The sequence below is a fragment of the Nostoc sp. UHCC 0870 genome (assembly GCF_022063185.1).
Taxonomy (GTDB): Bacteria; Cyanobacteriota; Cyanobacteriia; order Cyanobacteriales; family Nostocaceae; genus Trichormus.
Genome location: NZ_CP091913.1, coordinates 606,201 through 663,871 on the forward strand (window position 1 = coordinate 606,201; position 57,671 = coordinate 663,871).

Genomic DNA, 57,671 nt, shown 5'->3' on the forward strand with positions numbered 1-57,671 from the left:
GCCAAATTCATATTCATTGGCATAGCTTACCCATCAGTGTAGATGGCGATCAGGTATTACGTAGTGTCCAAATTCAAGATACACAAACAGGTGCAGTTGCCGATTTAACAGTGCGTGGATTATTCTACGCCATTGGTCACACACCCAACACGCAACTGTTTCAGGATCAATTAGAACTGGATGAAGCCGGCTACATCAAAACTCAGGGTAAGAGTACAGCTACTAATATTCCTGGTATTTGGGCGGCTGGAGATGTTCAAGATCACGTTTATCGTCAAGCAATTACCGCAGCTGGTACGGGTTGCATGGCAGCACTGGAGGCTGAGAGGTGGTTGTCAGAGATGCGATTGTCTCCGGCAGGCGGAACACCAACCTTTGTTTCTTACGCTGCCTAAAAAGTATTTTCTGTTACAATTACAAGGAGAGAAATATGCAAGAAACTTTTTCTATTGATCAAACTTTCTTCACAGGAAAAGAAGCTTTTGACTGGTTGATGCAGAAATCCGATCAACTAATCATTGTTAAATTTGTAGCTCCCTACTGTCCTTCCTGCGAAACGCTTAAACCTGTACTACATCAAATAGCTGAGGAAAATATAGGTAAATTGCATTTGGTTGAACTTGACATGAGCGAAGAACCTGAATTAGCGATTAACTTTGGTGTCAGAAGCGCACCAACAGTATTATTACTTAAACGGCAGCAAAAATTAGCACAAATTGCAGGTTTGAAACCTAAGAAACAGTACACCGAAATGATTCAATCCGCGCTCTAAGACAGGTGGATAAATGTCTATTTCTTATACCAATTTGAAAAAAGAATGTTACAGATACACAGACTCAAAGCCTTATCCTGTCTAGATTTTGAATTTTGTTAGCGCAGCGTTAGCGAGTCTTGCCTACGGCACGCCAAGGGCGAACGAGCGTCATTTTGAGTTTTGAATTGACAATGAGTGGAGGTGTGCTGTTCGGCGTAGTTTGGGGTTCAGTCTATGTAGCGATCGCAGCAACTTTGGGAGCAACTTGGGCTTTTCTCATTGGACGTTACTTGTGTCGGGATGTAATTTGCAGGATGATTCAGGGTAATGTTAAGTTCAAAGCGATTGATAAAGCAGTAGCTCAAGAAGGATTCAAAATTGTCCTCCTGACTCGCCTTTCCCCTGTCTTGCCTTTCAACCTGTTAAATTACGCCTTTGGTGTGACTCAGGTTTCTTTGAGAGACTATATCTTAGGTTCTCTAGGTATGATTCCCGGCACTGTGATGTACGTTTACCTTGGTTCTCTGGTTGGCGATTTGGCTATGCTGGGAAAACCCGATCGCTCAAGCAGTCCAGAAACCCAAATTGTACAGTGGGTGATTCGGGGGGTAGGATTGATGGCTACAGTTGCACTGACTATTTATTTAGCACGCCTAGCCAAGAAAGCTTTAAACACAACTGTTTAATCGGGAGAAATCACCCATGTTACAACCAGGATTGATTAATTTGATAGTTCCTCAAGGTCAAAATAGAACTATCGCAGACATATCAACTAAAAACTGGCAAAAGCTGATTAAATTTGCTGTCCTCATACTGTTAGCGTTTGGCGTTACCTTAATATTGGCTACAGAACCAGCTTTTGGACAAGAATCGGCTCAAAACGCTCCAGGGTTTAATCCCCAAGCATGGTTAAAAAATGCTTTGCAGTGGATTGATGGTCTTGGTGCTGTGGGAGCATTAGCATTTATCCTCCTTTATATTATTGCCACTGTCGCCTTTTTACCAGGGTCAATCTTGACTCTCGGTGCAGGTGTGGTCTTTGGCGTGGTTTGGGGTTCGCTTTATGTCTTCATTGGTGCAACTATAGGTGCTACCGCCGCTTTCTTAGTCGGACGTTATTTGGCTAGGGGATGGGTTGCTAAAAAAATTGCCGGGAATCAGAAATTTCGGGCGATTGATGAAGCTGTGGGGAGGGAAGGACTAAAAATTGTACTATTAACGCGACTTTCTCCTATATTCCCTTTCAATTTGTTGAACTACGCTTATGGCGTAACAGGAGTTTCCCTCAAAGATTATGTTCTTGCTTCCATTGGCATGATTCCCGGCACAATTATGTATGTTTATATCGGTTCTTTAGCTGGTAGTATTGCCACAATTGGTACTGAATCCCAACCGGGGAATCCTGGTGTACAGTGGGCGATTAGGATTATCGGCTTTATCGCTACGGTTGCTGTGACAATTTATGTTACTAAAGTTGCTCGTAAGGCTTTAGAAGATGAAGTTTTATAGTCTACAAACGATGATGAAAATAAACAAGTCAACCTGAATTAGTTAATTAAATCAGTATGAGTTAATTGGGATTTTGTACTGTTTCATACCTATTAAATAAGTAAAAAATTAATGATAACAACCAAGACAAGCAAATTACTCACTGGTACTCAAGTTCCAGAACTGGAAGTAAAAACCCTGGATGGTAAACTTTGGAAACTGTCTGAGCAGCAGCCCCAAAACTTCACATTAATTATCTTTTATCGGGGCTGGTTCTGCCCAATTTGCCACAATTATTTAGCAGAACTGGAACAACTTATAGACGATTTTACTAAACTTGGAGTGGAAGCGATCGCTATTAGTGGCGATAGTCAAGCAGATGCTCAAAAATCAATTACGGAATGGGGAATTAAAAATATCACCGTTGGCTATGAAGCTAGCATAGACTTATTTCGTAGTTGGGGAATTTATATTTCCAAAGGTGCATTTGAAAAAGAACCTCCTTTATTTTGTGAACCTGGTTTTTTCTTAGTTAAGCCAGACAGCACACTTTTCTATGCTGCCGTAAATAGCGCACCTTTTGGTCGTCCACCCATATCAGATATGCTCTCTGCTATTGACTTTGTTTTGCCAAGGAATTATCCCGTGCGAGGAACTGATTAATTCGTAATTCGTAATTCGTAATTCGTAATTCGTAATTCGTAATTCGTAATTCGTAATAATATCAGGCTCGTTCGCCCCTAGCGTGCCGTAAGAATCACTAACCTAGTTTGTAATATTCCATCTTATGCTGGGATGGAATAATTACATCAATTATTAATAGTTGAAGGAGTTAATTTATGTCAAGTTCTGCATTTCAAAAAGTTACTCTACCACCAATGGATGAGTATAATCAAAAACTGATTTCCTATGTTCATCCACCTGATTGGGTTAATCCTCAGCCTGCTGATTGTTACGACTTAGTTGTGATTGGTGCTGGTACGGCGGGATTAGTTGTCGCCGCAGGTGCAGCAGGTTTAGATGTAGGATTAAAAGTGGCTTTGATTGAAAAACATTTGATGGGTGGGGATTGTTTAAATGTCGGTTGTGTGCCTTCCAAATGTATTATCCGTTCCTCTCGCGTTGTTGGCGAAATGTGGGAGGCAAAGGCTTTGGGAATTAATCCTCCAGAAAAAATAGACGTTGATTTTCCCGCAGTTATGGAACGGATGCGTCGTTTAAGGTCGGGTATTAGCCATCATGATTCGGCTCATCGTTTTCAAAAGCTGGGAATTGATGTTTTTTTGGGTGGCGGTCATTTTTCTAGTGACAATACCATTGAAGTTGGCAATCAAAAACTTCGGTTTAAAAAAGCTGTAATTGCTACAGGTGCTAGAGCCGTGCGTCCCTCGATTAAGGGAATTGAAGAAGCTGGATTTCTGACTAATGAAACTGTATTTTCACTCACGGAACTTCCCAAACGTCTGGCTGTAATTGGTGGTGGGCCTATCGGTTGTGAATTGGCTCAAGCTTTTCAACGTTTAGGTTCTCAAATCATCTTATTTCACAAAGGCGATCACATCTTAAATAAAGAAGATAAGGAAGCCGCAGAAATTATACAAAACCGTTTTATTCAAGAAAAAATGCACTTGGTTTTGAATAGCCAAATCCAAAGTGTAGAAAAAACTCCTGAAGGAAAGATCATCAACTTTCTCAGCAATGGTTCTAAAATGTCCATCACTGTTGACGAAATTTTAGTTGGTGCAGGACGCGCCCCGAATGTTGAAGGTTTAAATTTAGAAGCGGTTGGGGTGGAGTATGACCAACGTCAGGGGGTAAAAGTCAATGATTACCTCCAGACAACAAACCCCAGGATTTATGCGGCTGGTGATATCTGCATGGATTGGAAGTTTACTCATGCGGCTGATGCAGCAGCGCGGATTGTGATTAAGAATACTCTGTTTTCTCCCTTTGGCTTCGGAAAATCCAAGTTGAGTAGTTTGGTAATGCCTTGGGTAACATATACTGACCCAGAAATTGCCCATGTGGGGATGTACGAACAAGAGGCTCAAGAAAAGGGTTTTGATATCAATACAATCAAGATTCCTTTTAGTAGTGTAGACCGTGCGATCGCAGATGGTGAAGAAGACGGGTTTGTGAAAATTATCCACAAAAAAGGTTCAGATCAAATTTTAGGTGCAACTATTGTCTCGCGTCATGCTGGGGAAACAATTAGTGAAGTAACTACGGCTATTGTGAATAAGGTTGGTTTAAATGGGTTATCTGGTGTGATTCATCCTTATCCAACTCAAGCCGAAGCTATTAAAAAAGCAGCAGATGCTTATCGTCGTACTCTATTAACACCAACATCCAAACGAATTTTAGGATTGCTGACTAAGGTTTCTTAATTGCTAGTTTAAAAAAGTATTTTTCCAAATGGCTCATCAAGTTATGGGCTAGATTATCTGTGGATTTTCAACCGCTCCAGGAGTGCAAAGGTACACGGAGGAATATAGAAAGAGATAGAGGTCTAATGAAATTTATATATTTTTTATTATTAATACTCAGCACTCTTCATCAATTTTAAAAGTTTGTGGTTGATTAACTTTTTTGGTTGATTACTTTGTCGTGGTGTAACATACTCGATCGCAAGATTGATGATATTTTATTGTTGCACAAACTCCTTGATCTCAATGGCGATACAAGATATGACACTCAATTTATATTTACTGCGACATGGAGAAACTACTTTTAGTCAAAGTGGTAATTTTTGTGGTGAAACTGATGCAGAGTTAACATCTGAAGGGATGCAGATGGCATCTAGTTTTGCCGATGTGTATAAAAAATTGAAGTGGTCAGCCGTTTATGTTAGCCCAATGAAGCGTGCAATTGCAACTGCCAAGCCATTTTGTGATGCTATCGGTATGGATATGCAGTTGCGTGACGGACTGAGGGAAGGTAGTTATGGCGAATGGGAAACTAAGAGTAAATCCTTTGCTCAAGAGAATTACGCTCAAAACTATGTAAAATGGTTGACAGAACCAGCTTGGAATGCACCAATAGGTGGAGAAACTGCGGTAGATATTGCTAACCGTTCTATGCCTGTAATTGCTGAAATTCAAGAAAAACATCCCCAAGGTAATGTTTTAGTGGTTTCCCATAAAGCCACGATTCGGATTATGCTTTGCAGTTTACTAGGAATTGATTTGGGACGCTATCGCTATCGGGTGAATATTTTGGTCGCGTCTGTAAGTATGGTTAAATTTGACGTTAATGGCCCGTTGTTAGAAATATTAGGCGATCGCCATCATATACCCGATCATATTCGCTCTCGTCCGGGAACATAATAATTCCTACTTGTCGCATCGCTTGAGAACGAAAAAGAAGGGTTGAGGTATGATTTTATAATCCATGATTCCGAACACAGTATTCTCATCTACTTTTCTAAAAGAATCATTGATTGGTAAATAATCATAAATCATGGTAGCAGACACTTTGCCTCTATACTCCATCATTCGCAGTCTTGCTTGACTATTCTCAGTCTTCATTAAATAATTCATTGACACCAGTAATGGCTTTAGAGAATTATTTTTGGGTATCGGTAATTTTAAGACCCAGTTCATTAAAGTGGGATTGGGTGCAACCTGAAAAATTTCCCCTTGATTATCTAAAAATAACAAAGGGCGAACATTTTCAGAGTCTATAAATTCCTTGCCGTACCAATTAGAAATTTCTAATAGACCGTCCATTGGATGATCTGTATGCAGTCCAGATCCTTGCCAACGACCAAACATAAAGTCTAAATTGACGGGTTCAAGAGCATCAAACAATTCTAAAGCTTTTTCTGTTGTAGTTTTACCCGTTTTCAAAATCAACTGATAATTTTCTAAGGTTTCCATGTTTTCTCCTTGTCCTTGTAATATAAGTCACAGATTTAACCCCCTAGTACCGCAAGGGGTAAATAAATAACCCATTCCAAATCAACAAAACCCTTACGTTGTTTTCATTTTGACTTTTGACTTTTGAATTTTGACTTCCGCGTAGCGGTACTAGCCTTAATTTTATTTTCTGACAAAGTTAGACGGGTCTTGATCTCGTCTATGCTTAGTGGGAATAGGGTCTGGTTGCCCATCACCTGCAAGGGCTGCGGTTTTCTCCAGGGATTCCCTCAATCGCTTGGCTGCATAGATAGACATATCTCTAGGTACATTAATGCGATCGCGCAAATATCTTAAAGCTACATCAGATCCCGACGGAGGTACACAGTCTTCACCTGTCATCATATGTGTTAAAGCACAACGTAGGGCTTGATCAAACAAATTATCATCTAAGGGGTTGACTCGGATAATATTGATGCGGTGTTCGATAGTTCGTTGAAGAGCTTCCATACGGGAGTTTTCGGGTTCTGGATAAGTAACATCTGGTAGCCCAAACCAGGGGCCGTTATCTACTCGCGCTTTATTGAGAAGCATCTGAGGTTCGCCGTTTTCCCAACAGCCCCCCATCTGGGGCGGCAAATCATGTACGTGGGTGTGAAAGTCACTCTGAGTACCGCAGTAGGTCGGTCGGCTTTCCATTGCCGCAAACCATGCACTCAAGCGAGGGTTTTCCTCCCGCAGTGAGTAGCCTTTGTAGTAGTAAAGGCTGGCATTCATTCGTTCTACATAAGGCGTAAAAATGACATCGACGATGCCGAAGCTATCTAGAAAATAAGGGCTTGGAGTTCGACCCAGAGCCTCCTCGACCTTAGCCACCACTCTAATAAATTCTTCTCGGTTGCGTTTTTCTTGTTGAGAGGAAAGTGCTGGATAGCACAGCCAAGCGCACCAGGCTCTAAATAAAAGTCGTTCTAATTGACGTAGAGGAAGCACCGTGCGGTCTTCCATCCCTTGGTTTAATGGTCCAAAAACCTTTTCCAAAGCGATCAAAATGTCATCGCTTTCCTTAATAATCCGTCCATCTAGCTCGATCGCGGGGAGCATTCCTGATGGTACTTTACGTTTGTACCAACTTTCTTTCTCCCCATAGCAGAACATTGTCACTTTTTCGATGCGGTAGGGAATTTGTTTTTCCTCTAGCCATAACCAAATTTTTTGACAGTAAGGACACCAGGCGTGGTTATCACGGTACAGCGTTACCCGCACCTCAGATTCGGGCTGACCAAACAAGCGCAACCGGGCTTTAGCGTTGGTGAGACCATTAACAGTATCTATTTGATAATCCGTGAGGGTTTCTAGTTCTTGCCAGCTTAAGGGTGCAGTTGTCATAGGGTAAGTTGGGTAGGGCAATACTTAGGACTTTTCTTCAATTGGCTCTGCATTTATATTATTCAGCAATTCTCACCACTCAGCACTCATCTGCCTCCCATCATCTACAATATGGAGGCACATAAGATTTACAGTCCAGTAGGAGAGTTTTCGGTGGATTCCCGATACAACCCAGCAGCAATTGAGGAAAAATGGCAAAAAACATGGTTAGAACTTGGCTTAGACCAGACCCCAACAGATAGTAATAAGCCCAAATTCTACGCTCTATCCATGTTCCCCTACCCATCGGGCAGCCTACACATGGGTCATGTCCGTAACTATACAATTACCGATGTAATTGCCCGCCTCAAACGAATGCAAGGGTATCGGGTACTGCATCCAATGGGATGGGATGCCTTTGGCTTACCCGCAGAAAACGCAGCCATTGACCGTGGTGTACCCCCCTCCCAGTGGACGTATCAAAATATTGACCAAATGCGGCAACAATTGCAGCGTCTTGGCTTATCCATTGATTGGGATTGTGAACTTGCCACCTGTTCACCAGACTATTACAAATGGACACAATGGATTTTCTTGCAGTTTTTAGAAGCAGGTTTGGCGTACCAAAGAGAAGCTGCTGTTAACTGGGACCCTATAGACCAAACTGTTTTAGCAAACGAACAGGTTGACAACGAAGGACGTTCTTGGCGCAGTGGTGCTAAAGTTGAGCGCAAATTACTCAGACAGTGGTTTTTCAAAATTACCGACTACGCCGAAGAATTATTAAACGACCTGGATAAATTGACAGGCTGGCCGGAACGGGTCAAGTTGATGCAGGCGAACTGGATAGGGAAATCGACAGGGGCGTATTTAGAATTTCCGATTGTGGGTAGCGATGAAAAAATCGCCGTCTACACTACCCGTCCTGATACTGTTTTTGGTGTCAGCTATGTAGTTTTAGCACCAGAACATCCCTTGACGCAGCAAGTCACCGCCAAAGACCAAAAAGTGGCAGTAGAAGCCTTTATTCAAGAGGTGACAAATCAAAGTGAGTTAGAACGTACCGCCGAAGACAAACCCAAGCGCGGTGTTCCTACTGGGGGGAAAGTCATTAACCCATTTACTGGTGAAGAAGTACCCATTTGGATTGCTGACTATGTATTGTATGAGTATGGTACTGGGGCGGTGATGGGTGTACCTGCCCATGATGTGCGGGATTTTAAATTTGCCCAAAGATATGATTTGCCCATTGATTTTGTCATTGCTGCGCCTGAAGATGTGGCAGGGTTTGATTTAACTCCGACATCTGAGACAGAAGAAGTTAAACAATTAGTTCAGATTGAATCTAATGAGGCATACACTGAGCCAGGAATTTTAATTAATTCTGGTCTATTTACTGGCATGACTTCCACAGATGCCAAACAAGCAATTACTAAATATGCCCAAGAAAAAGGTTTTGGTAAAGAACGTATTCAATATCGCTTACGAGATTGGTTGATTTCTCGCCAACGCTATTGGGGCGCACCCATTCCAGTCATTCACTGCCCCAACTGTGGGATAGTACCAGTGCCAAATGAAGATTTGCCTGTGCAGTTACCGGAAGATGTAGAATTTACCGGCCGTGGTGGTTCACCTTTGGCGCAGTTGGAAAGTTGGGTAAATGTCCCTTGTCCTACCTGTGGTACTCCTGCTAAACGGGAAACCGACACAATGGATACCTTTATTGATTCCTCCTGGTATTTTCTACGGTTTCCTGATGCTAAAAATGAAAATCAGGTGTTTGACCCTAGTAAAACTAACGACTGGATGCCTGTAGAGCAATACGTGGGTGGGATTGAACACGCGATATTACATTTGTTATATTCCCGGTTCTTTACTAAGGTATTGCGAGATAGAGGTTTGTTGAATTTTGATGAACCCTTTGAACGTCTATTAACTCAAGGGATGGTGCAGGGTTTAACTTACCTGAATCCCAACAAGGGGGGTAAAGATAAATGGATTCCTTCCAATTTAGTTAACCCCAATGACCCGCGTGACCCCCAAACAGGTGAACCGTTGCAGCGTCTTTACGCTACTATGTCCAAGTCTAAGGGTAACGGTGTCGCGCCAGAAGATGTAATTTCTAAGTATGGTGTAGACACAGCGCGGATGTTTATCTTATTTAAAGCACCACCCGAAAAAGACCTGGAATGGGATGAGGCGGATGTTGAAGGACAATTCCGCTTCTTAAATCGGGTTTGGCGATTGGTGACAGATTATGCTGCGGCTGGGGTTTGCCGAAAGCAGGCTCAACTTGCTGATTTGAGTAAGCCAGAAAAGGAATTACGGCGGGCAATTCATACGGCTATCCAAGCTGTAACGGAAGATTTAGAAGATGAGTATCAGTTTAATACAGCCGTTTCCGAGATGATGAAGTTGAGTAATGCTCTCTCTGATGCTGACTGTCGCAATTCACCAATTTATGCTGAAGGTGTGCAAACTTTGGTGGTGTTATTAGCTCCTTTTGCGCCACATATTGCTGATGAATTGTGGCATTCATTGGGTAATAGTACATCAATTCATACTCAGACTTGGCCTGCTTTTGACCCAGATGCTTTGGTGGCTGATGAAATTACCTTGGTAATTCAGGTTAATGGGAAGAAACGCGCTGATTTGCAAGTTCCAGCCCAGGCTGATAAGGCTGAGTTGGAGAAATATGCCCGTGAATCAGAAGTGGTTCAGCGTTATTTGGAAGGTAAGGCAATTAAAAAGGTGATTGTTGTGCCTGGAAAGCTGGTTAATTTCGTGGTTAGTTAGCACTGTAGAGACGTTGCATACAACGTCTCTACATCATTTATTTGGTGCAACTTCATAGAGAATTTGGATAATACGAATTATTCGTGTAGTGAATTGGTTTTTGGAGACGCGATTCATCGCGTCTCTGTATTCTTTTTGCCAATAGCTAATAAAAATATAGTTATTTATTCAAGTTAAAGTTTTGATATTTTAGCCAGGTTTAATAGTATTTAAGAGTCGCTATTAATATCTTTATGAATACCATTTCTTTCTCGTTTGAGACTTTCTTCTAGTGCTTGAATTTGTTCACGACGAGCTTCTAATTCTAGTGTGCGACGTGCTAAATCTTGGTTTTGTAAAGTTAGAGATTGTCTCCATTCTTCGGCTCTTTCTGCTTCTTGTTGTAAAAATTCTGGGGAGATACCTGTTGTCAAATAACCTTGCACTAAATGTAGTACCCAGTCACAAGCATCTTCCATATGTTCAATACTACCTGTGGAGGAAAGTTTTACTAACACCAGCAATTTTTCGCTGATGGTGTTACTTTTACCCAGTAAAATGAAAGCTTCTTCTGGAATAATTGTCCAAAGATAATCAGCTTCTTGACGTGCTAATAAGCGTAATTGGTACTGGTTTAAAAATTCATTTTTATGGACTTGGGCTAGATATAGCATGGCTTGGGAAGGGGTGTAAGGGTGTAAGGGTGTGAGGGTGTAAGGGTGTGAGGGTATGAGGGTGTAAGGGTGTAAGGGTGTAAGGGTGTAAGGGTGTGAGGGTGTGAGGGTGTAAGGGTGTAAGGGTGTGAGGGTGTAAGGGTGTGAGGGTGTAAGGGTGTGAGGGTGTAAGGGTGGAATAATTTAAAATTTTTCTAACCCCTATACCCCTACACCCCTATACCCCTACACCCCTATACCCCTACACCCCTATACCCCTATACCCCTATACCCCTATACCCCTACACCCCTACACCCCTAGAGCTATGCTAAACCACTCAGGCGATCGCGTAAAATCTCTGCTTGTTTTTCCGCTTCGGCTAAAGCGTCTCTTGCACTCTGCACTACATCTGGCCTAGCTTTATCCACAAAGTTAGCATTGCTTAACCTACCTTTGAGAGATTGCGCTTCGGCTTCAATTTTGTTCAGGCTTTTCTCTAGCTTGGCACGCATGGCTGCTAAATCCACTACACCATCTAGAGGTATAACCACTTGGACTGTACCAACTACACCTGCAATGGCTTTTTCTGGTTCTTGTGTTGGTGATTGTAATTCTGTTTTAACCTGACTCTTGTCTGTGGCGGGGGGGAATAATTTCGCCCAGAATTTTTGTCTGGCTTTGGCTGAAAATAGGGTGGTGACGACAAACCAAGCGGCGTAACCCAAGCCAAGAATTTCAAAGAAAGTACCAAGGACGGGAATATCATCTAGGGTATCGCCAACGGCTAAGGCGATTCTGAAAAAGATAAAACCGAGGATAATCCAAACAATTGTCCGCCAATTGCTTTGGGGTTTTGGCTGTACGATTGTTTGGGTTTGTGGTTCACCGGTAATGGTCAAGGTTTCTACCTTGGCTAAATCTTTAATGTAAGATTGTCCAGCCGTGAGGATTTGCCGTTCTTGTGGATTTTCAGACTGTAAATTTGCTGTGACTTTTACCCCTGGCTTAACTTCCGCTTCGGCGCGTAAATTGCGGATGGTGCGGATAGTACCAATTAGCAGTTCAAACTGTGTTTCTAAGGTTGGGTTAATGAGGTTGTTATCAGCTTTCGGATATGGCTGTAAAGCTAACGTTTGCTGAGAATCGGCTGGTTGTTGGGTGAGAGTCTGCCAAATTTCTTCGGTGATGTGGGGCATAAAGGGATGCAGTAGCTTTAAAATCCCTTCTAGTACGTAGGCGAGGATTTGTTGTACTACCAGCCGTGATGCTGGGTCTGCATCCTTTTGTAGTCGGGATTTAACTAGTTCAATATACCAGTCGCAAAAATCACCCCAAATAAACTCGTATAATCCCTTGGCTGCTTCTCCTAAACCGTAGTTGTCGATGGAGTGGGTAGTTTGCTGGATAACTTGATGATAGCGGGAAAGAATCCAGCGTTCGCCTAGCGTCTCCGAAGGAGAATCGCTAAGTTCTGAGTTGTTAGTGCTGAGTGGTTGACCTAGTTGTGCAGGGGTTTGTCCATCGAGATTCATCATGACGAATCTAGCCGCGTTCCACAACTTGTTGGCGAAGTTGCGGGAGGCTTCTACTGAAGATGATTCATCTTTTTTGCGATCGTATTCTAAGCGAATATCTTGACCAGCACCAGCTACTTCTTTAACTAAGGTGTAACGTAGGGCATCAGTGCCGTATTTATCAATCAGCAACAGTGGGTCAATCCCATTGTTAGACGACTTCGACATCTTTTTATTGTTTTCATCCCTGACCAAACCGTGAATGTAAACGGTCTGGAAGGGCATTTTTCCAGTAAAATGACCAGCCATCATCGTCATTCTAGCTACCCAGAAAAAGATGATATCAAAGCCTGTAACTAGGGTAGTGGTGGGGTAGTAGGTAGCTAAATCTGGAGTTTGTTCTGGCCAGCCTAATGTAGAAAACGGCCATAACCCAGAAGAAAACCAAGTATCTAAGACATCTGGGTCTTGTTCTATCTGGACATTTTCCCCAAATTGTGCTTTGGCTTTCTCCCATGCTTCATCTTGGGATTTAGCAACTACAAACGGTGTGCTATCAGTGATTTGTCCACCAGTTTCACTGACAGCATACCAAGCTGGGATTTGATGACCCCACCATAATTGGCGAGAGATACACCAATCTCTGAGACTTACCAACCAATCACGGTAAACCTTAGTCCAGCGTTGGGGGACAAATTCGGGGGTGTTTTGCTGGTCGAGGAAATCTAATGATTTATCCGCCATTGGGCGAATTTTGACAAACCATTGAGTAGATAATAAAGGTTCAACGGGAACTTTACCGCGATCGCTATAAGGAACGGTATGCTTATAATCTTCTATCTTTACTAACACACCATCAGCTTCGAGGCGTGCAACTACATTCTTTCTCGCCACAAAGCGGTCTTGTCCTTGAAACTCCCCGGCGTTGGCGTTTAGTGTACCGTTTTTATTGAGGATATTAATAAAGGGTAGATTGTGACGCTTACCCATTTCAAAGTCATTGGGGTCATGGGCGGGAGTTACCTTGACGCAACCTGTCCCGAAAGTGGGGTCAACTAACTCATCACCAATGATGGGAATTTCCCGTTGCATAATTGGCAGAGTCAGGGTTTTACCAATCAGGTGTTTATAGCGGTCATCATTGGGATTAACAGCCACACCCGTATCACCCAGCATAGTTTCTGGGCGAGTCGTCGCCACTTCTACATAACCAGAACCATCGGTGAGAGGATAGCGGAAATGCCAAAGATTACCCTCAACCTCTTTAGATTCCACCTCAACATCAGAGACAGCCGACTGAGAAGCCGGACACCAGTTAACTAAATATTCACCACGATAAATTAAACCTTCATCATAGAGACTGACAAAAGCTTCCACCACAGCTTTAGATAAGCCCTCATCCAGAGTAAACCTCTCCCGTGACCAGTCTACCGACACCCCCAATCGTCGCAGCTGATTAACAATTGTTCCCCCTGATTCGGCTTTCCACTTCCAAGCACGTTCTAAAAATTGGTCGCGTCCCAACTCGTAACGAGTTTTACCCTCGGCTTTAAGTTGTTTTTCTAAAATTGTGTGGACAGCAATACTAGCGTGGTCAGTTCCGGGTAGCCACAGGGTATTCCGTCCCTGCATCCGGTGATAGCGCACGAGAGTATCAATCAACGCACTCTCAAAGGCGTGACCCATGTGCAGACTACCAGTAACGTTTGGTGGCGGAATTACGACACAATAAGGTTCACCACCATGATTGGGGTCAGCTTTGTAAATTTGGTTGTCTTCCCAGAATTTTTGCCACTTTGCTTCAGTGGAAAAAGGATCGTAGAGACTGGGAAGATTTGGTATGGTTGCGGTCATTCTGGGAAATTCACGTTTGGAAGGACTCTAATAAATTTTGCCACAGGGTTGGGGATTGAGGCATTGGGGATTGGAGACTAACCAATTCAAAATTACGATATTTTAGCGAGAGCAATGCTTCAAGTGCGTTACACTTACGCCTGTCCTGTAATATTTTACTTATTCCCTACACGATGCCTACGGCGGGCTGCGTCTACGCCTCTATTTAGCGTACAAGATGTCCGCACTAAACTACATTGATAAATAATGCCAAAACCCGCAGATACTAGCACTAAGAAGCTCATTAGTCTTGCACCTGATAATTGGGTGCGATGGGTGACAAATATACCCAATATTCAAGCAGGGGAAATTTTGTCTGGCGAATTTCAATGGATTAGTCGGGAAAGTGATGTCTTAATTCGGGCTAACAGTCCAGAATTTGGAGAATTTCTAGTATTAAATGAATTACAGTTACGTTACACAAACAAAATGCCTCGGCGAGTACGTTCCTACGCAGCATTGGCAGAAGAGAAGTATGAATTACCAACCTATCCGGTGTTAATTAATATCTTACCGACGAGTGATGTCGAAATCCCTACAAGTTTTACATCAAATCTTTATGGTTTAAGAGCAATTCAGGATTATCGGGTAATTAACTTATGGGAGGTAGATGTTAACATCCCATTTCAAAAATCCTTACCATCATTATTACCATTTGTGCCGATTCTACAAGGGGGAAATGATGAATCTATAATTAGGGAAGCATTGCAAATTTTGCGACGGGATGAAGACTTAAACCAGTTGGAGACGGTTTTAGCGTTTTTTGCTACCTTTGTATTAGAGAGTGCCGTTGTTCAAGAGATTATGAGGTGGGATATGGGAGTTCTACGGGAGTCACCTTGGTATCAAGAAATATTACGAGAGGGTGAAGCACGAGGCGAAGCACGAGGCGAAGCACGAGGTGAAGCACGAGGTGAAGTCAGGGGAATCATCCTTAGTATCGAAATGAGTTTAGAAGCAAAATTTGGGAGTCAGGGATTACAGTTAATGTCCCGAATTTCCCAAATTAAAGATTTGGAAAAATTGCAGGCAATTTTGAGGAGTGTGATCTTAGCAAATTCTGTTGATGAAATACAACAAATTTTATAAGCCGGAGCATTTTCTCATTCCATGATGTCATGGAAGAGCGATCGCACTATATAATATCTCTCCAAATTCTCTATAGTCTAATTCTTTTAGCTATATGAAGCGATCTCTGTAAGAGAAGGCTGCGCCAACGCTCTCCTCACCATAATTGCACTTTTACTGTCTAAGCGATGTCTATGGAGGGCTACGCCTAACCCTATCATGATGAGAGTAGGCGATACAATAATTTAAAATATATGCCACTGGCAATCCTTCATGCGTCGAGATTTGATTTTTTACAAAATATTTCAACAATCACCTAGTTTATTATTTGAATTATTGACAAATCGCCCAAAAAATGCAGATAAATATAAATTTGACTCGGTAGCTGTTAAATAACCTAAATTTGAAATTGATGGGGTCTTTTTACCGCCAGAAAATGAAACTCCGGGGACTGTGTATTTCTGTGAAGTCCAATTCCAAAAAGACGAAAAGCTTTATGAAAGGGTATTTGCAGAATCTTCACTCTATTTCTACCGCAACCGTGAGCGATTTAGTGATTGGCAAGCCGTAATCATTTATCCTTCGCGTGGTATTGAACAGAGTGATACTCGTCCCCATCGCACATTACTCAACGGCGACCAAGTGCATCGGATATATTTAAATGAGTTGGGAGATATTCATTCTTTACCTTTGTGGGTAGCGGTGATGGTGTTAACTACTATAAAGGAAGAGCAAGCCCCCTCAGAAGCCAGGTATTTGTTGAGTAGAACTCGTCAAGAAGCTTCTGCGCCAGTCAGCAATGCGATAATTGAAGTAATTACCACGATCATCGCTTATCGGTTTGAGCAACTAAGTCGAACGGAGGTGGAATCAATGTTAGACATCACATTGAAAGAAACAAGAGTTTATCGAGAAATCAAGGAAGAAGGACTAGAGGAAGGACGAGAAGCAATGGCTAACATGATTAGCCGACAGTTAACAAAGCGATTGGGGAAAATTCCCCAAGATGTGCTTTCTGTGGTAGCGGGTTTCCAATTACCAATGCTGGAAGAGTTGGGGGAAGCGTTACTGGATTTTACCAGTGTGGCTGATTTGCAAGCTTGGTTGCAGGCGAGAATTAATTAAATTGAATCCAGACATCGCCTGTAATAATGAGAGTAGGCGTAGGCGCAGCCAGTCGTAGGCATCGCTCATCGTGTTATTATTTTGTGATCAATACTGAGGTTAGCAAATTATTCCTACACTTGAGCAAAAAACCCAGTGCTTTATCTTGTGCTGTTGGTTAACAAAGTTGTACTTGCCTATTAGTCTTGTAAGAGTGGATGAGCGTACAGGCAATATCTTTTTATTAGCGGGTGAAGAAAATATTATAGAGATATATCCCAATGGCAAATGGAGGTATGTAGTTTGAGTCAGCCTAATTTCCAAGCAATGAGTATAAAAGAGCTACATACTTATGTTTTGGCACACCGAGAAAATATAGAAGCCTTCCATGCTTACGTGGACAAGCTACACGCACAAGCAACATGGGTTGAAATGCCACCTTTGCAATCTTTAGATGACTTGGAAAATTATCCTGATTTTCTCAACAAGTTGAATAAAGGTTGAGAGTCTCATAATAGCGATCGCTTGTAATGATGAGAAGAGGCGATCGCATATCAGATTCTACCAGGTAGGGGCGATCGCCTGTAATGATGAGAAGAGGCGATCGCTTGCCATATTTTATCGAAAAAGTCGCCTCCGTCTTACAAATTTAATGTTTCACAGCAGACTGTCTCATCAGCCAAACTAGCACACCGCCTGTAATCGCACTAAAAAATGTACAAGCCACTGTAGTAAGAACTATTCCAGCCAACGACCAAGTAAAATAAACGCTATACGATATACCAATAAACCCCACTGCATTTGCTATAATCCACCATTCAGCACGAGAGACTTGCAGCTTCAGAATTAACCATTGCATTATGCCGAGTGCAACACCACATACCACAAACCCTATAATTAATGCACCTGTCAATCCCCAAGAAGAGAAAATCGCATATCCCGTCTGATATCCCAAAAACCACCCTAGAGCTGTGCCTAAAGCTGTTACCAATGGCCACCACTTGCAGGAAAATAACCGCCTCAGTACTAACCATTGCATAGCTCCTAACAAAGTACCCAATAAGGCAAACTGTACAACGTTATGTACATCAATCCCTATCAGATTTACACAAACTGACCATACAAAACACGCCACAGTATTTGCTAACATCCATTGCCGCCACAATCCCCATCCAACGGTTGTAGTTTGAGTTGTGACTGGTGGCTGGGGTGGATTTACTGGTAGAGTTGGTGCTGGGGTTTTGACTTGTCGCTGGGGTGGATTTACTGGCTGAGTTGGTGCAACTCTAGGTGGATTTGTTCTCCTAGTAACCTTTGGTGGATTTAAAGCTTTTTCAATCTGGGCTAACCTTTGTAAAATCACTTGCGTATTGGCTGGACGTTGCTCGGTAAAAGTTTTATCTGCTAGTCTACCAGTATTAATATGTTTTACAATAGTTAACCATTACTACTGACTATTAACTTTTCACTTCTGATTTCTCGCATCAATAAATTTTAACTGGTGGTAGAGAAAGCTAATTTGTGGTAAGTTGACCCCTGCGGCTTGGGCTTTTACTAATGGGTTGCCTAAAATTGCTTCTACTTCCAATGGGCGGCGTTCATCATAGTCGATTTTCATGCTGGGACGGTAAGGGGTCATCTTGATGGTGTAATCTAGCATGGTTTGGATGAAGCTATCGGGAATCATTCGCCCCATACTCATCGCCCCAGCTTTCACCTCATACATGATTTGTTCAACTAATGTACGAGTGTGGTTATCTGTCATTAATTCGTCAGTGCTGGCGTTGAGAATTACAGACAAACCATTGTAAGGAATATTCCACACCAGTTTTTTCCAACGCGCCAGTAATAAATCTTCTGCTAATTCCATCCCAATTCCTGCGCTTTGGAAATCTTCGGCTATTTGCTGTATCCTTTCTGTAATTCCAGCCGAAGAATATTTGGGGATATATTCCCCTAACGTGATGTGTCCGTAGTCCAAATGCCGGATATGCCCTGACCCTACTTTATTGGAACATAGGAAGCACAAACCACCAATTACATGAACTTTGTGAAGAATTTGGGCTATTTCTTCTTCTACACCTAGTCCATTTTGTAACAACAACACCACTCCACCATCTTTAACAACAGGTGGTAATAACTGCGGTAGCAAATGATTTTGAGTCGTTTTTAGTGCCACTACTACCACATCGCATTTTGGCATCTTGGCGACATCGTTGTAGGCGTTCACTTGGGGAAGGGTAAAGTCACCGTCTTTTGACTCGACGATTAAACCGTGCTGACTAACGTGTTCGTAGTCACTCTTGAGTAAAAAGTGAACATCAAAACCAGCTTTTTGCAACTTAGCACCGTAAAATCCGCCTAATGCACCAGTCCCCAAGATGCCATATTTGCGATGCTGTTCACTCATAATTTTTTGCCCAAAATTTTCTGATGACTATCATAGACCAGTGTCTAAAAATCAACTACATCGCGGATTTTATTTATTGTCATAGTTTGAAATAATTTATTCATAAAAATTAAACTTGTTTCACAATAATTTAAAATTTTTGGCAGGAGACAAGATGAAAATCTATTTTCCCAGTCCCCAGTCCCCAGTCCCCAGTCCCCAGTCCCCAATCCCCAATAATTAGGTAAAAAAATGGCTGATATTGTTGATATTGCAGTTAGTGCTGATGCTTTTAAAACTTTGGTGACTGCTGTTCAAGCTGCTGGTTTAGTAGAAACATTAAAAAGTCCTGGCCCTTTTACTGTCTTTGCACCTAATGATGATGCTTTTGCTAAATTACCGCCAGGAACTATCCAAACTTTGGTGCAGAATATTCCCCAGTTAACCAGAATACTCACCTATCATGTCGTGCCTGGCAAGCTCAAACAGGCTGACTTAGCCAAACTTGGTACAGTCACATCTGTTGAGGGTTCACCTATCAAGATTGATTGTTCTGAAGGCTTTGAGGTCAAAAACGCCACAGTTTTAGCGGCAGATATTGAAGCAGATAACGGTATCATCCACGTTATCGATACTGTGATTTTGATGGGTTAATCGTCATCTGGGTGGGTAATACCCACCTGATTCATTGCTAAATCATGGGAATTATGTATTAAAAGCATAATTATAGACTGATGTCTTTTAATTTATGTTAAGTATATGTACAAGCATATACTTTAGATATATGCTGAGTTAAGTTGATATATCTAAAAATATATTGAGTTTTAGATGCCAACATTATCCCAACAGATTAATGCTCGATTTTCATAACTTAGCTGAATTCTCCCGTGCTAACTGCGTGGGGATTTGTGCGTTTATTGTCCCAGCCAATTTACTAGCTACATTGTCAACCATTATTTTGGCTGTAATCGGTCGCCCAACTCTTCAACTTTGGCAATCTGCTAGCATTGCAAGTATTTTTGCAGTCTTAATGGTACTACACGTATACACTTGGTTCATGGCTAATGTGGTAATGTCTCCCACCTATATTTTGTTAGGTTTAGCAATTACCTGCTTGCTCACCAACGTTGCAACCATTATTTTACAGAAACGCTACCTTCACCGCTTCAAATTTTCCCAAAACGCCTGAAGTTAAACTAGCCCAGCCATAACGCTAACATATAACCATAAATCCACACCGCATCACATAAATTTCGGTATGGATTTTCTATTTTTTATTGATTGATATCCCCCTAAGTCCCCCTGTAGAAATCTACGGTGTATACACAACCCGCATTTCTCACAAACAGTAGGGGCGGGTTCACAGATATGCTCGAATCATTCACGAAGATTTCGCTCAACCCGCCCCTACGGACTCTGGACTGAGGTTGCAATAATTGGTGAGAAATCCGGGATGTGATTAGGAAACGCTATAAAATAGGAGAAAGTTTAATCTTCGATTGATTATAATTACGAATTACGTAAAGCCTGCGGCATAGCTGCGCTTAGAGCGGAGCGGGGCGTTAGCCCATTACGAATTATAAATTACTTTGCATGGGTTTACCTGTAATTGTAAAAGCTGCCCAATAGTAAGGATGAGAGTACAGTTTTTTCTCTCGCTCCATTTTACTGATTCTATAAAGATGGGTGGCTACATAAGACCTGATTTTTAACTCTTGGGGATGTAATTGATTGAGTAAGTCTTCATACCATTGAGTTAATTCTAAGGCTGTTAACTCTCTTAACCATTTTGTGGCTGCACTTAAGGCTAGATTTGGCGATCGCAATAATTGTAGTCTGCGGTAAAATTCTATAATTACTAAAGCACTGGCAGATGATTCTACAGTCCAGAGGGTACTTAAGACATAGGGTACACCTTTAGCCAGAAAACTGTTGACTAAACTTACATACTCACTAGTAATGATTTGGGGACTAGTAATTGTGGTGTCACAGGCGGAAAGGGTGACTAAATTATATGTTTCTAGATTACCTTGAATGATTTCTGCTAGGGTGAGTTTATCTTCGCCTGCGAGTGCTAATTCTGACGTGGTAGGTTCAGTCAGATTATTAATTACCTGTCCAGCAAAATGGAAGATATTGTAATTACTAAAGTACCTATCAAATAAATTATTTTCTACATTCTCTTTAGTCGCTGTTTGTGCTTGGATACGGTGAGGTTCGTTAAACATCTGGCAGACAATTTCTGATTCCAGGTTAGCAAATTTGAAGGTAGAATGATTGCTATTTGTAGGATATTCAATACTTAGTAATGCTTGCTCTGCTAAATCCCAAATATTTGCAGTGCGTATAGATAAACCTATTTGGATATTAGGTAGATAGGTGATGCTAAAGTTTGACTCTATATTCGGCTGTTCTTCTGGAGTAATCTGGAAAAGAGTATGAATAGGCAACCTTTGTAAATCACGGTGAGGAACTAAGATTAATTGGGTGATATCTTCTAGTTCCGGAATAATTGTGTCAATCTCCAGAATGTCTTTTAATTCCCACAGTCGCGCCTCCATTTCTAACCGCCAAGTATGATTACTTTTGCTGGTTTGATCTTGCGCTTGCAGGCGATATTCTTGATAGTCTCGCTGCCAATTTTCTAGCCAATTTTCAAAGGCTATTAGCCGTCTGGTTGCTTCTGGTAAAGGTAAATCTTGAAGTTGTGTACTGTTTGTTTCGACATCTTTTATGGGGGTAAAAACCAGAATTGGTGAGGGAGCTTGGTCTTTAATAATAAAGGTATGTAGAGCAGCTGGGCTAATATGCCAGTAAATAATCGCTGTTTGGGGATTAAGTAATGCTTGAACGGAGGGATAATTGAGGGGAGAAATATTTGGATTTCCACCAGATATTAAAGCATTTAAACAATAGTTTTTACCATGTTCTGCTATTTCCCACGCTTCTACTAAATCACCGTGTTCTACAGTGATATCAACTGTCATTTGTGCCAATCCAGCCACTTTGAGAGCTAGCTGTTTTTTACTGTCATCAGAGCGAGTTGATTCACTGAGTAAGTATTGTAATAAATTTGTACCGCGTTGCAGTAAATCTTGTGCTTGTGCTGTTTGTCCGAGTCCTAAAAGTGTTTTGATGAGAGATTGTAAAACATCTAAATGTAACTGGGGGAAATCTTGGCTGGTGAGGGTTAATAGTGCCTGATTATACTCAGTTATAGCTTTGTGCCAATCGTTACGAGATGTCTGCTGTTTCTTACCTTGTTCGTAGTAGCTATTACCAATTGCTAGATGTAATCTACCCCAACCTTCTGGGTGGGTATCGGAACGAATGTGTTTTAAACCTTCTTCATAACTGGCTATTTTGCCTGCATAACTACCCTGGTTTAAGGCAGGATTAGTTAAAGCGATCGCAGTTAATAAATTTAAATCATCGGTGTCAATTTGACCAACAGATGTACCTCGACCAATCCAAGCTTCCCAATAGTCGAGTTTAATTTTTAAGGCGTTGTCGTAGGAAGATATGGCCTCTAAATATCGTTCTAAATGAAATAATGCTACGGCTTGGTTATACCAAGCTAAGTGGAAATCTGGCTTAATGGCTATAGCTTGCTGATAGGAGGCGATCGCTTCTTCTCGTCGCATTAAGTTGTCTAAAGCGATACCGCGATTATACCAAGCTAAGTAAAAATCCGGTTGACTCGCCAGGGCTTTGTCCCAGGAGGCGATCGCTTCTGACCACTGTTTTAAATTAAACAATACTACACCCCGATCAATCCAAGCTTCGTGGAAGTCTGGTTGAATTTCTAAGGCGTTGTTGTAAGAGGCGATCGCAGCTTGATTTTGTTCGTTGATACTGAGGGCGATACCTCGGTAATACCAATTTTCTGCGTCTTGGGGTTCTAGTTGCAGGGATTGGTCATAACTAGCTATGGCTTCGGTAATTTGCCCCGTCTTTAATTCTGCCCAACCCTTACTAGCCCAAACTTCGGGGTTATCAGCATGAATGGCGATCGCTTGCTGAAAAGAGGCGATCGCTTCTTCAAATAATCCTAATTGTCCTAGTGTCCCCCCCCGGTTATACCAAGCCTTGTAGTAATCGGGTTTGAGTTGAATCGCTTGATCATAAGAGGCGATCGCTTCCGTCAGCCGTTCCAAGTGAAATAAAGTTAAACCGCGATTGAACCAATATTCATGGGAGTGGGGATTGAGTTGAATCGCTTGTTCATAGGAGGCGATCGCTTCTGCCAAATCACCACTTTTAGCCTGCTGCAAACCTTGGTAAAACCATGCTTGCGCCTGCACTAAAGGACTAGGAAACTCGCCGGTAATGGTTGGGAGTTGGTGAGGCTGGACTGCTAAATTAGCCGCCAAATGTTGGACTAAACTGGTACTTTGATCCAATCGTACTAATAACTCATCTAAGGTATAAGCGACATCTGGCTCTAAATTAGCCAAGGATTGATCCCAACTATCTTGAGTGGATAATACAACTGCGCCTGGTGCTGTAGCTGAATCATCAAATACCACCTCACTCAAGTTACTGATGACATCTTCTTCGGCTGGTATAGCGATCGCCGGAGTAGAGAGAACGATTGCTTGGGGGAGATATTCCCAACTCAGTTCTGCTAAGTTTTCTATACTCGCAGCTACAACAGGCTCACTCGGTGCTACAAACTCAAATTCTTGCGGCTGATATTGCCAATTCTCCGTATAACTTTCTTCAACCACTTCACTCGCTTGAGGCGGATCTTGCCAAAACGATTCCTCCGTAGTTTCTGTATAACCTGCTTCAGTAACTTCCGTCCAGAGTTGAGAACTGCTTTCTGCGAGAACTTGGGTATTTTCATCACTCCCACTTTCTAAGACAATTTCTGGTTCTTCAGTCTCCCATAAAAGATCACCCAAATTACGGATTAATTCTTGTCCGGGAGACTCTATTGCGATTTCAGTAGTTTCACTGCCTTTAAAATCAGATGTTTCTAGCTGTTGATACTCTTGGGACAAGTCATCAGAATCTTTATTCAACAACTGGATACCAATTTCATAAGATAGTTCACCGACTTTACCGATATCCAATTCACCTAGCTGCACCATCTGTGTAGCTACTAGATGACTGGGTGCAGGGGACAGGAGTAATTTTTCACCAAAGATCAACAGCCAATCTATCCACCGCTCAATACTGATGCGGTCTTCCATCCTCTCTAAAAACTTGATTGCCCATTGTTGTCCTCGTCCTTGATACACACCTTCTAAAAGTTGCGTAAACAATAGTTCCAGATCCGCATTAGTTAATTCAGGCGGCAATTCTACCACCTGCTCTTCCCTTGCAGCTTTAAAAGAACCAGTCTGGTTACTAGCAACGGGATGTGTATCTATTGTTTTAAACCACTGCAATAGCCGAGTGAGCATCTGCTATACTCTTGGATTTTGTTTACCCTAGATTGTAGCCATCGTTGTGCTGAAAAAATCGTAATCTATCATGATTTGTGTGAAATATACTGAAATTGTCAGAGTTCTCCGTCATATAGTTATCAAAAATATACAAAACTTTGCCAGTTTTTGTTCTTGGGGATTGGGGACTGGGGATTGGGGATTGGGGACTGGGGACTGGGGACTGGGCAGTATAGCTGATGCCCAATTCCCATGATTTCTTGAATTTTGAATTGATCAATCAGTATTTGATTCACTAGCCGCATAGTATTGATTGACTAATGTCTCAACAATCACTTGGGGATCATCTGTTTCAATGGACAGTTGTTCAGCCATTTGCTGCCGTAAGTTTTCATCTTGTTGCAACATCACAAACAACTCATCAAGGGTGACGGTTTGTAATTCTTCCTCTGGAGAAGCTTCTGGAGTTGATTCGTTATCCATTTGTGGTATATTTGTACTAACAGCGTCAGGACCTTCATATTCCCAGATGGGTTCACCCTGATTGCGGGTTAGCATCTGCATACCAGTGTCATAGGCTACATCTCCTATTTCTCCTACGCCCAACTCACCTAGTTGCACTAATCGCGCGGCTAATTCATTGTTGGGGGAGGGTGATGCTAGCAATTTTTCCCCAAACTGCTTTAACCACTGTATCCACCGTTCAGTTGTGACGCGATGCTGAATATTTTGCAGCCACCGTAATGCCCACGTTTGTCCCCGCGCCTGATGTACTCCTTCTAAAAATTCCGTAAACAGAAATTCTAAATCTGTATCGGTGAGGGGTGGTGCAGGTTGTGTTGAGATGTTTTCGCTAACTTTTGCAGGAGTTGATTTTTTACCAAACAAACCTTGAAAAAGTCTTTTAAACCACTGGATTAGCCGCCTGAGCATTTGCTGTACCATCTACTATTGTTTTCTTTGAGATTTTAGCGATCGCCTAGGGTGGGGCGAAGCCCAACACCTACAGTAGACGCTTGTGCCGCCATAGCACTGTACCGTCGCTTTACGCCGATCAATAAAATGTATATAAGTGAGTCAGTTTTATTGTCTCTTCTAGGTTATGCCACAGTCGTCAAGATGAGGGGTAAAGTTTAAAATGCTTTAACCATAGATTTAGTGCTGAGTGCTGAGTGCTGAGTTATGAGTTATGAGTTATGAGTTCAGGACTTACGCACAGAGGTTATTTGTGAAGAAGGGGTGTAAGGGTATGAGGGTGTAGGGGTGTAAGGGTTTTGAACACCTACACCCCCACACCCCTATACCCCTATACCCCCGCCCAAACCCTTGATTATTCGTATCACTGCGTAAGTCCTAGAGTTATGAGTTATGAGTTATGAGTTATGAGTGGGGATAGAAACGGATTCTTACTCAACCGCTAAGTTTAGTCAAAAGAGTAAAACTGGTATACTTGTCAGGCTTTTGGCTTTGTCAACTACCAAAGGCATAGAATTTTTGATCCATGTCTTACGAACCCCTGCACCACAAGTATCGCCCAAAGAGTTTTGCTGAACTGGTGGGGCAAGAAGCGATCGCTACCACTCTGATTAATGCTATCCGTACAGCTAAAATTGCCCCCGCTTATTTGTTCACTGGCCCTAGAGGAACGGGTAAAACTTCTAGTGCGCGTATTTTGGCTAAGTCTCTCAATTGTCTCAAAGGTGATCAACCCACGGCTGAACCCTGTGGCGTTTGTGATGTTTGTCAAGGCATTACCAAGGGTTACTCTTTAGATGTAATTGAAATTGACGCTGCCAGTAACACTGGTGTCGATAATATCCGCGAATTGATTGAAAAAGCCCAATTCGCCCCTGTGCAGTGTCGTTATAAAGTTTATGTGATTGATGAATGCCATATGCTCAGTAGTGCGGCATTCAATGCGCTACTTAAGACATTAGAAGAACCACCTAGGCACGTAGTCTTTGTACTAGCGACAACCGACCCACAACGGGTATTACCAACAATTATTTCGCGCTGTCAAAGGTTTGATTTTAGACGAATTGAGTTAGGGGCGATGGTGAAGCATTTAAGTGCGATCGCCTCCAAGGAAAATATTAGTATTTCACAAGAAGCTGTAACCCTAGTAGGTCAACTGTCCCAGGGAGGATTACGGGACGCGGAAAGTCTCCTTGACCAGTTGGCTTTATTACCGGGGGAAGTGAACCCGGAAAGAGTCTGGGATTTAGTTGGTGCAGTCAGTGAACAGGATTTGCTGGGATTATTAAATGCGATCGCCCAAGATAACCCAGAAGCAGTATTAGAACGAACTCGCCAAATTTTAGATCGTGGTCGAGAACCCCTCACTATTCTGCAAAATCTCGCCGCCTTCTACCGCGATTTACTCATAGCTAAAACCGCACCTAATCGTCCTGATTTAGTCGCTTGTACCCAACAAACCTGGAAAGCACTAGTTGAGTCCGCCCAGTCTTTACCGATAACTAATATTCTGCTGGGTCAAAAACACCTACAAACATCAGAACTGCAAATTAAAAACACTACCCAGCCACGATTATGGCTAGAGGTGACATTACTAGGATTATTACCCAGTGCGAATATTCAGCCAGTCGCTACAGGGATATTACCCGTAATATCACTTAGCGATCAGCGTTCATCAGTACCCCCACAAATCCCACCTCAAAAAGTAGCCCCAGCAACGCCACCGCCTCCACTTTCTTCTGTTCCTCCATCACGTCCCCCCATCCCAGAGGAAAAAGTAGCCCCTCCTACGTCATCTTCCCCGCCTCCCTCCATCCCAGAAGAGAAACCCTTACCACCTACGGAAGAAACTGTTGAGACAGCAGAATTTGATTTAGCTCAAATTTGGCAGCAGGTATTGAGTAATATTCAGCAAATACCCAGACGCGCCTTGTTAGGTCAAATGTGTCATTTGATTGAATTTGATGGTGCTGTAGTGCGTGTTGGTGTCAGACCTGTGTGGTTTGACAAAGTGAAATCTGATTTACCGATGATTACGGCTGCTTTTCAACAGACATTCAATCGAGAAATTCAAGTCAGTCTAGAAAAAGCTAATACATCGACTCCCCCTAGTGCGAAGAAAACACCGCCAACTAACGGTAACGGTTCTCACACCGTCAAGCAGTCACCCCCACCTACTTACAACAACCACAAACCACCAGCAGCCACACCACCGCCACCAGCAGCCACACCCACCCCAGCTAAACCCGAACCAGCAGCCAAATTTACAGGCGGCGCGAAAACACCCACACCCCCACCTAGCCCACCACCTCTAGCCAGTTGGGAAACAGATGAAGTTGCGATCGCAGCCCAGCGTCTAGCACAATTTTTTGATGGGCAAATAATCCGATTTACAGATGAAGGTGAAGACATATCAGAAACCAGTACATCTGAATGGGCAGATGACGCAGTAGATGATGATGATTTTTAAGGGTATAGAGAAAAGTTCAAGTTATTACTCATTACTCATTACTCATTACTCATTACTCACTACTCATCACTCAAAGTTTCAATTAATAAATTAACCTGCTTTTGTCTCTGCTGTAAAAAAGTTTCACATTGCTGCAAGTATTCAACTGCATTAGCAAACTGATCAAATACAGCTTCTAACTCTAAATTACCCGATTCAATCTGAGCGATAATTTTTTCTATTTCTGCTACTTTTTCCTCATAATTCCAGTCGGGTAAAGCTTCAGAATTAGATGATGTTTTACGTCTAACCATTTATTTTGTCTTGATTTTTAACCAGTGAATTGATAACTTTTTACTAACATTAAACCACAGATAAATCCCCATGATTTAGCAAAAATTGATCTACCAAATATTCAGTAGGGTGTGTTACGGCACAAGATAAATAAAAATAGCGAAAATCAATATTTTTGCCCTAACGCACCATTAATATTGGTGCATTGCGCGACCATTTATTTATCATCTACTTCCACCACCTTCACCTTCACTTTACCTTGTGCCAATTGCAGCAATAATTCTTCCCCTACAGTCAGTTCACGAGCAGCACGGGCGATCGCACCATTTTCTTGTCTGACTACAGCATAACCACGCTGTAACACGGCTTTGGGGTCGAGAGTGGCTAACTTTTGCCGTAATAATTCTAAATGTTGTTGTGCTTGCTGCGATCGCCCTTTAGTGAGTTGCAGCAATCGTTGACGTTCCCAAGTCAGTTTTTGAACTTCTTGGTGTACTTGTCTATCTAAACGCAGATTTCGCAACCGATGGCGCAAGGTTTGCAGTTTATAAGCAGCTTGACTCTGAGAAGCTAGCAACGCATCATATAAAGCATCAAATCGCTGCCGATGCTGAGTATACAACTCTGACAGAGAAGGGACAACAGTTTCCGCCGCCGCCGTGGGTGTATGTACACACACATCCGCCGCTAAATCTGTTAACGACTCATCCCGTTGATGACCAATCCCCGTAATTACTGGTATAGAACAATCAGCCACCGCCCTAACTACTCGTTCATCATTAAAACAAGCCAATTCCTCCACTGCACCCCCACCCCGCGATAAAATTAATACCTCCGCGCGTCCATCTCGTTCTACGCGTTCAATAGCTTTAACAATCGAGTCTGCTGCTTGCTCACCTTGGACTGTAGCGGGTGAAAATAAAATCTGTAACCCTGGATATCTTTGCTTGAGGGTTCTTTGAATATCTCCCCAAGCCGCCGCCGTTGGAGATGTGACAACAGCGATCGTTTGAGGATGCAGAGGAAGCGATCGCTTTCTAGCAACATCAAATAAACCCTCAGCTAGCAAGCGATTACGCAACTGTTGATAGCGCAGTGCTTGCAAACCCTCACCAGCCGGTAAAGCTTGCCATACTGTTAATTGATACTCTCCTCTTTGGGGATATAAGCGAATACTACCTAAAATAATGATTTGTTCCCCAACAGTAGGTAGCTGCATTAGTTTATTAACTTGACTATTCCACGTCACACACTTAATTGAGGCTGTGCGATCGGGGTCTTGTAGGGTGAAAAATAACCCACTCCGATGCTGATTTGCACTCGATACTTCACCAATTACCCAAACTTGTCGCAGGATAGGATTTTCTTCTAACAGGACTTGGATATATTCGGTGATTCCTGCTACAGATAAAGTGGTATCAGGAAAGTCAAGATTCATATTATTTCAACCCACTATGCACTTAGAATCAACATAACGCCTTTCTTCTACATCCAGCATTTACAGTGAAGACTGACAGTATTTTTTATCAATTATTTGCTGAGTTTCCTAGTATTTTCTTTGAGTTAATCGGATACTCTGCCAATCATGCTCAAGGTTATCAATTTCGTTCAGTAGAAATCAAACAAACAGCTTTTCGCATTGATGGAGTATTTCTACCAACAGCCAACAATCCCGATCAAACCGTCTATTTTTGCGAGGTGCAATTCCAAAAAGATGAATTGCTATATCATAGGGTATTTGCAGAGCTATTCTTCTATATAGACCAAAATCCAGATATTTATGACTGGTATGTCGTGATTATCTACCCCAAACGTTCTCTAGAACCAAATAAAACTAGATTACATCAAATATTGTTAGACAGTCCCCAAGTTCAAAGAGTATATCTGAATGAAATCGAACCAACCGCCCAGACCTTGGGTATCGATATCAGTGAACTACTCCTAGTTGCCTTGTCTGCGACACGCTGCGCGAACGGCTGAACTAGGAGCTTCTGTAATCGCGGGGGAGTGCCTGAACTTAGACTTTCGCCCAAGAACAGGACTTACCTCCCCTCCTACAGCAGAGACGGCTGAACCTTCCGCCTTGATCATTCTGATGCCCTCTGCTCTAATATTTATCGCTGCGTTTCCATCCCTGTCATGATGAGTATTGCAGTGAGGACAAGTCCACTCACGGACATCCAATGACAACTCACTAAGTTGATAGAAACAATTAGAGCAGAGCTTGGAACTGGGAAACCACCTATCAATTTCAATCAACTTCACGCCTCTGCGCTCTAGCTTATAGGCTAGAAAGTTGGTGAATGTTCCCCAGCCCACATCAGATATTGATTTTGCCAACTTGTGATTACGATAGCGAAGCGTTAGCGAGTCTTCGAGCGTCACCATGCCTTTGACATGAAGATTCTCTACTATGACAGCTTGGCTATCGCTGACTAACTTATAACTAAGTTTGTGCAGAAAATCTTGCCGCGAATTACTAATTCGCTCGTACACCTTGGCAACAACTCTTCTATATCTATTTCTTGATTTACTTCCTTTTTGTTTACGCGCTAATTTTTTCTGTTTGCGCTTAAGATTTTTTTCATGCTTTGCAAGGTGTTTAGGATTATCATATTTGGAAACATGAACACCGTCGGTTACAACAGCGAAGTGCTTCAACCCTAAGTCAATGCCGTAAATTTTACCCTCTGAAACAGCAGGGTTTTCTCCTTCTACCTCAGTGAGTATAGATGCAAGATATTTCCCTGACGGCGTTTTACTCACAGTAACAGTTTTTATTATCCCCTCAATCGCTCTGTGTATTTTGGCTTTGACTATCCCGATATTTCCGGGGAGCTTGACATCACCATTTACAACCAATACGTTTTGAGGATATTGAATAGACTGTTTTCCAAACTTAGACTTGAACTTAGGAAATCCAGCACGTTTTGCAAAAAAGTTTTTGTAGGCGGTGGTTAGATTGAGTGTTGTAGCCTGTAAAACTTGACTGTAACAATCAGATAACCACACCGTATCTTCGGCTTTTTTGAGTGCAGGTAAAAATGCGTTGAGTGCTGCACGGCTAAGTCCTTTCCCCGTTTCCTTATAAGTCTCAATTGACTTATTTAGAGCGTAGTTCCACCACCAACGAGCGCAGCCAAAAGCCTGTGCTAATTGAATTTGCTGCTCAACTGACGGATATAAACGGACTTGCACAACCTTGTGTAACACTCAACATCACCTCCTTGATATCTGTACTCTACCATAAATGTGTATTGTGGTAAAATACTCAAATAAAATAAAATAATTGGGGATTCGTCATACATCTGGAATTTGTTTTTGCATAAGCAAAAAATCAATTCCAGATGCAATCCTCACTTCGTGACGCTCCGCGAACATCCCCCGCTCCCTATCCCCACCTTATGAGTACATTGAAGGTGGGGACTTCCGCGACACCTTAAATTAGTAGTAGAACCAGAAGCAACTGCACCTAACCGTGCTAGAGAACTGATCACTAAAACTAGACAAGAAATAGCAGACCGTTTCTCTAGCCAAGCCATCATAGATTTAATCGAAACGATCATAGTTTACAAATTTCCTCTATTAAGCCGCCAAGAGATAGAAAATATGTTGAAACTGAACGCCCTCAAACAAACTAGAGTTTATCAAGAAGCCTTAAACGAAGGTAGAGAAGAAGGTAAGCTAGAGGCTGTGCCGTTGCTGTTAAAAGCAGGAATCAGTGTAGAAGACATCGCTAAACAGTTAGACATTAACATTGAAGCCGTGAGGAAAATTGCACAACAACAGACTTGACACAGGTATTTAGCCACATACAACTCAGAGGGCGATCGCTCTTGATTTGGCAAAAGCGATGTCTGGCGACAAGAAGCTCTGCTTTTACGCTTTTGACGAATATCAATCTCCATCTCGACTCAGTACCAACTAGGACTTACGCAATAACGCTCTGAAACTCTTATTTCTCCGTGTCCTCTGTGTCCTCTGTGGTTCGTTTTTTCATGATTTTGCGTAAGTCCTGCCAACTTTAAAAAATCGTCTGATTATGATAATTCAACCAAATTTTACGGGAATACTGATAAATGGAAACCTAAGTATTTCTCGGATATCATTATGTTTGGACTGATACTGTTGGCGGTTGTAATACCTTTATTTATGCGTTTGTAACACTTTTGCCAACAGTTTCATACAATATCTTCCAGTAATTTTATCTTCTCTAAATAACTAAATATGAGTATTTTCAACAAAATTACAGCAACTTTTCAGGAGTCTAAAGAATTTCTAAAAAGAAGTTTAGAAGAATACATTATGTTTAGCTCAGAAGCTAAACAGTTGATTTTGAAAAAAAAAGTGATTTTACTTCTCTGTCAACAAGCCGAATCTAGAGTTGAGCAATTAAAAAGCTTAGAACCAGACTTTGAGGAGGGGCTTATTGCAACAATAGAATACAATAAAGTTCAAGTAAAATTACATTTCACTCCTGAGAAAATAACTCTTAATAAAGAGTATATTGAAGGAGAACTTCGCTTATTAAAACCTCCTCAGTTTGACACTGAGTCGATAGTTTACCGTTACCTGATTGCAGGTTGGAAAACATTTTTGGGAGGTAAACTTCCCAATGGGGCTTTGCCAAAAGAAGTTAGAATTGAAAATAATAAGGTTTACTATACTCTTCCTAGAAATCAATTGCAGCTTTTAGATTCCCTGTTCCATAGTCTTGAAAATGGTTCTGCTTTGATGACTAACCTTAAACAAGGGGATTTAACTATTGAAACTTCAGTAGCTTTGAGTTGGAATAATGTCAAACTTCAAAATCTGGTTCAATTTCTGAATTTAAAATAGGCATAAAAATAGAGAAATAATTTTTAGTTCTCTTTTAATAATAGCCACAAGGAAGTTATAGAGATAGAGAGCATTAGCTCTCAAAACTCTTGATATTGCTTGCCTGGTAATTTATCCCATTATCAAAGGATTCAGAACTTAGGTTATTCACTAAAACTAAATAACTAGCGTTTACAGTTAAAAATGGTGCTGGATGAATTGCATCAATCCTCGCTATTGGCTAAATACTTCAGCACAGATGTAAAAGGCTCTGTCCCATTTACAGTATTTTTACTATTTCCATTGTCATTCTTATTAAGCCAGAATCTTCATTAGTATACTGAAAAACGCTAATATAAAAAGATTATGGTTGCTGAAGTGCTGAAGCCGAATGTACAAGATTTGCAAACAGATGTAATCGACTTACTGGAGCAAATAAGTGAACTAATGAATCGTGCTAGTACAGCACTGAGTTCTGATACATCCGGGAATAAATACGCAGAATTTGAGCAACAAATTAGAGACGAAGCTAAAAAAGTAAAGCATCTTGAGTTGAGAATGGCGATTGTTGCGCCAATGAAAGCAGGTAAGTCAACTATTACGAACGCCATCATTGGACAGGAGATTTTGCCAAGTCGTAACTCAGCTATGACAACGCTTCCCACAGAAATTATATTGAATGCTGAGTTGACAGAGCCAGTTTTACATCTGAGTGCAGAGGTATTATCAGTTTTTCAAGAAACACTATTAGCTTTACGCAATAAAATTGAAGATTTAGGAATGGAGACAGTGCAAGAAAAACTTGCTCAATATCCACATTTGGCTAAAATGCCACAGCAAATTCAACAATGGGTAGGACTAACAATTACAGCCGAAAGTAAAGGGTGTGACCATATCATTAACACTCTAACTAGCTTAAATGATATTGTTCGTCTGTGCAGTATCCTAGACCCACTTGCAGACCCCATACAATACTTAACAGATACTCCTAGAATTTATACTCCTTTTTGGCAGTTAGACAAAACAAAACAACAACCAAAGCTTGGTAATTTGGTAATTGTAGATACGCCTGGACCAAACGAAGCAGGAGAAAATCTTCGCCTAAAGAATGTAGTTGCTGAACAACTTAGTAAAAGTTCAATTGTTTTGATTGTTTTAGATTTTACGCAGTTAAAAAATGAAGCTGCTGAGAATGTGAGAAAAGATGTTCAGAAAGTAATTGAATTGCGAGGCAAAGATAATTTATATGTGTTGATTAACAAAGTTGACCAACGCCAAGAAAAAGATATGACTCCAGAACAGGTACAACAGTTTGTTGCTGCTGAATTTGGCATTGGTGATTCTGGTGATACTGGTAGAGTATTTGAAATATCAGCAAGGAGAGCGTTTACTGCTGCTAGCTTTTTATTAGAATTGCAGCACAATCCAAATATTAATCTTGCTGATATGAAGACAGCAAAAGCACTTGCTGAACAGGTATTTGGTATTGATTGGGAAGAAGACTTTGAGGAAGCTACAGCACGTGATTTACAGACTAAAGCAGAGAGGCTTTGGAAAAAATCAGGGTTTGACCCATTTTTAAATGGTGCAATTACAGCACTTATGGCAGAAGCCGCACCTCGTTGTTTAAAATCATCTTTGAAAGTTGCTCATGGTCGCCTTTTAGAACTGAGTAATGATGTTCAACTTCGCAGCAGTGCTATCAATGCAGATGAAGTAAAAATCAGACAAGAAGTTGGTGAATTGGAAATAGATTTGCAATCTATAGAACAATGTCGGCATCAGCTACAAGAAATAGATAGTATTAAATCAAATCTTTACAAACGGCTTGAAAAAATACTTGAAGATATCAAAAAACAAGTTCAAGACAGCCTTAAAACATATTTCTATGAAGAGGAATATCAACGGGCAGACAATATCAAAAAAGGAGGTATGATTACCCAAAGTTTTTTTAGCTGGGCTTCTAAAAAATTCAATTTTGTTGAGATAAAATCTGCATCTAGCGGTATAATTGAATTTACAAGTATGCAAAAAGCAGAACATTTCGGAGAACAAGCAATCGCTTCTGCTAAATCTAGCATTATAGAACCTTTCTTAGAAAATGTTCGTCAACAAGCTAAAAAAGAAATTAAGCAATCGCGTCAAAAAATACAAGACTCATTAGAGACTGAAACTAAGCCTATTATTGAGCGTGCGCGTCAAAGGTTAAACGAAAATTTTCATGTTAATTTATCTTTGCCAACACCAAACCTAGAGAATGAGAGTGCTGGTAATATTCAAGTAAGGATCAGCCAGAAAACAAAATTGGTAGATCAAGGCTATGAAACAAAAGTAATTGAAAAGCGAGATTTTTGGCATTGGTTTGGGCTAGTCAAGAAAAAAGAATACATAAGTGTCAAACTACCAGATAAAAAAGAAGATTACTATATTGTTTCTCTGCCAGAAATAGTTGATAAATCTAATCAGCTAATTGAGGATAGCATTAAAAATATCAAAGGAGGAATCAATAAATATTTAGATGAAGACTTTAAACAACATATTGATAGGTTTTTTGCAGAGCTTGATAGTTACTTGAACAATTACCGTGATACTTTATTACAGGCACAACAAGACCAAAAAAAACAGACAGAAGAGAGACAAAAATTAGTCAGTGAACTTAAGTCATTACAAACTGAAGCTAGCCAAAATATCGAAAAAGCAGATAGTTATCTGCAACGTACAAGTGACTTGATAAGGGATAAGAAATGAACAATCTTTTCTCTCCACACAATTCAAATATGAGCGGGGCTGGCAAGATGAACACCCCACACGACAAAAAGATTGATATTTCTAGCCCATTTGCTACAAGTCTTGAGGAACTTCAGCGTCGAGTTCCTGTTGTTGGTGACAAAGCCTTAATTGATCTAATAAACGGTATTCAAGTTAGCAAAGATATCATCCGCTATCGCAAGAATCGGGGATTTATTGGACAGCTAATTGATCAAATTGATGGCAGTGATAATAAACGTAAACTCCTGCTTGATGGTAACTTAATTGCTGGTCAAGAAGCACTATGTAATTGGGTTTTAGAACTTACTGATTCACTTCGCATCAGTCAAGTTGCTCTGGAAGTTACCCAAAATTCTTTACTAGAAGCCCGTGACGCGATTCGTCAACAAAAACAGAGGTTACAGAACCAAGAAGACGCACTAATTCAACTTAGCCACCAACTCAATCTATTAGCTCAAAAAATTACCACAAGACTGAACAATATTGAAGCAAGATTGCGTAAATTAGAAGTGCGAGTGGCTGCTAATGAAGATTTTGATTATATTGTTACTGCTTGGACTGCTGGACAAACTTATACAAACCTTCCTTGGGCTGTGCAAGTTGCTTTATTAGCGCGGGAAGTGTTCAGCAGTTCTGTAATTAAGTATGAACTAGAAACAGGTGATCAAGAGCGTTTGCGGCGGTTGTTGGTGAATAAAATTTTGTCCACAAGTAAACAACTTCCTAACAGTTTCTTTGGACTTGGTGATTTATTAGATCAATCTTGGTCAACAATGACAAAAAATGACCGAGAATTAACTGCTGGTTTGCTCGAAATTCGTTCTACTCCACATCAGCGATTAATTAATACACCCTACTTATTTGTAATTGGTACAAGTTTGGAATTAGCCACACTACCAGAAGAAGCTAGACCTATTAAACCAGGACAAAGCGCGATCGCACTCTGTCGCGCTCAAATTGACAACATATCTCGTACCACCGATGCACAGGAATTTATCACTGCTGTTGTCCAAGAAACCGCTAACGATTGCCTAGCCATGATACGATGAAACCTGCTAACCCTACATTTGGACTTGTACTCACTGGCGGAGGAGCAAAAGGAGCTTATCAAGCTGGTGCATTAAAATATATCGCCGAAATCGGTCTAGTCCCTCAAATCATTGCTGGAACTAGCATTGGCTCTCTTAATGGTGCTGTCCTTGCATCCTATCGCACCTTTACCGAAGCAGTACAGCAGCTTAATCAACTCTGGGATCAGTTGGCTCAAGTAGAGATTTTACGTCCTCATACGGGTACAATTCTCCGTACACTCAGTTACACTACTCAAGCTTTTGTCCCAACATTGCGAATATGGACACTTGATTTCTTACTAAAACAAGGATTATTGCAAGACTCTACCGCCATCTTTGACCCTGCGCCTATTGAGCAATTATTACGACAAACTGTTAATCCTGATAACTTGCGCCGTGGGATTGAATTATGGGTGACAGTCTTTCCCTCCCTGAACATTCCAGGTTTGGGTAACAATTTGCTGGTTGATTTGATTCGCGCACGCACCGGGACAGATGTTCATTGGCTATGTGTACAAGATTTCACAGATGATGAAACTCTCTACAACGTGCTTCTAGCAAGTGCAGCCCTTCCCCTAGCCTTTCCCAGTCGCAAGATAAATGGCCAGGCTTACGTTGATGGTGGTTTAGCTGATAATGTTCCTTTAAAAGCTTTAGCTGCGCGTGGCTGTACTCATGCGATTATCATTCATCTGCAAAATGGAGTACATTGGAATCGCCACGACTTTCCAGAACAAAGCATCATCGAAATTAGACCAGAATTACCAATCAATAAATCGGATACGCCAATCATTGGCTTAATTGATACTTTCTTAGATTTCAGTGCTGAACGCCTAGCAGAACTGCAAAAGCGTGGATATGAAGACGCGAAGCGTTGTTTAACTCCCATCATCCAGGCCTTTAGCACGCTGAAACATCAACGTCAATCTCATGACAACCTTATAAACTCAACTCAGCGTTTACTCAATGACTCTCCCCTATAACCGCCATCTCCTTAGTGTCCCTCTGCGTAAATCAGAGTTCAAAATCTTACCTTTTTCAAAATTTTTACAATGCCCCTACCCCAATCACGTAGCAATCAGGTTAGGATCTTGTCACAGTTACTTTTTAATTTGAGAAGTCCTATTACAGAAATTTCCGGCTAAAATAGTATATCTGTTCTACTCAAACTCTAAACCCCACACATCTTAAATCCATATACTTATAGAGGCACGAATGGCTATCAATACCGATACTTCCGGCAAGCAAAAAGCTCTAACGATGGTACTTAACCAGATTGAGCGCAGCTTCGGTAAAGGAGCAATCATGCGCCTGGGGGATGCTACCCGGATGCGGGTAGAGACAATTTCCACAGGGGCGTTGACTTTGGATTTAGCATTGGGTGGTGGTTTACCCAAGGGACGGGTAATTGAGATTTATGGGCCGGAAAGTTCCGGTAAGACGACTGTAGCACTGCACGCGATCGCAGAAGTACAAAAAGAAGGTGGCATTGCTGCTTTTGTAGACGCAGAACACGCCCTTGACCCTACCTATGCTGCGGCTTTAGGTGTAGATATTCACAATCTCCTGGTTTCTCAACCTGACACCGGTGAAGCAGGCTTGGAAATAGTTGACCAATTAGTACGTTCCGCCGCCGTTGACATTGTAGTTATTGACTCAGTAGCAGCCTTAGTTCCCCGCGCCGAAATTGAAGGGGATATGGGTGATGCTCACGTTGGTTTGCAAGCCAGACTGATGAGTCAAGCTCTACGTAAAATCACTGGCAATATTGGTAAATCTGGTTGTACCGTCATCTTTATTAACCAGTTACGCCAAAAAATTGGTGTCACCTACGGTAGCCCTGAAACTACTACCGGTGGTAACGCGTTGAAGTTTTACGCGTCAGTGCGCTTGGATATTCGCCGGATTCAAACCTTGAAAAAGGGTACAGATGAATTTGGCAACCGCGTTAAAGTCAAAGTTGCTAAAAATAAAGTTGCACCACCTTTTAGAATAGCGGAATTCGACATTATTTTTGGGAAAGGAATTTCTACTATAGGTTGTCTAGTGGATTTAGCCGAAGAAACTGGTATTCTTGTTCGGAAAGGAGCTTGGTACAGTTACAATGGCGATAACATTTCCCAAGGTCGAGATAACGCTATTAAGTACCTAGAGGAAAAGCCAGATTTTTCTGAACAAATTAAGAAACTAGTGCGAGAAAAATTAGACAAGGGCGCAGTTGTTTCGGCAAATTCTGTGGCTAAAGTCAATGAAGAAGATGAAGAAGATGAAGATATTGATGCAGAGGAAGAATAGAATTTAATTCAAAATCTGGCTATTGATGAACAAGATTACTCTAAATAAGAGTAATCTTTTTTTTCGTTCGTAGTCAGGATTTTAGTCCTGATATTTTTCGGGTAGCGTTTTGTTATACATATTCAACAAATCTCTCCTAGAAGAAAGGACTAAAGTCCTTACTACAAACCAACATTAAAGTTTGTTGGTTGTTGAAAATATCTGTCTAAAATTTCTGATTTTTGCTGTTCATGTAAACCATCCCGCCCGTATTCTAATCTACCCCAAGCACAATCTAGAGAAATTTGTAAAGTCTCATCAAGGTTTGCTAGTTCAACTTGCTCTTGACAAGCAGTATTATCACTTAATTTCTGTTGTTTAATATCTGCTGGTAGTGGAATTAATTGGGCGAGTAAATCGGTTGGTAATGTTGGTAAAATACGACTTTGATGACTTAAGAAGAAATTAAAAGTCAAGCTTCCTAAACGAATGCGATCGCCATCTTTAAGTTTGACTGGTTGATAGACAGTTTCACCATTGACAGAAGAACCATTTGTACTGTGAAAATCTACTAAGTAAAAGCCTTGATTCTCAATGTACTGAATGGCGGCGTGATAACGAGATAAATGTTGATCATCAGTGCGTATACCATTACTGCGATCGCGGCCTATTGTCCAAACCTGTTGCTGTTGTTGGAGAGTTTGCGTCTGATTGTTACACAGATTAGTAATCACATAAACAGATGAATCATCTACAACGCCCTGCACATAACGCAATTTTAGCTCTGTCAATGAAGGCTGATAGATATTTTCTAGCTGAAGAATTTCATCTAGAAGATGACCATGACGTTCATATAAAGCTAGAAATACCTGATACAAATTTAAACGCCGCTCTAGTTCCTGGTTTTTAAAATTGGTTTTCATAACTGCAATACTTAAAGCTATTTTTAATAGAACTTATTCCTTAATATTATGATAAATTATTGACAGCTAATTTTCACAGGTGATTTTTATAAAAACTTTAATAAAAGCAACTATTTCTTGTATAGAATAATTGTTCTAAATTTACAAGAAATAATATTACCTTGAAGCAAGAAAAATATATTATGTGAACAATACATTGTTGGGTTACTCTACGAGTTCCCCTAGCCTTCCGCAGGAAAGGCTGCGCCTACCTTCCTCAACCCAACCAATACTCTTATCAGAACAGTATTTACCTGTCACCTGTCACCTGTCACCTATTCCCTCCGTTTTTCACATCACAATAAACCCCGTTTACCATTGGGGCGTACCGTCATCCAATTAGTCTTAGCTAATGCTAGTTGTTCATCAGAAATTTTTGCCCCGGTGAGATTAGCACCACATAAATTCGCGCCTCGGAGATTAGCATTAGTGAGATAAGCATTACTGAGGTCTGCACCTCGTAGGTCTGCGCCTTCTAAATCTGCATGATTTAAGTAAGCTTTAGTGAGATTAGCATCCTTTAAATTGGCACGAGTTAAACTAGCTCTACCAAAATCGCTATTGTGGAGATTAGCTCCTTGAAGATTAGTATTTTGGAATTGACAAGAATGGAAATTGGTAGATGATAAGTCTACACCTTGGAGATTGAGCAAGTTTAAATTATGTAGAGCAAAATCTCGTCTTCCCTTCAAATAGGCTGTTAGTAAAGTTTGGGTATCTAGTCTACGTCCAACTTTAGATTTGGGGCTTTGCGAACTATTGCTGTTGCTATTAGCTGGCGTTGTTGCTTTAGCAGGTGGAACTCCTTGTCGTGTCCCTCCACCATCTAATCGAGTTCCATCGCCGATTTTGGCGCGTCTAGCTCGAATGGCGGCTGCTACCTGTGCTACCCCTAAGCCTGTAGCCCCAACAGAAGGGTTGCTATGCAAAACCGCAGAATCTTCTGGGCGATGGTATGTTGGCTCTTTAGGATTAGGATCTGATTTAACTAGCAATCCACCAGCCAAGCTTTCTAAATATGGCTCTAGCTCCAATGCTTTGAGAACTTCTGTAGCTGAATGATAGCGATTGCGAACAGAGATTTCTAACATTTTTCGCAGAACAAGGATCAAGTGGTCACTGGCTTGTACTAAATGTTCCCACATGACTTCACCCGTGTTGGGATTGTAATCTAGGTCTTTGGGAGTTTTACCAGTTAGAAGATAAACACAGGTGACTCCAAGTGCATAAATATCACTAGCGTAAACTGGACGCATCGCCATTTGCTCTGGAGGTGCGAAACCAGGAGTACCAATTGAATATGCAGTTAGGGCTGTATGTCCTGATTGGTTGCTTGTCGCTTGAGTCACTTGGTTTTTAACCGCGCCAAAGTCAATGAGTACCATTCTCGAATCTTGAGAACGGCGAATTAAGTTGGCTGGCTTGATATCACGGTGAATTACCTTTTGATCGTGGATGTATTTTAATAAAGGGAGAGTTTCGCTTAAAAATTGCTTGACACCCGCTTCGCTAAAAGTACCATTCAGTTTCACCTCTTGCTGGAGGGTCGAACCGCTAATATATTCCTGAACTAAGTAAAACTGTTCTTGCTCCTCAAAATAGTCTAACAATCGTGGTATTTGGGGATGATTCCCAATTTTGCCAAGGGTGTTGGCTTCTCGCGCGAACAGTTCTCGCGCCATATGCAAAACCTGGGGTGCTGTGGTTGAAAGACGTAGTTGCTTGATTACGCAACTTGGTTCTCCTGGCAAAATTTCGTCACGGGCTAAAAAGGTTGCGCCAAAGCCACCCTGACCTAATGGCTTCAATACCCGATAGCGATCGCGCAACAGTAATTGTGACCCACAAGCTTCACACCTTTGGCTATATGCTACATTCTCTGGATTAGGACAGGTCGGATTTATGCAATAGCTCATGCACTGTTAACTCGCTGCACGAAATAATAACCGGTAGCGTTACACTCTACTTTCAATTATTGAGACTTAAAGTCAACTCTTGCTAGGTAACTTTTGCGGTAAATCCTTTAAAGAGTTGCTAAAGTTGAATCTGGTTTATGTAAAGCAATTATCAGGCTAAACAATTTATTATACTTGTACTTCTAAATAGTGTCGAGTCTCTATCTTGTGTTTAAATCAACGACTGCGATCGCATTTTTTGTACGTAATAAAATTCTACATTCGCTCATTTTAATTTATTTTTCAATATAAAGTCTACGTGTTATTACTTAATAAAAACCTCTGAGCTATTTGGATTCAAGTTTTTGATCTGATTAAGCAAATACTTACACTTTATTACTCAATATTTATATTAAAATATATAAATAATACATGAATATATGTTCAGGTATTGTAGTGTAATTACAGGAATATCTGGGAGAAAAATATGACAACCGTAAATCAAATGAAATGCGCCTGTCCCAATTGCCTGTGCATCGTTTCAGTTGAGGATGCAATCAACAAGGACGGGAAATACTACTGTTCTGAAGGCTGTGCAGAAGGGCATAAAACCATCCAAGGATGCAATCACAAAGGATGTGGCTGTTGATTAGTGCTGAAATGAAAGTGCTGTTAGCAGTAGCGGGATGTTGAGCAGTGTTCTAAGTAGAACATACTCAGCACCGGCTAAAAGCCTAGCTACCGCTACCGCTAACACTACTCAGCACTCAGCACTCACTACTCAGCACTTACAGATTAGATAATACATCTCGTGCGATCGCGATCGTTTGGTCAATATCTTCTTCAGTGTGAGCTAAAGAAGTAAAACCAGCCTCAAACTGAGAAGGGGCTAAATAAACACCGCGCTCTAACATACCGCGATGGAAACGGCCAAATTTCGCTGTATCTGACTTTTTGGCATCTTCATAGTTATGTACAGGCCCAGAAGTAAAGAATAAGCCGAACATCGCGCTAATGTTACCGCCGCAAACTGCATGACCAGTTTCTTGAGCCGCTTTTAGTAAGCCATCTGCCAGCCTTTTAGTGATTCGCTCCAGATACTCATAACTACCAGGCTTTTGCAACAATTCCAAGGTTTTAATTCCCGCAGTCATCGCTAGGGGATTTCCCGAAAGAGTTCCGGCTTGATATACAGGGCCAGCCGGGGCAATCATGGACATAATATCGCGGCGACCACCGTAAGCACCTACCGGCAGTCCACCACCAATGACTTTACCCATAGTGGTTAAATCTGGTGTGATGCCAAATTTCTCTTGTGCGCCACCATAGGCAATACGGAAACCTGTCATGACTTCATCAAACACGAGTAACGCTCCATGCTCATGAGTCAGTTCTCGCAGTCCTTCTAAAAAGCCAGCATCGGGTGTAATAAATCCGGCGTTACCCACAACGGGTTCTAGAATCACACCAGAAATCTGATCGGGGTTTTGTTCAAATAAAGCTTTAACTGCTTCTAGGTCGTTATATGGGGCGGTAAGAGTGCTGACAGTCGCTGACTTGGGTACACCTGGAGAATCAGGTAAACCCAGGGTGGCTACACCTGAGCCTGCTTTGACTAAGAACATATCAGCGTGTCCGTGATAGCAGCCTTCAAATTTGATGACTTTCTCACGGTTAGTAAAAGCCCGCATCAGCCGGAGGACAGCCATACAAGCTTCTGTGCCAGAGTTGACGAATCTCACCATTTCGATGCTAGGAACGGCAGCAATTACCATTTCTGCCAGGACATTTTCTAGCACTGAAGGCGCACCGAAGCTAGTACCTTTTTCTAAAGCTTCATGGAGTGCGCTAATCACTTCTGGGTGAGCGTGACCACAAATAGCTGGCCCCCAAGTGCCTACATAGTCGATGTATTGGTTGCCATCTACATCCCAAATATATGCGCCCTTTACCCGATCAAAAACGATGGGTTGTCCGCCTACAGATTTAAAGGCACGAACTGGGGAACTTACTCCGCCTGGCATCAGGTTTTGAGCAGCAGCAAAAACTTCTTGTGATTTTGTGGTTTTAATTGTGGTATTTACCAAGGTTTTCTCCTATCAGTGGGCATTCAAAAAAAGCTCTATCTTAGGATAGGGTTAAATTTTGCCTAGAACTTCTATCGTATAAAATTAACAGAACAAAAAAAATAACAATATGTTATACAAGTCGAATCAAGACTTGCCTTTAGAGATCCGTAGCAAACTATCTGAGGCATCTCAAGACCTTTATCGGGCAGCTTTTAACTCGGCAATTCATTGGTATGGTGAAGTTTCTAAGGCTCATCATGTTGCGTCAAGTGCTGTGAGAATGCAGTCGGCTATGCAAAGGGATGTTGTTTTACAAAAATGATAAATATATTGTGTGGAAAAATCATACCAGTTGAACTATTGATAATGGTATCGTGAAACCAGACATCATTAGATTTACTTTAGAGCAAATTAGCTGGTATGTTTTCTACCGATTCAAACTCATTGCACAACGCCATCCCCGTTGAAGAAATCCGCTACGATGAACGGGGTTTAGTGCCGGCAATTGTCCAAGATTACCTGGATGGCACGGTGTTAATGATGGCGTGGATGAATCAGGAATCGTTACAAAAGACTTTAGACACAAAAGAAACGTGGTTTTGGAGTCGTTCCCGTCAGGAATTATGGCACAAGGGGGCGACATCTGGGCATATCCAAAAAGTGCAAAGTATTCGTTATGACTGCGATAGTGATGCTTTGCTAATTGGGGTAGAGCAACTAGGAGATATTGCTTGTCATACAGGCGAACGCAGTTGTTTTCATCAAGTGGAAGGACAAATCACTGCACCACCTGGGGACACATTATCGCAGGTGTTTCAGGTAATATGCGATCGCCGCGATCACCCTAATGAAAGTTCTTATACCTGCAAGTTATTTGCTGGTGGTGATAACAAGATTTTAAAGAAAATTGGGGAAGAATCGGCTGAGGTCGTGATGGCGTTTAAGGATGATGAGCCGGACGCGATCGCCGGTGAAGTCGCAGATTTGATATATCATACAATGGTTGCCTTAGCTCACCATCAAGTAGATTTAAAGGCTGTTTATCGCAAGCTGCAAGAACGTCGGCGTTAGGAAGTAGTGATAGGGGACAGGGGACTGGGGACTGGGGACTGGGGACTGGGGACTGGGGACTGGGAACAGGTGATAATTTTGTAATTCTTATCATTGAGTCAAATTTTCCTCACTGATTCCACAGGGTTTCCACAGGGATTTTAGGAGTTTTCCACAGATGGTCTACGAGGGGATAGGCACTTGCTGGCTTACTGGGGATTTTTGATTCACGGTGTGAATAAACTGGATGGACTGAGTTTATATTAAGTAATGTAACGAAAATATAGCTAAAATACTGATTATTCCGTTTGCTTTTATTTTTTATACAATCGTTTTTAACATTTCGCAGCATTGACAAACCTACCCCCTCTTGTCGCACAATGATGCGACTAGGTTTTATAGGTTGTGCAAACGTTGACATCAAAACTTACCTCTGAGGTTAGTGTAGATGTTGTCTAAAACTGCTTTACGCCAAGCGATAGTTCGTTTTAACTGAACTTACAGAAGGAAAATCTCATGAACGCAACAGTTAGTATTTTTACAGAAATCCCCGAAACTCTTCATGAATCACTGAAAACTTACTTAGAAGCCCATCCTGATTGGGATCAAAATCGGGTACTGACAGCAGCACTATCATTGTTTTTGCTGCAAAATGGAGACAGCGATCGCCGTGCTGCCCGTGTTTATTTAGAAACTTTGTTCCATCACTGCTAGTTTAAAAATGTTTTGTACCGATTTGCCAAAGGTTCTGTACCATTGAACTCTTCTGTGCTGGTATGAACGGTACTAAGTAATTCAAAATTCAAAGTTGGTAATACAAAAATTTGGGCATGGTATACCATGCCCACTAATTATTCATACATAAATTAGGATGCTGGAAAAGAACTCAAGGATTGGTTTCTAACTGGGAATGAGTTGGACATTCAAATTTATAACCAACTCCACGTACAGTCTGAATTAATGCTGGTTGGCTAGCATCGACTTCAATCTTTTTGCGAATTTGGCCAATATGCACGTCTACAACACGCTGATCACCTACATATTCATAGTCCCAAACTTCTTGAATCAGTTCTGCACGTCGCCAAACTCGACCAGGATGACTAGCTAAAAAATGTAACAAATCAAATTCCAAAGCTGTTAAGGGTACAGATTGGCTATTCAGCGTCACCTCTCGCCGGACTGGATCGATCATCAATTTCTCAAATAGCAAGCGTTTCTGTTCGGCGGTAGTCACTACCCTCTGTCGTCTCAAAATAGCTGCTACTCTGACTTCAAGTTCTCCCAAGCCAAATGGCTTGGTGAGATAGTCATCAGCACCTTTGGCAAAACCGCGAATCTTGTCAGTCTCATCTGTACGGCTAGTCAGCATGAGAACAAAAACACCATTACGACTTTGCATTTCTTGACAGAGGTTAAACCCAATTACGTCTGGCAAATTGACATCAAGAATTACCAAATCTGGGTTAAATTGCTCAAATAATGACAAGGCGGTCTTTCCATCCTCAGCAGCTTCTACCTGATAGCTTTGCTTTAACAAAAAGCGTTGGATTAAATTCCGCACCGCCGGGTCGTCATCAACTACAAGTATCTTGGCAGCAGCCATGACCATCTCTTTACACAAAAATAAATTTATTTAAGATTAACAGCAGTGTTGCGTAAAACGCAGTTATCACTGGGGGATGATGAAAGGAGCTAAAAGGCTCAGAAGTTAATTTCCTGATTTTCCAAATGATAGTGTAATCAAGATGCTGGACAAATATACTAGAAAAGAATTTGGTAACTATTTTTACAGCTTAATGTATATCCTGTCATGAGAAACTTATATGTCCAGCTACCCAATAATAGGCTATTAGCGACAGATCATTTATTCTGCCTGGAAACTTCCCTCTATTAATTCAGTGGAGATTTAAAACTTTTCAATTTTAAATCTTTATGTGGATAGATACCACTACTTAGGTTAGAGCTAAATCATGGAAATGTCCTCAAGTTACGGTAAAGTGGTAAATCTGAAGCCGAAAAAATCTTTTGCGAAAAATTACATTCTTTAGGTATTCCCAGTTCAAATTCTAGGTTAGAGCTAGAATTGGTCAACGACATGAGGGTATACACGGAGTTATAACAATATGTTAAAGTGGCTATAGCTGAAATTCCTGGGTTAATCTGACTAACGCGTGCTACTATCCTGGTAGAGCATAAAATTCGGTCGATAGTTTTGTCTTCGATCAAATTAAAATCTAAAATTGTTATTCTGCAACAAAAAATTGCCTCTGACTAAGGCTGAAGTATAAACTCCCATGAGCGATCAAAATCCCTACGAAAAACTTGGGGTATCAGAAGATGCTAGCTTCGATGAGATTCAGGACGCTCGCAATCGCCTGATGGAGCAATGTAGCGGCGATGCCAAGAGTGTAGAAATCGTTGAGGCAGCTTACGATGCGATTTTAATGGATCGCTTACGGATGCGCCAGGAAGGAAAAATCAAAGTGCCAGAGCGTATCCGCTTCCCAGAATTGAGGATACAATCAGCTCCGAAAGAAAGTCCCACTCCTCGTGAGCAGTCACCTGCATGGCTGCAAAATATTCTGGATCAGCCCACAACGGCAGATGTGCTTTTACCCGGTGCTTGGTATGTGGGTTTGAGTGCAGTTAGCATTTTTACAGGTAATCAGGTTTTGCAGCTGGCCTTAGTGGTTGGGGTAGGAGTTAGTATTTTCTTTCTCAATCGCAAAGAAGGTAGATTTGGCCGAGCAGTTTTGTTTACTCTAGTTGGGCTAATTATTGGCTTAATTGCTGGAGGATTAATTGCTGGCTGGCTATTACCACAAGTACCATATCTCTCAGCTAATCAGTTTTCCACTGTACTGACGTTTATATTGTTGTGGTTAGTTAGTAGTTTTTTGCGTTAAGTACAATTCTCAATCTAACTCAACCAAAAACCCCTTCTATTCAGGAAGGGGTTTTTAGTTTATATTTTCGATGATGTAACTGATACCGTAGATTCCAAGATGAAATTTACCGCAGTGCTTAAATCTGGAACAATTAAGTCAGGATAGTAAAGTTCTAATTGAGTGCGATCGCGGATACCAGATTCAACAGCCATAACTTTAATATCATGCTTTTTAGCGGCGGCAATGTCAGCTTCTGTATCCCCTACCATCCAAGTATCGGCTGCGGGGGGTAGTTCTGCTAACGCCCTAGCCATCAATAAGGGTTTATCTTCAATATCACGAGTTTTTACATAATCGTTACTGAGACAATAACAGCGATTTTCGGGAAAAAACCGCCCTAAATCGTATTTTTGGCAGGCATAGTCTAATTCCTTCACCCGGCGCATCGTCATCACCGCTAAATCAACGCCAGCTTGTTGAATTTTCAACAATGCTTCTACCGCACCTGGGATGAGGCTATCATACTCAAAGTAGGATTCTGTATGCACTGTTTTGCGCCGCAATTGGGCAAATTCTTGAGCTTGCGTCTCATCTAGACCAGAATTCAAGGCGATTTGTTTTTCTGGAATTTGCGATCGCTTCATCTGCCAAAATTCCGCTTTAGCCAGTTGTTGCACTTCTTGGTGGGGATATCGGATTTCTTCTAGGCAAAATTGATAAACACGATAATACCTCTCGGAAACATCCATAATAGGGCCGTCGAAGTCGGTAATTAGTCTCAGCATCGGCGGAAGTAAGTGTTAATTTTTATTACAAATATTTTACCTCGCTGTAATGTGTCATAAATAAATATTTTCCCCCACACCCCACTCAGCACTCATTACTCATTACTCAGCACTCAGCACCGGCTAAACGCCGCGCTACCGCTAACAGCACTCAGCACTCCCCCACTCAGCACTCATTACTCATTACTCATTACTCATTACTCAGCACTCTAAAGTCCCGCGTTTAATTTGTTCACTTTCAATGGCTTCAAAGAGGGCGCGAAAATTACCTTCCCCGAAGCCTTGCGCTTGGCGGCGACGTTCAATAAATTCAAAGAAAAAGGTTGGTTCTCCAAAGATGGGCTGAGTAAAAATTTGTAACAATACTCCTTGATCGGAATCTTGCTGCCAATCTACCAAAATTTCCTGTTGAGCGATCGCTGCTAATTCTACAGGTGATAGGGGAAGTCCGGGGCGGTTTTGGAGTTGAGAGTAGTAGGTTTGGGGAACGGAGAGTAAAGATAAACCACGCTGGCGAAATTGGGCGATCGCGTTGACAAGATTGGTGGTTTGCAAGGCGATGTGTTGAATTCCTGCGCCACGATTGCAATCTAAAAATTCTTGAATTTGGGAATTTTGGGAAGCTGGTTCATTGACTGGTAACTGCACGCTACCTTGACGGGAAACCATAACTTGACTATACAAGGCAGAGCGATCGGTTTGAATTTTAAAGGTTTGGCGGGGTTGAAAATCGAGAATTTTGTCATACCAAGTAACTACACGCTCTAAGTCACCTGCTGCCACATTCAGGACTATATGATCTATAGCAGTGACAATATTGTTAGATGGGCTTTGATGGGGTTCTGGGGGACGTTCAATTAAGGTATGAGTCAAACTACCCCAAGCTGCTATTTTGCTGCATTTGTGGAAGAAATTACCTACTTGGCGTTCCTCGATAGATTGTAAGACTTTCGCACCGTGGTTTTGAGCATGAGCGATCGCAGTTTCTAAATCTTCAACTGCAAACGCAATATCTACTACACCAGGGGGGTGTTGACGCAAAAACTCAGCTACTGGACTGGTGGGTAATACAGGTGAAGACAGCAAAAACTTGACCACACCACTTTTCACCGCCTCTGTGCAAGTGTGGAATGAATGGATACCACTAGCTATTGATGTGAAACCCAGATAGTTTACAAACCAATCTCGCCAGACTTTGGCATCTTCTACATAGAAGTGAACATGATCAATTTTCATATATTCTCAAAATCTAGCACCACAGCTGATCTAATTGTAAATTTTGTCGTTATTGCTAGATTTTTAAGTCTTGCCTGGGCAAGAATTATACAGACGCAGTAAATTAGATTACATTGACTTACACAATCAGGCTATGAATTGAAACATCCCAGAGACTGATTTTTAGACGCAGTGACTTCGTATTCTTTACCGTTGGCTTTCAAGGTAAATAGGGGTGATGACTGCAAAAACTTAATAAAACTAGAACCAAGTTTTAATTTCTTGATAATTGAATTAGGAGATTGACCACATCTTCTTTGTAGTTCTGTCCCTAGTTTGGATACAGATAATTTAGTTTTAGGAGACTTAATATAGATATTCTGAATAATTTCTAAAAGCAATTTCTCTAAGTCTATTTGGGAATTAAGCTCTTGGCAAGTAGGGGATGTTGTGGGAGAATGAGGCGTTTGGGTAAGTGGCTCTGTTTTTTCTAATTTTACTGAATTATCATTATGTAATTCTAGATGACATCGTTCTTGAAATAAGTTAGCGATCGCCACGAGATTATTTAATTTAGTTTCAATAGATTCTTGCTCAGACTTAATTAAATTTTCTATTTTCTGTACTACATCCTCCAAAGAAGGAATCTCCATTGTCAAGGGGAGCGAATAGAAAATCGATTGCCTATTATTGCAGTTTTCTATATGTAATATTTGGGCTTGTCTCCGTACCCAATACACTGTTAAACCCTGGTTTAGCAATTCATTACAAAGATGCTTGAGAATGGTATCTCCAGAGCAAACCAATATTTCTTTAACATTGGGATAATAACGTAAAATATTAGCACCAACTGTCATCATTTTCGCATCAGCACTGTCTTTACCATCAGGCACATGAACGAGTTGATAACCTCGCTCATATAAATCTATATCTTGTTTGCCAATGCTGGGATTTTTCCAGTTTGCAAAACCTATTTTAACTTTGAGTGGATATTTACATATACTAGCTAAAAATGTTTCAATATCAATATTTATTTTTAAGTTTTCTACATCTAATAGTATTAAAGAAATTCCTGTTTCTGCAACATCAGTTCTATCTTCTATTGGTTGTTGAATTTTCTTGATAACCTGGGAGACTAGCGGAGATTCTAACCACCCATTTGATAGGATATTTTGTAATAGTTCTTCTAATAGGCTTAAGCTAAAAGACGCTGTAGATTTTGCAGTCGTGTTTTCCGTTATGGACTGATTTTCTAAAACGACTGAGATTTCACTATGTCCGGTGATATCCGTCATCAACTCATTTGCTTCGGGATGGGGTGACACAGACTCTAGGAATTGTTTACCGCAATTCTTGCACAGGTAATTCTGCTTACCCTTCCGATGACCGTTTTTACGATATGAAGTTGATGCACAATGGGGACATTTCATTTTCTTCTTCAGCCTGTCTTGTGCTGATGATTACCTCTAAGTATGTGATTTGAAAAGTTTGCTTCACATTTTTTAATATAATTATTTAACTAAAACATTTAAATCAATGACTACAACGATTCCCCCAAAGATGAGAAAGCTACCTACCCAAGCCATAGGGGCTAAGGTTTTCCACTCTATCAGCATCATTAGCCTGTTTCTCATGGTGACTAGTGGACTGCAAATTTATAATGCTAACCCTGTGTTTGGTGGACGTGCCGGTTTACACATACCTCCTATATTTACGTTAGGGGGTTGGCTAGCAGGTGGTAGACACTGGCATTTTGCGGCTATGTGGCTATTTTCCTTAAATCTTCTGTGGTACGGAATTTATGTTTTAATTACTCGACGCTGGCGACATCGATTTGTTGGTGTTAATGACATCAAGGCATTACAAAAAACTCGGAATTCTCAGCGTCTATTTTATGCTTTGCATCGCATTGTTTATACATCTATTATTCCAATTTTATTACTGGCATTATTGACTGGCATAGGTATGTATAAACCTGCTCAATTTCCTGTTATTGTTGATATGTTTGGGAGTTGGGAAGCTTTACGAATTGTTCATTTTTCCTCAGTCCCAATGGTCGTAATATTTGCTATTGTTCACTCATTTTTAGGGCGTAAAGCTGGAGGGGAAGAACTCACAGCCTCAATGTTTTGGTAGAACAAATATTAACTAGTCATTTTGCATTATTAAATATGGATTTAATCCGCCTACGCCGTCCCCAATTAAGCCGCCGTCAATTTTTAAAGATTTCCGGTATTTCTAGTATGAGTTTTTTGCTAGGTGGCTGTGGTACACCAATATTTGAAGATTTAGTGGGTACACTTTCTGAACCACTGAATCAAAAGATAGAAAAGCTGATATTTAGCCCCCAGCAGCCAGTCCCAGAATTTTCATTTAGTGAAATTCAACCAAAACAATTAATAGTGAATACCTTCCGTGGTACACCAATTATTGATGTTGAAAAATATCGTTTAATTATTGATGGTGAAGTTGATCAGCCTTTAAATTTAAGTATGGCAGAAATTCAAGGTCTGCCCTTAACTTCCATGATTATACGCCATGTTTGTGTGGAAGGTTGGGCTGCGATCGTGCAATGGGGTGGGATACGTTTAAGAGAAATTATTGCTCTTGCCCAGCCTAAAAGTAATGTCAGATATGCTTATTTTAAATCTGCTGATGGCTACTATGAAAGTTGGGATATTGCTTCAGCTTTACATCCCCAAACACTTTTAGCTTATCAAAAAAATGGTGAACCTTTACCAGTTGATAATGGTGCGCCTTTACGCCTCGCTTCGCCAATTAAACTTGGTTATAAACAGAGTAAGTGGGTAACTCAAATTACTCTCACAAGTCATTTAACACCTTTTCAGGGCTACTGGGAAGATCAGGGTTATGAATGGTTTGCAGGAGTGTAGTACCGCCTGACTTTTTCACATTATGTGGAAAAGCTAATGCGAAACCTAACCCCCTAACCCCCTTCCCTAGTAAGGAAGGGGGAAAAGTTAAAGCCTAATAATTAATCATTCATAACTATTGACTAAAACAATGATTTTTTCTGATAAATTACAAACAATTATTTCGCAAAATCAAAGTTTATTATTTGTTGGTCTTGATCCAAATATAGAGATGATGCCTGATATTTATAAATCTCAGGATATCATCGCTGGTTTGTGGGAATGGATGCAATTTATTATCACTGAAACTGCTGATTTTGTTTGTGCTTATAAGCCAACATTGGGTTTTTATGAAGCCTTGGGTATTCCGGGTTTAGAACTACTGCATAAAACTTTAGCAGCTATCCCAAATCATATTCCGATTATTTTAGATGCGAAACATAGTGATTTAAATACTAGCACTATCTTTGCTAAGACAGTATTTACAGAATGGCAGGTAGATGCAATTACACTTACTCCCTATACAGGACAAGATCATGTAGCTCCATTTTTGGTTTATCCTGATAAAGCTGTATTTATTTTATGCTGTACTTCTAACCCAGGTGCAGAAGCTTTACAGCAATATCCTACAAAAGAATCACCACTTTATTTACAGGTAGTAAAAGAATCAAAAAATTGGGGAACTCCAGAACAATTGGGGTTAGAAGTAGGCACTACTAATTCTGAAGTATTATCTCAAATTAGAGCCGTTGCACCTGAACGGATAATCATGGCGCGTAGCGTTTGGGGTGAGGGAGGTAATTTAAATAAAATTTTAGAAGTGGGTTTAGATACTAACGGGAATGGTTTATTAATTCCTGTGCCTCAAGATATGTTGGCGAAACCAAATCTATCTGAAGAAGTTAAGTCTTTACGTGCAGAAATTAATCAGATAAAAACTCAGGTGATTCAAAATGCTTCTACCTGTTCTGTGTGGCTTCCAGATGTTGTTTCTCCCAAGCAACATCCTTTGCATGATTTGATTTTACAGCTTTATGATATTGGTTGCATTATGTTTGGTGAATTTGTCCAAGCATCAGGGGCAATATTTCCTTACTACATTGATTTACGCAAAATCATTTCTAATCCCCAAGTTTTTAATCAAGTCCTTAATGGCTATGAGGAAATTTTAAAAAATTTAACTTTTGATAGATTAGCCGGTATTCCCTATGGTTCTTTACCAACTGCTACTGGCTTATCTTTACGTCTAGATTGTCCCATGATTTTCCCTCGAAAAGAGGTGAAGGTACATGGAACTCGCAGATTAATTGAAGGTAATTTTTATCCTGGGGAAACGGTAGCGGTTGTTGATGATATTCTCATCAGTGGTAAAAGTGTGATGGAAGGGGCAGAGAAGTTAAAGTCGTCGGGGCTAAAGGTGCAGGATATTGTGGTTTTTATTGACCATGAACAAGGTGTTCAAGATAGATTAATAGAAAATGGTTATCGTGGTCATGCGGTTTTAACTATTTCGGAAATCACAAGTGTGCTTCATCAATCTGGGATGATAAATGATGAGCAGTTTTTGGCTTTGCGTGAGGGTTAATTTTAAATGCAGAGGTACGCAGGGTTTTAAGATTGTTTTTTGAAAAAATTAGGATGCTCCTGGAGGTAGGGTAAAAGGGTGAATATTTCGCTTAATCAGTTGATTAAATGGTTAATAGTAACTTTGTTGTTTCCTCTGGTATTTATCAATGTTTGGCTGGTTAGTCTGGTTTTTAGATATTTCCAGCCTTTGGTGACAATGTTTGTATTGGCAGCTTTGTTGGGGTTTATTTTAAACTATCCTGTTTCACTCCTCCAACAACGGGGAATTAAGCGTAACTATGCGGTAGCTTTAGTCTTTTTTGTAAATTTACTACTGTTAGTAGCTGTGGGGATTATATTACTACCAATAGCAATAGAACAATTTAATGACATAGGAAAATTACTCCCACAGTGGATAGATGCTAGTCAGGAGAAGCTTCAGAGGTTGAATGATTTATTTATTAGTGAGAAATTACATATTGACTTGGGTGAAATACTAACAAAAGTCACTGATAAAATACCCGATGAATTGGAAAATCTTTCCGATAAATTCGTCAGCATTGTCATAGATACAATTGATAGTCTTTCTGAAGCATTAGTGACAATAGTTTTAGCTTTTTACTTTTTATTAGATGGAACAAGAATTTGGGACAATATATTTAATAAATCACCTTGGTCTTTTGTTAAAAAACTAAGAGAGCCTATTCAGACTAACTTACAAAATTACTTGATTGGACAAGGCACTTTAGCTTTGTTGATAGGAACTTCACAAACATTGATGTTTTTAGTTTTTCAAGTGCAGTTTGGGTTACTTTTTGGTTTGGGAATTGGGATTTTCAGTTTAATTCCCTTTGGTGATGTTGTGAGTTTAATTGTGATTACTTTAATCATCGCATCCCATGATTTTTGGTTAGCGGTGAAGGTTTTAGCGGTAGCTGTGATTATAGACCAAATCATCGACCAAGCGATCGCACCTCGCCTGTTAGGTAGTTTGACTGGTGTTAGACCTGTATGGGTTTTGGTTTCTCTATTGGTAGGAACTTATGTCGGTGGGTTGTTAGGCTTGCTGGTGGCTGTACCTGTGGCGGGTTTAATCAAAGATATTATTGATGGCTGGGACTCGTTATCTGGTCAGCCTGATGAGGTGACAGGTGACAGGTGACAGCGTTTATTTACTTAGGAAATTTCACTTAGTTGCAAAATAAGCATTAAAATTATGCAATTTTTGCATTTACCCGGATGCGCTTTCTGCAATCTGATGGCATTCTCTATGGTTAGGAATAGAGTTGATGGCATACATCATCAGTACCCCGGCGTTGGCTGGGGTCTTTTTATTGGGAAGGAGATTTTATTTTTAATTTTTAATTGATTTGTCCCCATTCCCGCATGAAACGTCTGTCAATCTTATCTTTCCACTGCCAGAGGAGTGGGTGGGGTGGTAAAGTTAGACAGCCTTTGGTTGCGATCGCGCGTCCATCTCCTGTACTAATTAAACTGAGATATTGTTGCTGTGGTTTGTAGGGTTGGAGTGGTTGACCTGTTAACATCCGCCGCAGGTTCTCAAATAATGGCTTTCCTTGTCGCACAGCAAATACTCCCGCTTTGGGTCGGGGATGATTCTTCATTGTCGCAATGTCACCTGCTGCAAATACCTCTGGATGGGTAAGAGATTGCAATGTATCTTTAACTAGAATAAAGCCTTGGTCATCGGTGGCTAGTCCTGTGGTTTTTATCCATTGGGGGGCTGAGGCTTGCGTTACCCAAAAAACTTTTTGACATTCTAGCTGGAATCCCGATTCACATTTAACTGTAAATGATGTTTCTCTGTGAGGAGATGGTGCGATTTGAGATACTGTTTCACCCAGATGTAATTTAACACCACGGCTGATTAAAACTTGCTGCACCTGATATTGTACAGATGGATGATGATGCGGCATGAGTTCAGGTTGACGTTGAAATATATGAATTGCTAAATTTTGCAGTGGTTGTTGAGCTTGTTGTAAAATTCGATGCAAATGAGCTTGCATAGATAACGCTAATTCCACACCCCCAGCACCACCCCCGACAATAACTAAAGTGATTGCTTGTTGGGGATTTTGGACGACAGTTTCTAATAGCTGATACCAATTTTCTAATAGTTTCTCTACTGGTTTAGCGGCAATTGCATATTCTGCTGCACCTGATACAGATATTGTAGCGGGAGTGCTGCCAATATCAATAGACAGTAAATCAAAATCTACCGCCGGACGGTTAGCACAAATTATTTTGTGGTTGATTAAATCCAGGTCAACTGCTTGATCAAGATATAATTGTGCTTGGGCAAAATCAGCTAATCTTGGCAAGTTAATGTGACATTGGGCGCGGCTATAAAAGCCAGCAATATGTCCCGGTAGCATTCCAGAGTAGGGTGTATCTGAAGTTGGAGTAATTAAAGTTAAACGTACTCCAGGCAAAGGTTTCATGCCAAACATTTTCAGGACAATGGCATGACTATGACCACCACCAACTAATACTAAATCTTTTGCGATCGCCTGTAAATTATGCTGCATATTTATTTATAAGTATATGATTATTTTTTTTGGAAAGTTTAGTTTAATGACTATATTGTTTTAGGTATTATATATAACTTACATTCTTTTGTCATAACGATATTAATTAATACTTTTACACCTTGAAAACTATCCGATGTTTAAGCTCATTTTCTAGCCATTTGCCTGAAAAATATACCCTTAACAAAGGTTTTTATCAACAGCATTATGGCAAGTTACAAGTATCGATTATAACGAGATCATGTGATTGTTGTAAGTTTTTATTTACATATATTGAACTAGTTAGTGCTATTTGCATTCAGAAGATAACAGATAATAGTCATATTTACTAATATTCAAATTTCCATAAAATATGGAAAATAACATCACTCTAAAATCCTATAAATGTGTTGCTTATGTTTAACGTAATTAATGACTTTTATCATGCAACGGCAAAGCAAATAATTAATAGGCAATTTTCTCTAGCCAACATCCTCCATAATATATATTCTCATGCAGACAAACTTGAAAATATCTCTCCTCATATAATCAAGCAAAAATGCAACCTATTGATTGAGTATTGGCAACAACAAAAGACTGAGGAATTGCTAGCAACCGTTTCTGAGTTAGAGCCTTTAGCTCAAAATTATCTCCAGTATTATGAAACAATTATTGAATTTCTGAGTGATTTTGTGCGAAATTATGCTCCTTATATCTCTCAAGCAGGAGTTAATAGCAGCCCAAAACTGACAATGGGTGCAGAAATTCAAGCAGTCTTAACTGTAATTGCCAAAATACACAGGAAAACAGACTCGGAAAATACACAACTAGATTTAAGTCATACTGACTTGCGAGGAGCAAATCTTAAACAGGCTAACTTAGAGTGGGCAAACTTATATTATGTGAATCTAGCTGGGGCTAACTTGAGTCAAGC

Annotated in this window: 49 protein-coding genes and 3 pseudogenes (2 of these 52 cut by a window edge); 33 read left to right on the plus strand and 19 right to left on the minus strand. The window is 40.9% G+C overall.

Features of this window, described 5'->3' with window-relative positions; genetic code table 11:
* From trxB to L6494_RS02670, 7 genes and pseudogenes are all read left to right on the plus strand, one after another.
* On the plus strand, positions 1 to 395 hold the 3' end of the coding sequence (gene trxB / locus L6494_RS02640) for a thioredoxin-disulfide reductase (RefSeq protein WP_237991319.1). It extends 592 nt beyond the left edge of the window; the window shows 395 of its 987 coding nt (coding positions 593-987); the start codon falls outside the window, past its left edge; it ends in the stop codon at positions 393 to 395.
* A gap of 35 nt (positions 396 to 430) precedes the next feature.
* Positions 431 to 772 carry a thioredoxin family protein gene (locus L6494_RS02645; protein ID WP_237991320.1) on the plus strand — a complete coding sequence of 114 codons (342 nt, stop codon included), beginning with the start codon at positions 431 to 433 and terminating at the stop codon, positions 770 to 772.
* A 167-nt stretch (positions 773 to 939) separates the two neighbouring features.
* Positions 940 to 1,440: pseudogene (locus L6494_RS02650) on the plus strand (TVP38/TMEM64 family protein); the annotation flags it as partial.
* 16 nt (positions 1,441 to 1,456) lie between these two features.
* The gene (locus L6494_RS02655) at positions 1,457 to 2,263 is read left to right on the plus strand and encodes a TVP38/TMEM64 family protein (RefSeq protein WP_237991321.1); all 807 of its coding nucleotides are present in this window, start codon (positions 1,457 to 1,459) and stop codon (positions 2,261 to 2,263) included.
* Between the two features lie 111 nt (positions 2,264 to 2,374).
* Positions 2,375 to 2,905, plus strand: coding sequence for a redoxin domain-containing protein (locus L6494_RS02660; RefSeq protein ID WP_237991322.1), 531 nt, complete (start codon positions 2,375 to 2,377; stop codon positions 2,903 to 2,905).
* Positions 2,906 to 3,081: 176 nt separating this feature from the next.
* On the plus strand, positions 3,082 to 4,629 hold the full coding sequence (locus L6494_RS02665) for a mercuric reductase (RefSeq protein WP_237991323.1): 1,548 nt from the start codon (positions 3,082 to 3,084) through the stop codon (positions 4,627 to 4,629).
* Between the two features lie 300 nt (positions 4,630 to 4,929).
* Positions 4,930 to 5,568 carry a histidine phosphatase family protein gene (locus L6494_RS02670; RefSeq protein ID WP_237991324.1) on the plus strand — a complete coding sequence of 213 codons (639 nt, stop codon included), beginning with the start codon at positions 4,930 to 4,932 and terminating at the stop codon, positions 5,566 to 5,568.
* Between the two features lie 6 nt (positions 5,569 to 5,574).
* Here L6494_RS02670 and L6494_RS02675 read toward each other — a convergent pair whose 3' ends face one another.
* On the minus strand, positions 5,575 to 6,120 hold the full coding sequence (locus L6494_RS02675; protein WP_237991325.1) for a DUF4334 domain-containing protein: 546 nt from the start codon (positions 6,118 to 6,120) through the stop codon (positions 5,575 to 5,577).
* Between the two features lie 162 nt (positions 6,121 to 6,282).
* Complete coding sequence (locus L6494_RS02680; RefSeq protein WP_237991326.1) at positions 6,283 to 7,488, minus strand: glutathione S-transferase family protein; 1,206 nt, start codon at positions 7,486 to 7,488, stop codon at positions 6,283 to 6,285.
* Positions 7,489 to 7,641: 153 nt separating this feature from the next.
* Here L6494_RS02680 and leuS point away from each other — a divergent pair, with 153 nt between their 5' ends.
* Positions 7,642 to 10,263: a leucine--tRNA ligase gene (leuS, locus tag L6494_RS02685; protein ID WP_237991327.1), complete on the plus strand. Its 2,622-nt coding sequence runs from the start codon at positions 7,642 to 7,644 to the stop codon at positions 10,261 to 10,263.
* Positions 10,264 to 10,472: 209 nt separating this feature from the next.
* On the opposite strand, the gene L6494_RS02690 is transcribed toward leuS, so the two are convergent.
* The gene (locus tag L6494_RS02690; RefSeq protein ID WP_237991328.1) at positions 10,473 to 10,916 is read right to left on the minus strand and encodes a hypothetical protein; all 444 of its coding nucleotides are present in this window, start codon (positions 10,914 to 10,916) and stop codon (positions 10,473 to 10,475) included.
* A 303-nt stretch (positions 10,917 to 11,219) separates the two neighbouring features.
* A complete protein-coding gene (locus L6494_RS02695) occupies positions 11,220 to 14,264 on the minus strand; it encodes a valine--tRNA ligase (protein ID WP_237991329.1) in 3,045 nt (1,014 codons plus the stop codon).
* A gap of 246 nt (positions 14,265 to 14,510) precedes the next feature.
* On the opposite strand from L6494_RS02695, the gene L6494_RS02700 reads away from it, so the two are divergent.
* From L6494_RS02700 to L6494_RS02710, 4 genes and pseudogenes are all read left to right on the plus strand, one after another.
* Complete coding sequence (locus L6494_RS02700) at positions 14,511 to 15,392, plus strand: Rpn family recombination-promoting nuclease/putative transposase (protein WP_237991330.1); 882 nt, start codon at positions 14,511 to 14,513, stop codon at positions 15,390 to 15,392.
* 252 nt (positions 15,393 to 15,644) lie between these two features.
* Positions 15,645 to 16,496 (plus strand): annotated as a pseudogene (locus L6494_RS02705) (Rpn family recombination-promoting nuclease/putative transposase).
* Positions 16,497 to 16,668: 172 nt separating this feature from the next.
* Entirely contained in the window at positions 16,669 to 16,782 is a 114-nt protein-coding gene (locus tag L6494_RS31105; RefSeq protein WP_442946980.1) for a DUF6888 family protein, read from the plus strand.
* Positions 16,779 to 16,979: a DUF6887 family protein gene (locus L6494_RS02710; protein ID WP_237991331.1), complete on the plus strand. Its 201-nt coding sequence runs from the start codon at positions 16,779 to 16,781 to the stop codon at positions 16,977 to 16,979. The genes L6494_RS31105 and L6494_RS02710 overlap by 4 nt, the downstream gene beginning before the upstream one ends.
* Positions 16,980 to 17,124: 145 nt before the next feature.
* Here the strand turns inward: L6494_RS02710 and L6494_RS02715 are convergent, their stop codons facing one another.
* Both L6494_RS02715 and L6494_RS02720 read right to left on the minus strand, forming a co-directional pair.
* Complete coding sequence (locus L6494_RS02715; RefSeq protein ID WP_237991332.1) at positions 17,125 to 17,838, minus strand: hypothetical protein; 714 nt, start codon at positions 17,836 to 17,838, stop codon at positions 17,125 to 17,127.
* 102 nt (positions 17,839 to 17,940) lie between these two features.
* Complete coding sequence (locus L6494_RS02720; protein ID WP_237991333.1) at positions 17,941 to 18,885, minus strand: putative 2-dehydropantoate 2-reductase; 945 nt, start codon at positions 18,883 to 18,885, stop codon at positions 17,941 to 17,943.
* Between the two features lie 231 nt (positions 18,886 to 19,116).
* Here L6494_RS02720 and L6494_RS02725 point away from each other — a divergent pair, with 231 nt between their 5' ends.
* Positions 19,117 to 19,518 (plus strand): fasciclin domain-containing protein, encoded by a 402-nt coding sequence (locus L6494_RS02725; RefSeq protein ID WP_237991334.1) that lies wholly within the window; start codon positions 19,117 to 19,119, stop codon positions 19,516 to 19,518.
* 199 nt (positions 19,519 to 19,717) lie between these two features.
* Positions 19,718 to 20,053 carry a hypothetical protein gene (locus L6494_RS02730; protein ID WP_237991335.1) on the plus strand — a complete coding sequence of 112 codons (336 nt, stop codon included), beginning with the start codon at positions 19,718 to 19,720 and terminating at the stop codon, positions 20,051 to 20,053.
* Positions 20,054 to 20,441: 388 nt separating this feature from the next.
* On the opposite strand, the gene L6494_RS02735 is transcribed toward L6494_RS02730, so the two are convergent.
* Together L6494_RS02735 and L6494_RS02740 are read right to left on the minus strand one after the other, a co-directional pair.
* Positions 20,442 to 24,275, minus strand: coding sequence for a CHAT domain-containing protein (locus L6494_RS02735; protein WP_237991336.1), 3,834 nt, complete (start codon positions 24,273 to 24,275; stop codon positions 20,442 to 20,444).
* A gap of 258 nt (positions 24,276 to 24,533) precedes the next feature.
* Positions 24,534 to 25,202: a hypothetical protein gene (locus L6494_RS02740; RefSeq protein WP_237991337.1), complete on the minus strand. Its 669-nt coding sequence runs from the start codon at positions 25,200 to 25,202 to the stop codon at positions 24,534 to 24,536.
* 556 nt (positions 25,203 to 25,758) lie between these two features.
* On the opposite strand from L6494_RS02740, the gene L6494_RS02745 reads away from it, so the two are divergent.
* Positions 25,759 to 27,702, plus strand: coding sequence for a DNA polymerase III subunit gamma/tau (locus L6494_RS02745; RefSeq protein WP_237991338.1), 1,944 nt, complete (start codon positions 25,759 to 25,761; stop codon positions 27,700 to 27,702).
* A 59-nt stretch (positions 27,703 to 27,761) separates the two neighbouring features.
* Here L6494_RS02745 and xseB read toward each other — a convergent pair whose 3' ends face one another.
* Together xseB and xseA are read right to left on the minus strand one after the other, a co-directional pair.
* Positions 27,762 to 27,995: an exodeoxyribonuclease VII small subunit gene (gene xseB, locus L6494_RS02750; RefSeq protein WP_237991339.1), complete on the minus strand. Its 234-nt coding sequence runs from the start codon at positions 27,993 to 27,995 to the stop codon at positions 27,762 to 27,764.
* A gap of 197 nt (positions 27,996 to 28,192) precedes the next feature.
* Positions 28,193 to 29,413 carry an exodeoxyribonuclease VII large subunit gene (gene xseA, locus L6494_RS02755; RefSeq protein WP_237991340.1) on the minus strand — a complete coding sequence of 407 codons (1,221 nt, stop codon included), beginning with the start codon at positions 29,411 to 29,413 and terminating at the stop codon, positions 28,193 to 28,195.
* A gap of 65 nt (positions 29,414 to 29,478) precedes the next feature.
* On the opposite strand from xseA, the gene L6494_RS02760 reads away from it, so the two are divergent.
* The gene (locus tag L6494_RS02760; RefSeq protein ID WP_237991341.1) at positions 29,479 to 29,955 is read left to right on the plus strand and encodes an Rpn family recombination-promoting nuclease/putative transposase; all 477 of its coding nucleotides are present in this window, start codon (positions 29,479 to 29,481) and stop codon (positions 29,953 to 29,955) included.
* On the opposite strand, the gene L6494_RS02765 is transcribed toward L6494_RS02760, so the two are convergent.
* Positions 29,917 to 31,188: a transposase gene (locus L6494_RS02765; RefSeq protein ID WP_237991342.1), complete on the minus strand. Its 1,272-nt coding sequence runs from the start codon at positions 31,186 to 31,188 to the stop codon at positions 29,917 to 29,919. The two genes, L6494_RS02760 and L6494_RS02765, sit on opposite strands and share 39 nt — an antisense overlap.
* 279 nt (positions 31,189 to 31,467) lie before the next feature.
* On the opposite strand from L6494_RS02765, the pseudogene L6494_RS02770 reads away from it, so the two are divergent.
* The 7 genes and pseudogenes from L6494_RS02770 to recA form a co-directional block, all read left to right on the plus strand.
* A pseudogene (locus tag L6494_RS02770) lies at positions 31,468 to 31,530 on the plus strand (hypothetical protein); the annotation flags it as partial.
* Between the two features lie 54 nt (positions 31,531 to 31,584).
* Positions 31,585 to 31,770 (plus strand): hypothetical protein, encoded by a 186-nt coding sequence (locus tag L6494_RS02775; RefSeq protein ID WP_237991343.1) that lies wholly within the window; start codon positions 31,585 to 31,587, stop codon positions 31,768 to 31,770.
* A 432-nt stretch (positions 31,771 to 32,202) separates the two neighbouring features.
* Positions 32,203 to 32,814 (plus strand): hypothetical protein, encoded by a 612-nt coding sequence (locus tag L6494_RS02780; protein ID WP_237991344.1) that lies wholly within the window; start codon positions 32,203 to 32,205, stop codon positions 32,812 to 32,814.
* A 345-nt stretch (positions 32,815 to 33,159) separates the two neighbouring features.
* Positions 33,160 to 35,541 (plus strand): dynamin family protein, encoded by a 2,382-nt coding sequence (locus tag L6494_RS02785; protein ID WP_237991345.1) that lies wholly within the window; start codon positions 33,160 to 33,162, stop codon positions 35,539 to 35,541.
* Between the two features lie 47 nt (positions 35,542 to 35,588).
* Entirely contained in the window at positions 35,589 to 36,611 is a 1,023-nt protein-coding gene (locus tag L6494_RS02790) for a YjcZ-like family protein (protein WP_237991346.1), read from the plus strand.
* Positions 36,608 to 37,615, plus strand: a complete 1,008-nt coding sequence (locus L6494_RS02795; RefSeq protein WP_237991347.1) for a patatin-like phospholipase family protein — start codon at positions 36,608 to 36,610, stop codon at positions 37,613 to 37,615. Before L6494_RS02790 ends, L6494_RS02795 begins: the two co-directional genes overlap by 4 nt.
* A 232-nt stretch (positions 37,616 to 37,847) precedes the next feature.
* A complete protein-coding gene (gene recA, locus L6494_RS02800; protein ID WP_237991348.1) occupies positions 37,848 to 38,927 on the plus strand; it encodes a recombinase RecA in 1,080 nt (359 codons plus the stop codon).
* A gap of 161 nt (positions 38,928 to 39,088) precedes the next feature.
* On the opposite strand, the gene L6494_RS02805 is transcribed toward recA, so the two are convergent.
* On the minus strand, positions 39,089 to 39,829 hold the full coding sequence (locus L6494_RS02805) for an FHA domain-containing protein (RefSeq protein ID WP_237991349.1): 741 nt from the start codon (positions 39,827 to 39,829) through the stop codon (positions 39,089 to 39,091).
* Between the two features lie 335 nt (positions 39,830 to 40,164).
* Positions 40,165 to 41,784 (minus strand): serine/threonine-protein kinase, encoded by a 1,620-nt coding sequence (locus tag L6494_RS02810; RefSeq protein WP_237991350.1) that lies wholly within the window; start codon positions 41,782 to 41,784, stop codon positions 40,165 to 40,167.
* 484 nt (positions 41,785 to 42,268) lie between these two features.
* Here L6494_RS02810 and L6494_RS02815 point away from each other — a divergent pair, with 484 nt between their 5' ends.
* Positions 42,269 to 42,412: a metallothionein gene (locus L6494_RS02815; protein WP_442947004.1), complete on the plus strand. Its 144-nt coding sequence runs from the start codon at positions 42,269 to 42,271 to the stop codon at positions 42,410 to 42,412.
* Between the two features lie 139 nt (positions 42,413 to 42,551).
* On the opposite strand, the gene hemL is transcribed toward L6494_RS02815, so the two are convergent.
* Positions 42,552 to 43,850 (minus strand): glutamate-1-semialdehyde 2,1-aminomutase, encoded by a 1,299-nt coding sequence (hemL, locus tag L6494_RS02820; protein ID WP_237991352.1) that lies wholly within the window; start codon positions 43,848 to 43,850, stop codon positions 42,552 to 42,554.
* Between the two features lie 109 nt (positions 43,851 to 43,959).
* On the opposite strand from hemL, the gene L6494_RS02825 reads away from it, so the two are divergent.
* The 3 genes from L6494_RS02825 (at position 43,960) to L6494_RS02835 (ending at position 45,596) form a co-directional block, all read left to right on the plus strand.
* Positions 43,960 to 44,154 carry a ChaB family protein gene (locus L6494_RS02825; RefSeq protein WP_237991353.1) on the plus strand — a complete coding sequence of 65 codons (195 nt, stop codon included), beginning with the start codon at positions 43,960 to 43,962 and terminating at the stop codon, positions 44,152 to 44,154.
* A 98-nt stretch (positions 44,155 to 44,252) separates the two neighbouring features.
* The gene (hisIE, locus tag L6494_RS02830) at positions 44,253 to 44,903 is read left to right on the plus strand and encodes a bifunctional phosphoribosyl-AMP cyclohydrolase/phosphoribosyl-ATP diphosphatase HisIE (RefSeq protein WP_237991354.1); all 651 of its coding nucleotides are present in this window, start codon (positions 44,253 to 44,255) and stop codon (positions 44,901 to 44,903) included.
* Positions 44,904 to 45,398: 495 nt separating this feature from the next.
* Positions 45,399 to 45,596: a DUF2811 domain-containing protein gene (locus L6494_RS02835; RefSeq protein WP_087538495.1), complete on the plus strand. Its 198-nt coding sequence runs from the start codon at positions 45,399 to 45,401 to the stop codon at positions 45,594 to 45,596.
* 172 nt (positions 45,597 to 45,768) lie between these two features.
* Here L6494_RS02835 and L6494_RS02840 read toward each other — a convergent pair whose 3' ends face one another.
* Positions 45,769 to 46,485, minus strand: coding sequence for a response regulator transcription factor (locus tag L6494_RS02840; RefSeq protein WP_237991355.1), 717 nt, complete (start codon positions 46,483 to 46,485; stop codon positions 45,769 to 45,771).
* A 691-nt stretch (positions 46,486 to 47,176) separates the two neighbouring features.
* On the opposite strand from L6494_RS02840, the gene L6494_RS02845 reads away from it, so the two are divergent.
* Complete coding sequence (locus L6494_RS02845; protein ID WP_237991356.1) at positions 47,177 to 47,788, plus strand: CPP1-like family protein; 612 nt, start codon at positions 47,177 to 47,179, stop codon at positions 47,786 to 47,788.
* A gap of 59 nt (positions 47,789 to 47,847) precedes the next feature.
* Here the strand turns inward: L6494_RS02845 and L6494_RS02850 are convergent, their stop codons facing one another.
* The 3 genes from L6494_RS02850 to L6494_RS02860 all read right to left on the minus strand — a co-directional run bounded on the left by L6494_RS02850 (position 47,848) and on the right by L6494_RS02860 (position 51,200).
* Positions 47,848 to 48,555: an HAD family hydrolase gene (locus tag L6494_RS02850; protein ID WP_237991357.1), complete on the minus strand. Its 708-nt coding sequence runs from the start codon at positions 48,553 to 48,555 to the stop codon at positions 47,848 to 47,850.
* 201 nt (positions 48,556 to 48,756) lie between these two features.
* The gene (gene hppD, locus L6494_RS02855; RefSeq protein ID WP_237991358.1) at positions 48,757 to 49,791 is read right to left on the minus strand and encodes a 4-hydroxyphenylpyruvate dioxygenase; all 1,035 of its coding nucleotides are present in this window, start codon (positions 49,789 to 49,791) and stop codon (positions 48,757 to 48,759) included.
* A 131-nt stretch (positions 49,792 to 49,922) separates the two neighbouring features.
* Positions 49,923 to 51,200: an IS1/IS1595 family N-terminal zinc-binding domain-containing protein gene (locus tag L6494_RS02860; protein WP_442946981.1), complete on the minus strand. Its 1,278-nt coding sequence runs from the start codon at positions 51,198 to 51,200 to the stop codon at positions 49,923 to 49,925.
* Positions 51,201 to 51,306: 106 nt separating this feature from the next.
* On the opposite strand from L6494_RS02860, the gene L6494_RS02870 reads away from it, so the two are divergent.
* From L6494_RS02870 to L6494_RS02885, 4 genes are all read left to right on the plus strand, one after another.
* Positions 51,307 to 51,906, plus strand: a complete 600-nt coding sequence (locus L6494_RS02870; protein ID WP_237991359.1) for a cytochrome b/b6 domain-containing protein — start codon at positions 51,307 to 51,309, stop codon at positions 51,904 to 51,906.
* A gap of 35 nt (positions 51,907 to 51,941) precedes the next feature.
* A complete protein-coding gene (locus L6494_RS02875; protein ID WP_237991360.1) occupies positions 51,942 to 52,664 on the plus strand; it encodes a molybdopterin-dependent oxidoreductase in 723 nt (240 codons plus the stop codon).
* Positions 52,665 to 52,794: 130 nt separating this feature from the next.
* A complete protein-coding gene (locus L6494_RS02880; protein WP_237991361.1) occupies positions 52,795 to 54,228 on the plus strand; it encodes a bifunctional orotidine-5'-phosphate decarboxylase/orotate phosphoribosyltransferase in 1,434 nt (477 codons plus the stop codon).
* 78 nt (positions 54,229 to 54,306) lie between these two features.
* Positions 54,307 to 55,371 carry an AI-2E family transporter gene (locus tag L6494_RS02885; RefSeq protein WP_237991362.1) on the plus strand — a complete coding sequence of 355 codons (1,065 nt, stop codon included), beginning with the start codon at positions 54,307 to 54,309 and terminating at the stop codon, positions 55,369 to 55,371.
* 199 nt (positions 55,372 to 55,570) lie between these two features.
* On the opposite strand, the gene L6494_RS02890 is transcribed toward L6494_RS02885, so the two are convergent.
* The gene (locus L6494_RS02890) at positions 55,571 to 56,758 is read right to left on the minus strand and encodes an FAD-dependent oxidoreductase (RefSeq protein WP_237991363.1); all 1,188 of its coding nucleotides are present in this window, start codon (positions 56,756 to 56,758) and stop codon (positions 55,571 to 55,573) included.
* Between the two features lie 395 nt (positions 56,759 to 57,153).
* Here L6494_RS02890 and L6494_RS02895 point away from each other — a divergent pair, with 395 nt between their 5' ends.
* Positions 57,154 to 57,671: the 5' portion of a pentapeptide repeat-containing protein gene (locus L6494_RS02895; RefSeq protein WP_237991364.1), read on the plus strand. It continues 229 nt past the right edge of the window; only the first 518 of its 747 coding nucleotides appear in the window; its start codon is at positions 57,154 to 57,156; its stop codon lies beyond the right edge, outside the window.

Coding starts and splice junctions, on each gene's coding strand:
- L6494_RS02805 (WP_237991349.1), bottom strand. CDS start 39,829: ATGAAAACCAATTTTAAAAACCAGGAACTAGAGCGGCGTTTAAATTTG.
- L6494_RS02875 (WP_237991360.1), top strand. CDS start 51,942: ATGGATTTAATCCGCCTACGCCGTCCCCAATTAAGCCGCCGTCAATTT.
- L6494_RS02815 (WP_442947004.1), top strand. CDS start 42,269: ATGAAATGCGCCTGTCCCAATTGCCTGTGCATCGTTTCAGTTGAGGAT.
- L6494_RS02725 (WP_237991334.1), top strand. CDS start 19,117: ATGGCTGATATTGTTGATATTGCAGTTAGTGCTGATGCTTTTAAAACT.
- L6494_RS02745 (WP_237991338.1), top strand. CDS start 25,759: ATGTCTTACGAACCCCTGCACCACAAGTATCGCCCAAAGAGTTTTGCT.
- L6494_RS02835 (WP_087538495.1), top strand. CDS start 45,399: ATGAACGCAACAGTTAGTATTTTTACAGAAATCCCCGAAACTCTTCAT.
- L6494_RS02660 (WP_237991322.1), top strand. CDS start 2,375: ATGATAACAACCAAGACAAGCAAATTACTCACTGGTACTCAAGTTCCA.
- L6494_RS02680 (WP_237991326.1), bottom strand. CDS start 7,488: ATGACAACTGCACCCTTAAGCTGGCAAGAACTAGAAACCCTCACGGAT.
- L6494_RS02870 (WP_237991359.1), top strand. CDS start 51,307: ATGACTACAACGATTCCCCCAAAGATGAGAAAGCTACCTACCCAAGCC.
- L6494_RS02665 (WP_237991323.1), top strand. CDS start 3,082: ATGTCAAGTTCTGCATTTCAAAAAGTTACTCTACCACCAATGGATGAG.
- L6494_RS02890 (WP_237991363.1), bottom strand. CDS start 56,758: ATGCAGCATAATTTACAGGCGATCGCAAAAGATTTAGTATTAGTTGGT.
- hppD (WP_237991358.1), bottom strand. CDS start 49,791: ATGAAAATTGATCATGTTCACTTCTATGTAGAAGATGCCAAAGTCTGG.
- L6494_RS02690 (WP_237991328.1), bottom strand. CDS start 10,916: ATGCTATATCTAGCCCAAGTCCATAAAAATGAATTTTTAAACCAGTAC.
- L6494_RS02645 (WP_237991320.1), top strand. CDS start 431: ATGCAAGAAACTTTTTCTATTGATCAAACTTTCTTCACAGGAAAAGAA.
- xseA (WP_237991340.1), bottom strand. CDS start 29,413: ATGAATCTTGACTTTCCTGATACCACTTTATCTGTAGCAGGAATCACC.
- L6494_RS02790 (WP_237991346.1), top strand. CDS start 35,589: ATGAACACCCCACACGACAAAAAGATTGATATTTCTAGCCCATTTGCT.
- L6494_RS02795 (WP_237991347.1), top strand. CDS start 36,608: ATGAAACCTGCTAACCCTACATTTGGACTTGTACTCACTGGCGGAGGA.
- L6494_RS02850 (WP_237991357.1), bottom strand. CDS start 48,555: ATGCTGAGACTAATTACCGACTTCGACGGCCCTATTATGGATGTTTCC.
- L6494_RS02670 (WP_237991324.1), top strand. CDS start 4,930: ATGACACTCAATTTATATTTACTGCGACATGGAGAAACTACTTTTAGT.
- L6494_RS02700 (WP_237991330.1), top strand. CDS start 14,511: ATGCCAAAACCCGCAGATACTAGCACTAAGAAGCTCATTAGTCTTGCA.
- L6494_RS02735 (WP_237991336.1), bottom strand. CDS start 24,275: ATGCTCACTCGGCTATTGCAGTGGTTTAAAACAATAGATACACATCCC.
- L6494_RS02775 (WP_237991343.1), top strand. CDS start 31,585: ATGTTGAAACTGAACGCCCTCAAACAAACTAGAGTTTATCAAGAAGCC.
- L6494_RS02810 (WP_237991350.1), bottom strand. CDS start 41,784: ATGAGCTATTGCATAAATCCGACCTGTCCTAATCCAGAGAATGTAGCA.
- L6494_RS02720 (WP_237991333.1), bottom strand. CDS start 18,885: ATGAGTGAACAGCATCGCAAATATGGCATCTTGGGGACTGGTGCATTA.
- L6494_RS02675 (WP_237991325.1), bottom strand. CDS start 6,120: ATGGAAACCTTAGAAAATTATCAGTTGATTTTGAAAACGGGTAAAACT.
- L6494_RS02655 (WP_237991321.1), top strand. CDS start 1,457: ATGTTACAACCAGGATTGATTAATTTGATAGTTCCTCAAGGTCAAAAT.
- L6494_RS02860 (WP_442946981.1), bottom strand. CDS start 51,200: ATGAAATGTCCCCATTGTGCATCAACTTCATATCGTAAAAACGGTCAT.
- L6494_RS02780 (WP_237991344.1), top strand. CDS start 32,203: ATGAGTATTTTCAACAAAATTACAGCAACTTTTCAGGAGTCTAAAGAA.
- L6494_RS02695 (WP_237991329.1), bottom strand. CDS start 14,264: ATGACCGCAACCATACCAAATCTTCCCAGTCTCTACGATCCTTTTTCC.
- L6494_RS02840 (WP_237991355.1), bottom strand. CDS start 46,485: ATGGCTGCTGCCAAGATACTTGTAGTTGATGACGACCCGGCGGTGCGG.
- recA (WP_237991348.1), top strand. CDS start 37,848: ATGGCTATCAATACCGATACTTCCGGCAAGCAAAAAGCTCTAACGATG.
- L6494_RS02785 (WP_237991345.1), top strand. CDS start 33,160: ATGGTTGCTGAAGTGCTGAAGCCGAATGTACAAGATTTGCAAACAGAT.
- L6494_RS02845 (WP_237991356.1), top strand. CDS start 47,177: ATGAGCGATCAAAATCCCTACGAAAAACTTGGGGTATCAGAAGATGCT.
- L6494_RS02740 (WP_237991337.1), bottom strand. CDS start 25,202: ATGGTACAGCAAATGCTCAGGCGGCTAATCCAGTGGTTTAAAAGACTT.
- L6494_RS02730 (WP_237991335.1), top strand. CDS start 19,718: ATGCTCGATTTTCATAACTTAGCTGAATTCTCCCGTGCTAACTGCGTG.
- hisIE (WP_237991354.1), top strand. CDS start 44,253: ATGTTTTCTACCGATTCAAACTCATTGCACAACGCCATCCCCGTTGAA.
- L6494_RS02825 (WP_237991353.1), top strand. CDS start 43,960: ATGTTATACAAGTCGAATCAAGACTTGCCTTTAGAGATCCGTAGCAAA.
- xseB (WP_237991339.1), bottom strand. CDS start 27,995: ATGGTTAGACGTAAAACATCATCTAATTCTGAAGCTTTACCCGACTGG.
- L6494_RS02880 (WP_237991361.1), top strand. CDS start 52,795: ATGATTTTTTCTGATAAATTACAAACAATTATTTCGCAAAATCAAAGT.